At 66.2% G+C, this 57671-nt stretch carries 49 protein-coding genes and 1 other RNA gene (2 of these 50 cut by a window edge); 27 read left to right on the forward strand and 23 right to left on the reverse strand.

The features are described 5' to 3' along the window. A protein-coding gene (locus tag WCE39_RS11460; RefSeq protein WP_343276803.1) for a penicillin-binding protein activator crosses the window boundary here: on the reverse strand, positions 1 to 493 show its 5' end (the start). The gene continues 689 nt to the left of window position 1, outside the view; only the first 493 of its 1182 coding nucleotides appear in the window; its start codon is at positions 491 to 493; its stop codon lies off the left edge, out of view. A gap of 57 nt (positions 494 to 550) precedes the next feature. Between WCE39_RS11460 and rsmI the strand changes: the two genes are divergently transcribed. From rsmI to lpxC, 16 genes are all read left to right on the forward strand, one after another. Continuing rightward, the gene (rsmI, locus tag WCE39_RS11465) at positions 551 to 1375 is read left to right on the forward strand and encodes a 16S rRNA (cytidine(1402)-2'-O)-methyltransferase (RefSeq protein WP_343276985.1); all 825 of its coding nucleotides are present in this window, start codon (positions 551 to 553) and stop codon (positions 1373 to 1375) included. A 66-nt stretch (positions 1376 to 1441) separates the two neighbouring features. Further along, an RNA gene (gene rnpB, locus WCE39_RS11470) (RNase P RNA component class A) lies at positions 1442 to 1809 on the forward strand. A 503-nt stretch (positions 1810 to 2312) separates the two neighbouring features. Then, positions 2313 to 2774 carry a division/cell wall cluster transcriptional repressor MraZ gene (locus tag WCE39_RS11475; protein ID WP_343276804.1) on the forward strand — a complete coding sequence of 154 codons (462 nt, stop codon included), beginning with the start codon at positions 2313 to 2315 and terminating at the stop codon, positions 2772 to 2774. After that, a complete protein-coding gene (rsmH, locus tag WCE39_RS11480; protein ID WP_343276805.1) occupies positions 2771 to 3727 on the forward strand; it encodes a 16S rRNA (cytosine(1402)-N(4))-methyltransferase RsmH in 957 nt (318 codons plus the stop codon). Before WCE39_RS11475 ends, rsmH begins: the two co-directional genes overlap by 4 nt. Beyond that, positions 3724 to 3987: a cell division protein FtsL gene (ftsL, locus tag WCE39_RS11485; protein WP_343276806.1), complete on the forward strand. Its 264-nt coding sequence runs from the start codon at positions 3724 to 3726 to the stop codon at positions 3985 to 3987. The genes rsmH and ftsL overlap by 4 nt, the downstream gene beginning before the upstream one ends. Continuing rightward, complete coding sequence (locus WCE39_RS11490; RefSeq protein ID WP_343276807.1) at positions 3984 to 5792, forward strand: peptidoglycan D,D-transpeptidase FtsI family protein; 1809 nt, start codon at positions 3984 to 3986, stop codon at positions 5790 to 5792. Before ftsL ends, WCE39_RS11490 begins: the two co-directional genes overlap by 4 nt. Next, positions 5789 to 7264 (forward strand): UDP-N-acetylmuramoyl-L-alanyl-D-glutamate--2,6-diaminopimelate ligase, encoded by a 1476-nt coding sequence (locus tag WCE39_RS11495; protein ID WP_343276808.1) that lies wholly within the window; start codon positions 5789 to 5791, stop codon positions 7262 to 7264. The genes WCE39_RS11490 and WCE39_RS11495 overlap by 4 nt, the downstream gene beginning before the upstream one ends. After that, positions 7261 to 8646, forward strand: a complete 1386-nt coding sequence (locus tag WCE39_RS11500; RefSeq protein WP_343276809.1) for a UDP-N-acetylmuramoyl-tripeptide--D-alanyl-D-alanine ligase — start codon at positions 7261 to 7263, stop codon at positions 8644 to 8646. The genes WCE39_RS11495 and WCE39_RS11500 overlap by 4 nt, the downstream gene beginning before the upstream one ends. Continuing rightward, positions 8636 to 9721, forward strand: coding sequence for a phospho-N-acetylmuramoyl-pentapeptide-transferase (gene mraY / locus WCE39_RS11505; RefSeq protein WP_343276810.1), 1086 nt, complete (start codon positions 8636 to 8638; stop codon positions 9719 to 9721). The genes WCE39_RS11500 and mraY overlap by 11 nt, the downstream gene beginning before the upstream one ends. Beyond that, a complete protein-coding gene (gene ftsW, locus WCE39_RS11510; protein WP_343276811.1) occupies positions 9721 to 11025 on the forward strand; it encodes a putative lipid II flippase FtsW in 1305 nt (434 codons plus the stop codon). Before mraY ends, ftsW begins: the two co-directional genes overlap by 1 nt. Then, positions 11022 to 12476, forward strand: coding sequence for a UDP-N-acetylmuramate--L-alanine ligase (murC, locus tag WCE39_RS11515; protein ID WP_343276812.1), 1455 nt, complete (start codon positions 11022 to 11024; stop codon positions 12474 to 12476). Before ftsW ends, murC begins: the two co-directional genes overlap by 4 nt. A gap of 32 nt (positions 12477 to 12508) precedes the next feature. Beyond that, complete coding sequence (locus tag WCE39_RS11520; RefSeq protein ID WP_449284036.1) at positions 12509 to 13426, forward strand: D-alanine--D-alanine ligase; 918 nt, start codon at positions 12509 to 12511, stop codon at positions 13424 to 13426. Continuing rightward, positions 13423 to 14130 carry a cell division protein FtsQ/DivIB gene (locus WCE39_RS11525; RefSeq protein ID WP_343276814.1) on the forward strand — a complete coding sequence of 236 codons (708 nt, stop codon included), beginning with the start codon at positions 13423 to 13425 and terminating at the stop codon, positions 14128 to 14130. Before WCE39_RS11520 ends, WCE39_RS11525 begins: the two co-directional genes overlap by 4 nt. Beyond that, complete coding sequence (gene ftsA, locus WCE39_RS11530) at positions 14127 to 15362, forward strand: cell division protein FtsA (protein ID WP_144892558.1); 1236 nt, start codon at positions 14127 to 14129, stop codon at positions 15360 to 15362. The genes WCE39_RS11525 and ftsA overlap by 4 nt, the downstream gene beginning before the upstream one ends. Positions 15363 to 15523: 161 nt before the next feature. Then, positions 15524 to 16792, forward strand: a complete 1269-nt coding sequence (gene ftsZ / locus WCE39_RS11535) for a cell division protein FtsZ (protein ID WP_343276815.1) — start codon at positions 15524 to 15526, stop codon at positions 16790 to 16792. 396 nt (positions 16793 to 17188) lie between these two features. Next, a complete protein-coding gene (lpxC, locus tag WCE39_RS11540) occupies positions 17189 to 18100 on the forward strand; it encodes a UDP-3-O-acyl-N-acetylglucosamine deacetylase (protein ID WP_343276816.1) in 912 nt (303 codons plus the stop codon). Positions 18101 to 18409: 309 nt separating this feature from the next. Here lpxC and WCE39_RS11545 read toward each other — a convergent pair whose 3' ends face one another. Next, positions 18410 to 18856 (reverse strand): DciA family protein, encoded by a 447-nt coding sequence (locus WCE39_RS11545; RefSeq protein ID WP_343276817.1) that lies wholly within the window; start codon positions 18854 to 18856, stop codon positions 18410 to 18412. Positions 18857 to 18902: 46 nt separating this feature from the next. On the opposite strand from WCE39_RS11545, the gene WCE39_RS11550 reads away from it, so the two are divergent. The 3 genes from WCE39_RS11550 (at position 18903) to WCE39_RS11560 (ending at position 23930) form a co-directional block, all read left to right on the forward strand. Continuing rightward, the gene (locus WCE39_RS11550) at positions 18903 to 19778 is read left to right on the forward strand and encodes a M23 family metallopeptidase (RefSeq protein WP_343276818.1); all 876 of its coding nucleotides are present in this window, start codon (positions 18903 to 18905) and stop codon (positions 19776 to 19778) included. 270 nt (positions 19779 to 20048) lie between these two features. Then, positions 20049 to 22778 carry a preprotein translocase subunit SecA gene (secA, locus tag WCE39_RS11555; protein ID WP_343276819.1) on the forward strand — a complete coding sequence of 910 codons (2730 nt, stop codon included), beginning with the start codon at positions 20049 to 20051 and terminating at the stop codon, positions 22776 to 22778. Between the two features lie 171 nt (positions 22779 to 22949). Then, a complete protein-coding gene (locus WCE39_RS11560; protein ID WP_343276986.1) occupies positions 22950 to 23930 on the forward strand; it encodes a Nudix family hydrolase in 981 nt (326 codons plus the stop codon). Positions 23931 to 24020: 90 nt separating this feature from the next. Here WCE39_RS11560 and coaE read toward each other — a convergent pair whose 3' ends face one another. The 5 genes from coaE to pilB form a co-directional block, all read right to left on the reverse strand. Then, entirely contained in the window at positions 24021 to 24656 is a 636-nt protein-coding gene (coaE, locus tag WCE39_RS11565; RefSeq protein WP_343276820.1) for a dephospho-CoA kinase, read from the reverse strand. Between the two features lie 96 nt (positions 24657 to 24752). Next, positions 24753 to 25010, reverse strand: coding sequence for a type II toxin-antitoxin system RelB/DinJ family antitoxin (locus WCE39_RS11570; RefSeq protein ID WP_343276821.1), 258 nt, complete (start codon positions 25008 to 25010; stop codon positions 24753 to 24755). Next, complete coding sequence (locus tag WCE39_RS11575) at positions 24983 to 25843, reverse strand: prepilin peptidase (RefSeq protein ID WP_343276822.1); 861 nt, start codon at positions 25841 to 25843, stop codon at positions 24983 to 24985. The genes WCE39_RS11570 and WCE39_RS11575 overlap by 28 nt, the downstream gene beginning before the upstream one ends. Before the next feature lie 7 nt (positions 25844 to 25850). Continuing rightward, the gene (locus tag WCE39_RS11580) at positions 25851 to 27125 is read right to left on the reverse strand and encodes a type II secretion system F family protein (protein WP_452299588.1); all 1275 of its coding nucleotides are present in this window, start codon (positions 27123 to 27125) and stop codon (positions 25851 to 25853) included. Between the two features lie 133 nt (positions 27126 to 27258). Then, positions 27259 to 28983 carry a type IV-A pilus assembly ATPase PilB gene (gene pilB, locus WCE39_RS11585; RefSeq protein ID WP_343276823.1) on the reverse strand — a complete coding sequence of 575 codons (1725 nt, stop codon included), beginning with the start codon at positions 28981 to 28983 and terminating at the stop codon, positions 27259 to 27261. A gap of 129 nt (positions 28984 to 29112) precedes the next feature. On the opposite strand from pilB, the gene WCE39_RS11590 reads away from it, so the two are divergent. From WCE39_RS11590 to WCE39_RS11600, 3 genes are all read left to right on the forward strand, one after another. Beyond that, on the forward strand, positions 29113 to 29982 hold the full coding sequence (locus WCE39_RS11590; RefSeq protein ID WP_343276824.1) for a glycosyltransferase family 2 protein: 870 nt from the start codon (positions 29113 to 29115) through the stop codon (positions 29980 to 29982). An 83-nt stretch (positions 29983 to 30065) separates the two neighbouring features. Next, complete coding sequence (locus WCE39_RS11595; RefSeq protein ID WP_343276825.1) at positions 30066 to 31238, forward strand: glycosyltransferase; 1173 nt, start codon at positions 30066 to 30068, stop codon at positions 31236 to 31238. After that, positions 31231 to 31968 (forward strand): class I SAM-dependent methyltransferase, encoded by a 738-nt coding sequence (locus tag WCE39_RS11600; protein ID WP_343276826.1) that lies wholly within the window; start codon positions 31231 to 31233, stop codon positions 31966 to 31968. Before WCE39_RS11595 ends, WCE39_RS11600 begins: the two co-directional genes overlap by 8 nt. On the opposite strand, the gene WCE39_RS11605 is transcribed toward WCE39_RS11600, so the two are convergent. The 14 genes from WCE39_RS11605 to WCE39_RS11670 form a co-directional block, all read right to left on the reverse strand. Continuing rightward, positions 31952 to 33070, reverse strand: a complete 1119-nt coding sequence (locus WCE39_RS11605; protein ID WP_343276827.1) for a glycosyltransferase family 4 protein — start codon at positions 33068 to 33070, stop codon at positions 31952 to 31954. The two genes, WCE39_RS11600 and WCE39_RS11605, sit on opposite strands and share 17 nt — an antisense overlap. Before the next feature lie 5 nt (positions 33071 to 33075). Beyond that, positions 33076 to 34170 carry a UDP-galactopyranose mutase gene (gene glf / locus WCE39_RS11610; protein WP_343276828.1) on the reverse strand — a complete coding sequence of 365 codons (1095 nt, stop codon included), beginning with the start codon at positions 34168 to 34170 and terminating at the stop codon, positions 33076 to 33078. Then, complete coding sequence (locus WCE39_RS11615; protein WP_343276829.1) at positions 34167 to 35222, reverse strand: glycosyltransferase; 1056 nt, start codon at positions 35220 to 35222, stop codon at positions 34167 to 34169. The genes glf and WCE39_RS11615 overlap by 4 nt, the downstream gene beginning before the upstream one ends. Before the next feature lie 61 nt (positions 35223 to 35283). Further along, positions 35284 to 36108 carry a methyltransferase domain-containing protein gene (locus WCE39_RS11620; protein WP_343276830.1) on the reverse strand — a complete coding sequence of 275 codons (825 nt, stop codon included), beginning with the start codon at positions 36106 to 36108 and terminating at the stop codon, positions 35284 to 35286. Then, positions 36105 to 37388: an ATP-grasp domain-containing protein gene (locus WCE39_RS11625; RefSeq protein ID WP_343276831.1), complete on the reverse strand. Its 1284-nt coding sequence runs from the start codon at positions 37386 to 37388 to the stop codon at positions 36105 to 36107. The genes WCE39_RS11620 and WCE39_RS11625 overlap by 4 nt, the downstream gene beginning before the upstream one ends. 71 nt (positions 37389 to 37459) lie before the next feature. After that, positions 37460 to 38629, reverse strand: coding sequence for a DegT/DnrJ/EryC1/StrS family aminotransferase (locus WCE39_RS11630; RefSeq protein ID WP_343276832.1), 1170 nt, complete (start codon positions 38627 to 38629; stop codon positions 37460 to 37462). Positions 38630 to 38763: 134 nt separating this feature from the next. Continuing rightward, positions 38764 to 40527 (reverse strand): ABC transporter ATP-binding protein, encoded by a 1764-nt coding sequence (locus WCE39_RS11635; protein WP_343276833.1) that lies wholly within the window; start codon positions 40525 to 40527, stop codon positions 38764 to 38766. After that, positions 40524 to 42440 carry a tetratricopeptide repeat protein gene (locus tag WCE39_RS11640; protein ID WP_343276834.1) on the reverse strand — a complete coding sequence of 639 codons (1917 nt, stop codon included), beginning with the start codon at positions 42438 to 42440 and terminating at the stop codon, positions 40524 to 40526. Before WCE39_RS11640 ends, WCE39_RS11635 begins: the two co-directional genes overlap by 4 nt. A gap of 256 nt (positions 42441 to 42696) precedes the next feature. Further along, positions 42697 to 43119: a pilin gene (locus WCE39_RS11645; RefSeq protein WP_343276835.1), complete on the reverse strand. Its 423-nt coding sequence runs from the start codon at positions 43117 to 43119 to the stop codon at positions 42697 to 42699. Positions 43120 to 43314: 195 nt separating this feature from the next. Then, positions 43315 to 45090, reverse strand: coding sequence for a tetratricopeptide repeat protein (locus tag WCE39_RS11650; protein ID WP_343276836.1), 1776 nt, complete (start codon positions 45088 to 45090; stop codon positions 43315 to 43317). 98 nt (positions 45091 to 45188) lie between these two features. Then, positions 45189 to 47168 (reverse strand): tetratricopeptide repeat protein, encoded by a 1980-nt coding sequence (locus tag WCE39_RS11655; RefSeq protein WP_343276837.1) that lies wholly within the window; start codon positions 47166 to 47168, stop codon positions 45189 to 45191. A gap of 68 nt (positions 47169 to 47236) precedes the next feature. After that, positions 47237 to 47668, reverse strand: a complete 432-nt coding sequence (locus WCE39_RS11660; protein WP_343276838.1) for a pilin — start codon at positions 47666 to 47668, stop codon at positions 47237 to 47239. Positions 47669 to 48077: 409 nt separating this feature from the next. Continuing rightward, entirely contained in the window at positions 48078 to 50102 is a 2025-nt protein-coding gene (locus tag WCE39_RS11665; protein WP_343276839.1) for an acyltransferase family protein, read from the reverse strand. A 68-nt stretch (positions 50103 to 50170) separates the two neighbouring features. Continuing rightward, positions 50171 to 50395, reverse strand: a complete 225-nt coding sequence (locus WCE39_RS11670) for a hypothetical protein (protein WP_343276840.1) — start codon at positions 50393 to 50395, stop codon at positions 50171 to 50173. A gap of 441 nt (positions 50396 to 50836) precedes the next feature. Between WCE39_RS11670 and WCE39_RS11675 the strand changes: the two genes are divergently transcribed. From WCE39_RS11675 to WCE39_RS11695, 5 genes are read left to right on the forward strand one after another with little or no spacing between them, the layout of a single operon-like run. Continuing rightward, positions 50837 to 51274: a type IV pilin protein gene (locus WCE39_RS11675; protein WP_343276841.1), complete on the forward strand. Its 438-nt coding sequence runs from the start codon at positions 50837 to 50839 to the stop codon at positions 51272 to 51274. A 1-nt stretch (position 51275) separates the two neighbouring features. Beyond that, a complete protein-coding gene (locus WCE39_RS11680; protein ID WP_343276842.1) occupies positions 51276 to 51758 on the forward strand; it encodes a prepilin-type N-terminal cleavage/methylation domain-containing protein in 483 nt (160 codons plus the stop codon). Further along, entirely contained in the window at positions 51742 to 52179 is a 438-nt protein-coding gene (locus WCE39_RS11685) for a hypothetical protein (protein ID WP_343276843.1), read from the forward strand. The genes WCE39_RS11680 and WCE39_RS11685 overlap by 17 nt, the downstream gene beginning before the upstream one ends. Further along, complete coding sequence (locus tag WCE39_RS11690) at positions 52176 to 52877, forward strand: hypothetical protein (protein WP_343276844.1); 702 nt, start codon at positions 52176 to 52178, stop codon at positions 52875 to 52877. The genes WCE39_RS11685 and WCE39_RS11690 overlap by 4 nt, the downstream gene beginning before the upstream one ends. Beyond that, positions 52874 to 55129: a hypothetical protein gene (locus WCE39_RS11695; protein ID WP_343276845.1), complete on the forward strand. Its 2256-nt coding sequence runs from the start codon at positions 52874 to 52876 to the stop codon at positions 55127 to 55129. Before WCE39_RS11690 ends, WCE39_RS11695 begins: the two co-directional genes overlap by 4 nt. A gap of 118 nt (positions 55130 to 55247) precedes the next feature. On the opposite strand, the gene WCE39_RS11700 is transcribed toward WCE39_RS11695, so the two are convergent. Both WCE39_RS11700 and WCE39_RS11705 read right to left on the reverse strand, forming a co-directional pair. Next, positions 55248 to 56642: a sigma-54-dependent transcriptional regulator gene (locus tag WCE39_RS11700; protein WP_343276846.1), complete on the reverse strand. Its 1395-nt coding sequence runs from the start codon at positions 56640 to 56642 to the stop codon at positions 55248 to 55250. 82 nt (positions 56643 to 56724) lie between these two features. After that, a protein-coding gene (locus WCE39_RS11705) for a sensor histidine kinase (protein WP_343276988.1) crosses the window boundary here: on the reverse strand, positions 56725 to 57671 show its 3' portion. Its footprint extends 631 nt past the window's final position; the window shows 947 of its 1578 coding nt (coding positions 632-1578); the start codon falls outside the window, past its right edge; its stop codon occupies positions 56725 to 56727.

The following is a 57671-nucleotide window of genomic DNA, read 5'->3' on the forward strand; positions in this document are numbered from 1 at the left end:
TGGCGCTGTTGACCGGCGGCGCGCCAGCGCGGTTCAGCGCCAGCACCGGCACGGTGGCCGTGGTCTGGGCGAAGACCGCATCGACCTCGTCGCGGCCCAGCGGCCCGACCACCTGGTCGGCGCCTTCGGCGACCGCGCGCTGGTAGGCGGACACCGCGCCGTAGGCGGTGCCCATGGTGTCGTAGAACTCCAGGTCAGGGCGCCGCCGCTGTTCGCCGTAGTAGCCGGCCAGCAGGCCGTCGCGCACGGGGCCGGCCGCGGTCGCCAGGCTGCCGGTCAGCGGCAGCAGCACGGCAAGCTTGCGGGGCGGGCGGTAGCCGTCGCGCTCGGCAGGCGGCCGGTCGCCGGCGTCGAAGCGCCAGTGGGCCGTGTCCACCGGCGCGGGCGCGGCGTCCGGCACCGTGGTGGGCCGCGTGACCTGCACGGTCGAACAGCCCGCGATCACGAACGCGGCGAAGGTGGCGGCGAGTGCCTGCTTCCAGGGATGGCGCATCTAGGCGTTCCGGCTGCGAGAATGCCCGGATTCTACCGCCACCCCAGCAGGGACACGATGCAGCCCGCCGCAGGAACCCTCCACGTCGTCGCGACGCCGATCGGAAACCTCGCCGACCTGTCGCCGCGCGCGCTGGACACGCTGCGCGCGGTGGCTGCGATCTGCGCCGAGGACACCCGCCATACCCGCCGCCTGCTCGCGCACTTCGGCCTCGACCGCCCGCTGCTGGCCCTGCACGAGCACAACGAGGCCGAGCTCGCGTCGCGGCTGGTCGCGCGCCTGGCGGCCGGTGAATCGCTGGCCCTGGTGTCCGACGCCGGCACGCCGCTGGTCAGCGACCCGGGCTTCCGCCTGGTGCGCGCCGCGCGCGAGGCCGGCATCCGCGTCAGCCCGGTGCCGGGACCGAGCGCCATCATCGCGGCGTTGAGCGTGGCCGGGCTGCCGAGCGACCGCTTCACCTTCGAAGGCTTCCTTCCGGCCAAGGCCTCCGCGCGCCGGGAACGCCTGGCGTCGCTGGCGGGCGAAACCCGCACCCTGGTGTTCTATGAGTCATCGCACCGCATCGCGGAGACCCTGGCCGACTGCGTCGCGGCCTTCGGCGCCGAGCGTCCCGGCGTGCTGGCGCGCGAGCTGACCAAGCTGTTCGAGACGGTGCTCGACGGCGACATGTCGGAATTGCGGGCCCGGGTCGAAGCCGATCCCGACCAGCGCAAGGGCGAGTTCGTGCTGCTGGTGCAGGGCGCGGGCGAGGACGTCGATGCGCGAATCGCCGAAGGCCGGCGCGTGTATGCGCTGCTGGCCGCCGAGCTGAAGCCGTCGCTGGCGGCGAAGCTGGCGGCCGAGATCACCGGCGCCCCGCGGAAGGCGCTGTACGGCGGCTGAGACGGTTCGATCGCGGCCGGGGCCGCCCCCACGGATGCCGGGCGTGCGTGCGACAATGCCCACGGCGGAGTCGGCCAGACAGTCGCGTCATCGGATCGGGTTTTCCCGGATCGGTGCCGAGGAAAGTCCGGGCTCCACAGGGCACGGTGCCAGGTAACGCCTGGGCGGCGCGAGCCGACGGAAAGTGCAACAGAGAGCAGACCGCCGAACGGCTCCTCCGGGAGTGCGTGGCAAGGGTGAAACGGTGCGGTAAGAGCGCACCGCGAGTCTGGCAACAGACCGGCACGGCAAACCCCACCGGGAGCAAGACCAAATAGGGACCTCATGGCGCTGCCCGCGTCGGGTCCGGGTAGGTTGCTCGAGCGTATCGGTGACGATGCGCCTAGAGGAATGACTGTCCACGACAGAACCCGGCTTATCGGCCGGCTCCGCCACTTTCTTCTTTCCGGCCGCCCCGGCGTGGGCGGGAGGCCTCGTGGCGAATGTCCCCCGGCGGCAGGGTTGCCGTCGCGCTTCCGGGGCTGCCTTGCCGCAGCAGGCGTCACGCGCTCCCCCAGCCCGCCTCGGCGGTTGGGGCCGGGCGCGGTTGCCCTCGGGTGCGAAGTAGAGGAGGAGGCGGCCAGGGTGCTGGCATGGGCCACGGCAATCATGCCGCCGGGGACGTTCGCACCCGAGGGCAACCATGCCCGGCGTCGCCAAGGCCAACATGTGAAAAACACGTGAAGACCATCACATAATCTCAGAATCCGAGACTAAACAGCAGCTTGTGGATAAAGCTTGAACAAGTCTCTGAAGTTCGCTGCAAGTCATTGACCAGCCTGACGAAAATTCCTCTCCAAGCTGTTGACAAGGGTGGGGACCGCTCCTAATGTGGCTGTGCGTGGGGAGACCGGGAATATCGTGGTTTTTCCAAGCATGAAACCCGCCGCAGACGGGTATGGAGTGGCACCAGGTGTTGCAGGGCGAAACCGCCATCACGATCGACGACAAGGGACGGCTGGCGATTCCGACCGGCTACCGGGAGATCGTCGCGTCCGGATTCGGCAACCGCCTGGTCATCACCTACAACCCGTTCGAGAAGGGTTCGCTCTATATCTACCCGCACGCTGCCTGGGAGCAGGTGCGCGACAGCGTCAACGCGCTGTCCCGCCTCAAGGCCAGCAACCGCAGCCTGCAGCTGAAGCTGGTGGGCGCGGCGTCGGTGGTCGAACCCGACGGCAACGGCCGCATTCCGATCCCCGCCAGCATGCGCAACGCGCTCGGCATCGAGAAGAAGGCGGTCCTGCTGGGCATGGGCGACAAGTTCGAACTCTGGAGCGAGCAGGCCCATCGCGCGCAGATCGAGACGCCGCTCGGCGACGAGGATCTCGGCGACGACCTGGTCGGGCTGCAGCTGTGACGGGGGGTGTCGCGGATGCCCGCTCCGCGCACCTTCCGGTCTTGTTCAAGCAGGTCATGGAAGGGCTGCGCGTGCGTGGGGACGGAACGTACCTGGATGGCACCTTCGGCCGCGGCGGGCATGCCCGCGGCGTGCTGCAGGCGCTCGGGACTGGAGGCCGGCTGCTCGTGATGGACAAGGATCCCGACGCGATCGCCGTGGCCGAGCGCGAGTTCGGCGCGGATCCGCGCGTTTCGATCTTCCGCGGCAGCTTTGCCGACCTCGGCCGCTGGGACGCCACCGCCGGCGGGCTCGACGGCGTGCTGTTCGACCTCGGCGTGTCCTCGCCGCAGCTCGACGTCGCCGAGCGCGGCTTCAGCTTCGGCCGTGACGGCCCGCTGGATATGCGAATGGACCCCGATTCCGGCGAGAGCGCGGCGCAGTGGCTCGCACACGCCAGCGCGGAAGACATCGCCGACGTGCTCTGGACCTATGGCGAGGAGCGCATGAGCCGCCGCATCGCGCGCACGATCGTCGAGCGCCGCGTGGATGCACCGCTGGTCCGCACCGCGCAGCTTGCCGAACTGATCGCCTCGGTGATGCCGCGGCCCAAGCCGGGCCGCCACGAGATCCACCCCGCCACGCGCTCCTTCCAGGCCATCCGCATCCACGTCAACCGCGAGCTGGCCGACCTTGAAGCGGGCCTCGACGCGGCGCTGGCCGCGCTGAAGCCCGGTGGTCGCCTGGCGGTGATCAGCTTCCATTCGCTCGAGGACCGCATCGCCAAGCGCTTCATCGCCGCGCAGTCGAAGGCGCCCCCGGGCAACCGCCGCCTGCCGGAGGCGACGGACTTCGTGCCCACGCTGCGCGCGATCGGTGGCGCGCAGAAGGCCGACGGCGCCGAGCTCGCCGGCAACCCGCGCGCGCGCAGCGCCGTGCTGCGCGTGGCCGAGAAGCTGGAGGCGGCGGCATGACGCGCTTCCTGGTCATCGTGTTGCTGGCAGCGAACGTGGTCGCCGCGATCGGCGTGGTGCACGCGCGCCATGAGCACCGCCAACTCTTCGTCGAGCTGACGCGATTGGTGGACGAGCGCGACGAACTCAATATCGATTTCGGCCGCCTCCAGCTGGAGCAGGCCACCTGGGCCGAAGCGAACCGCATCGACCACGTGGCGCGCACCCGGCTGGGCATGAAGTTCCCGGAAGCCGGCGACATCGTGGTGGTGCGGCCATGAAGTTCCGTCGCGACCGCAACGGCACCGTCAGGCCCCGCGGCCGGGCGCAGTTCGACCTGCGCGGCCGGCTGAAGCTGGTCGTGGGCGTGCTGGGCCTGTGCGGCGTGGTGCTGGTGGCGCGCGCGGTCGACCTGCAGCTGGTCGACAACGCCTATTACCAGCAGAAGGCCGATTCGCGCTTCCTGCGCGAGATCCCGATCCCGACCTCGCGCGGCATGATCACCGACCGCAACGGCGAGCCGCTGGCGGTGTCTTCGCCGGTGGACAGCGTGTGGGGCAACCCGCAGGAAATGCTCAAGCACCCCGACCGCCTGCCCGGGCTGGCCGAGGCCCTGGGCGTGCCGCTCGACCATCTCGAGCGCCGCGTCGCGCAGCGCGCGGACAAGGAGTTCGTCTACCTCAAGCGCCGCATCAACCCGTCCGAGGCGCAGCAGATCCTGGCGCGCAAGGTGCCGGGCGTGTTTTCGCAGCGCGAGTTCCGCCGCTTCTATCCGCAGGGCGAGGCCCTGGCGCACGTTCTCGGCTTCACCAACATCGATGACTCTGGCCAGGAGGGCGTCGAGCTGGCGTTCGACGAATGGCTGAGCGGCGTTCCGGGCGCGCAGAAGGTGATCCGCGACCGTCGCGGCCGTATCGTCGAGAACGTGGACCTGGTGCGCGCCGCGCAGCCGGGCAAGGACCTCACGCTCAGCATCGATCGCCGCGTGCAGTACCTCGCGCACCGCGAACTGCGCGCGACGCTCGAGCGCACCGGCGCAAGCGCCGGCTCGGTGGTGGTGATGGACATCGCCACCGGCGAGATCCTGGCGATGGCCAACCTGCCGACCTACAACCCCAACGCGGTCACCGGCGAGCATCGCGATGCGCGCCGCAACCGCGCGGTCACCGACCTGATCGAGCCCGGCTCCACGATCAAGCCGATCACGGTCGCCGCCGGGCTTTCGGCCGGCGTGATCACGCCGCACACCATTTTCGACACCAACCCGGGCTGGATCCCCAACGGCCGCTACCGCACCACCGACCACCGCAACCTCGGCGTGCTCGACACCACGGGCGTGATCACCAAGAGCTCGAACATCGGCACGTCGCGGATCGTCGAGAAGCTGGACAACGCGTACTTCCACGACTTCGTCGCCAGCCTGGGCTTCGGCCGCAGCACCGGCAGTGGCTTCCCCGGCGAGGCCTCGGGCCTGCTGCCGCCGGCGGCCAACTGGAGCGGCACCACCAAGCAGACGATGAGCTACGGCTACGGCCTGTCGGCCACGCCACTGCAGATCGCTCGTGCCTACGCCACGCTGGCCAACCACGGCCGCGCGGTGCGTCCGACACTGGTCAAGGGCCAGCACGAGGAGCCCGAGCAGGTGATGGACGCCGGCGTGGCCGACACCGTGCTGAAGATGATGCAGACGGTCACCGAGCCCGGCGGCACCGCTATCCAGGCCGCGATCCCGGGCTACCACGTCGCCGGCAAGACCGGCACCGCGCGCAAGGCGTCGGGCGGCGGCTATTCGCGCCGCTACGTCTCCTTCTTCGCCGGCGTGGTGCCGGTGGAGCACCCGCGCTTCTCGATGGTGGTGGTGATCGACGATCCGGATCCGGCCAAGGGCATCTACGGCGGCGCCGTGGCCGGTCCGGTGTTCCAGAAGACCATGGACGGCGCGCTGCGCCTGATGGACGTGCCGCCGGACGACATCGAGACCTGGCTGGCCGAGCAGGCGAAGCAGCAGGCGAAGGAGCGCGCGCGCAACGCGCCGCGCCAGGCCGCGGCGTCGACCGCGGCTGCCGCGACCGGAGGCCGCCAGTGAGCCGCCGCATGCGCCTGCGCGAACTGCTGCCAGACGTGGCCGGCGTGCCGGACGCGATCGAGGTGTCGGGCCTGGTGCTCGACAGCCGCAATGTGCGCGCCGGCGACGGCTTCGTCGCCATCGGCGGCTTCGGCACCCACGGCCTGCATTTCGCGGAGCGCGCGCTGGCCGACGGCGCCGCGGCGGTGATGTACGAACCGCCCGTGCCGGCCGACGTGCCGGCGCCGCCCGCCGACGCGATCGCGGTGCCCGGCCTGCGCGCGCGCATGGGTGCGCTGGCCGACCAGTTCCACGGCCGGCCCTCGGCCGCGATGGCGACGGTCGCGGTCACCGGTACCAACGGCAAGACGTCCACCGTGCAGCTGCTGGCCCAGGCGTGGGAGCTGCTCGGCCGCCGCGCCGCGACCATCGGCACGCTGGGCGCCGGCCTGCACGGCGACGTGCGCCCGACCGGCTTCACCACCCCGCTGGTGCTGCAGGTGCACGCGCTGCTCGCCGAGCTGCGCGACGCCGGCGCGCAGGCGGTGGCGATGGAAACCAGCTCGCACGCGCTTGACCAGGGCCGCGTGGACGCGGTGCATTTCGAAGTCGGCGTGTTCACCAACCTCACCCGCGACCACCTCGACTACCACGGCGACATGGCGACCTACGGCGCCGCCAAGGAACGCCTGTTCGCGATGCCGGGCCTGCAGGCCGCGGTGGCCAACATCGACGACGGCTTCGGCCGCGCGCTGTTCGCGCGCCTGCCAGCCGCGCTGCGCCGCATCGGGACCAGCGCGCGTGGCGACGCCGCCGCTGAAGTCGCCGCGTCCGGCATCGTGCTCGATGCGGCCGGCATCGCCTTCGACCTGCGCGTGGGCGCGGACACGCTGCCCGTCCGCTCGCCGCTGCTGGGCCGCTTCAACGTCGAAAACCTGCTGGCGGTGGCCGGCGTGCTTCATGCGCAAGGCGTCGCCGCGGCGGATATCGCGCGCGTGCTCGGCCGGCTGGAGCCGATTGCCGGCCGCATGAACCGCCTGGGCGGGCATGGCGGGCTGCCGCTGGTCGTGGTCGATTACGCCCACACGCCCGATGCACTGGTACAGGCCCTGGCCGCGGTACGCGCGCACGCCGCCGGACGCATCACCTGCGTGTTCGGCTGCGGCGGCGAGCGCGACCGCGGCAAGCGCCCGGAAATGGCGGCGGCGGCCGAAGCCGGCGCCGACGTCGTGGTGGTCACCGACGACAACCCGCGGGGCGAGGATGGCGACGCCATCGTCGCCGGGATCATGGGCGGCTTCAGCGACGTCGCGGCGGTGGCGGTGGAGCGCGATCGCGCCGCCGCCATCACCCGCGCCATCGGCGCCGCCGGCCCGGGCGACATCGTGCTGGTCGCCGGCAAGGGCCACGAGCCTTACCAGGAGATCGACGGCGTGCGCCACCCCTTCGACGACCGCGACGTCGCGCGCCGCGCGCTGGAGGCGCGGGCATGAAGCCGATCACGCTCGCGCGCATCGCCCAGGCCTGCAACGGCCGCCTGCAGGGCGAGGACGCCACCATCGATTCGGTCGCGACCGACAGCCGCACCTTCGTGGCGGGCAGGGGCAGCGCGCTGTTCGTGGCGATCGCGGGCGAGAATTTCGACGGCCACGGGCACGTGGCCGCGGTGGCCGACGCCGGCGCCGCCGGGGCACTGGTGTCGCGCCCGCTGGACGTTGCGCTGCCGCAGGTCGTGGTCGGCGATACCGTCGAGGCGCTGGGCTCGCTCGCCGCCGCGCTGCAGGCCGCGCGCCCGGCGCAGGTCGTGGTCGCCATCACCGGCAGCAATGGCAAGACCAGCGTCAAGGAGCTGCTGCTCTCGATCCTCGGGCGCGCCAGCCGCGTCACCGCCAGCCCGGGCAATCGCAACAACGAGATCGGCCTGCCGCTGGCGATCATCGACGCCGATGACGCCGCCGACTTCGCCGTGTACGAGATGGGCGCCGGCAAGCCGGGCGACATCGCCTACCTGGCAGCGATCGCGCGCCCGCGCGTGGCGCTGGTCAACAACATCGCGCCCGCGCACCTCGAGCGCATGGGCAGCCTGCAGGGCGTGGCCGACACCAAGGCCGCGATCTACGACGCCCTGCCCACCGACGGCACCGCGGTGATCAACGCCGACGATGCCTTCGAGTCCTTCTTCGCCGAGCGCGCCCACGGCCGCCGCCTGCTGCGCTTCGGCTTCGGCGAGCGCGCCGACGTGCACGTGCGCGACGTGGTACTGCACGAGGGCGGCAGCCACTTCCTGCTGGTGGCGCCCGAGGGCGAGGCCGCCGTCTCGCTGGCGCTGCCCGGTCGCCACAGCGTGGCCAACGCGATGGCGGCGGCGGCCCTCGCCCTGGCCTGCGGCGCGCCGCTGTCGGCCATCGCCGACGGACTGACCGACGCGCAGCCGGTGGCCGGCCGCCAGGTGCGCCGCCAGCTGCCCGGCGGCGCCTGGCTGGTGGATGACAGCTACAACGCCAATCCCGGCTCGCTGGCCGCGGCCATCGACACGCTCGCCGCGGCCCGCGGTGGCGGTTGGCTGGTGCTGGGCGACATGCGCGAGCTGGGTGACGACGGGGTGGCGCTGCATGAAGCCGCGGGGCGCCGCGCGCGCGAGGCCGGCGTGCAGCGGCTGTTCGCGCTGGGCGGGCTGGCGGCGAAGGCGGCCGAGGCGTTCGGCGAGGGTGGCGAGGTGTTCGCGTCGCACGACGCCGTGGTCGCGGGCCTGGTCGCGGCCATGGCCGCTCGCACGGGAGTCGCGCCCACGGTGCTTGTGAAGGGCTCGCGCGGCAGCGCGATGGATCGCGTGGTCCGCGCGCTGCTGGAAGGAGTCGATACCGATGCTGCTTGAACTCACCCGCTGGCTCGAACAGCTCGAAGGCCTGTTCGGCCTCTTCGGCTACCTGACCTTCCGCGGCATCCTGGCGGCGCTGACCTCGCTGTTCCTGTCGCTGTGGTGGGGCCCGGCGGTGATCCGCAAGCTCGCCCAGTACAAGGGCGGCCAGCCGATCCGCCAGGACGGCCCGCAGACGCATTTCTCCAAGGCCGGCACGCCCACCATGGGCGGTGGCCTGATCCTGATCACGGTGCTGGCCTCGGTGCTGCTCTGGGGCGACCTGCGCAACAGGCACGTGTGGCTGGTGCTGCTGGTGATGGCGGGCTTCGGCGCCATCGGCTGGTGGGACGACTGGATCAAGATCGTCAAGCGCGATCCCAACGGCATGCGTTCGCGCACCAAGTACGCGCTGCAGTCGGTGATCGGCCTGGCGGCCGGCCTGTTCCTGTGGTTCACCGCCGACACACCGGTCGCGACCACCTTCTACATCCCGTTCTTCAAGGCGGTGGCGCTGCCGCTGGCCGGCGTCTCCTTCGTGACCATCGCCTACTTCTGGATCGTCGGCTTCTCCAACGCGGTCAACCTCACCGACGGCCTCGACGGCCTGGCGATCATGCCGACGGTGCTGGTGGCCTGCGCGCTGGGCGTGTTCGCCTACGCCTCGGGACACGCGCAGTTCGCCGAATACCTGCAGATCCCGCGCGTGCCCGGCGCCGGCGAACTGGTGATCATCTGCGCGGCCATTGCGGGAGCGGGGTTGGGCTTCCTCTGGTTCAACACCTATCCGGCAATGGTGTTCATGGGCGACATCGGCGCGCTTGCCCTCGGCGCCGTGCTCGGCAGCATCGCCGTGATCGTGCGCCAGGAACTGGTGCTGGTGGTGATGGGCGGCATCTTCGTGATCGAGACGCTCTCGGTGATGATCCAGGTGGCGTCGTTCAAGCTGACCGGCAAGCGCGTGTTCCGCATGGCGCCGATCCACCACCACTTCGAACTCAAGGGCTGGCCGGAGCCGCGCGTCATCGTGCGCTTCTGGATCATCTCGGTGATCCTGGTGCTGGTCGGCCTGGCCACGTTGAAGGTGCGCTGATGGACAGGACCCACGACCGCGCCAACCAGGCCGTCCGCCTCGATTCCATCGGCGGCCGCTTCGACCCGTGGATGCTGGGTGCCGCGCTGGCGCTGGCGGCCCTGGGCATCGTCATGGTCAGCTCCAGCTCGATCGCCGTGGGCGAGGAGCTGGGCGTCGGACCGTACTACTTCCTCAGCCGCCACGTCGTGTTCATGGGCCTGGGCGCGGGGCTCGCGTTCTGGGCGATGCGCACCGAGCTCAAGACCGTCGAGCGCTTCGACCGGCTGCTGCTGGTGGGCTGCTTCGTGGCGCTGCTGATGGTCTTCGTGCCGGGCCTGGGCAGCAGCGTCAACGGCGCGCAGCGCTGGGTGAACATGGGCGTGTCCAAGTTCCAGGTGGTCGAGGCGGTCAAGGTGATGTACATCGTCTGGCTGGCCAGCTACCTGGTGCGCTTCCGCGACGAGGTCAACGCCACCGTGGTGGCGATGCTCAAGCCACTGGGCGTGGGCCTGCTGCTGTCGGTGCTGCTCGCGCTGCAGCCGGACTTCGGCTCGCTGGCGCTGCTGCTGGCGATCACCGCCGGCATGCTGGTGCTGGGCGGTGTCAACCTGCCGCGCATGGCCGCGCCCCTGGTCGGCATCGTGATCCTGCTGGCCGCGGTGGCGATCGCCGAACCCTACCGTATGCGCCGCCTGACCTCGTTCATGGATCCCTTCGCCGATCCGTTCAACAGCGGCTACCAGCTTGCCAACGCGCTGATGGCGGTCGGCCGCGGCGAGTTCTGGGGCGTGGGCCTGGGCGCCTCGATCCAGAAGCTCAACTACCTGCCCGAAGCGCATACCGACTTCATCCTGGCGGTGATCGCCGAGGAGCTCGGCTTCGTCGGCGTGTGCCTGGTGATCGGCCTGTACGCGCTGCTGGTCGGCCGCGCCTTCCTGATCGGGCTGCGCTGCGTGGAGACACGCCGTCATTTCGCGGGCTACGTCGCCTTCGGCATCGCGCTGTGGATGAGCCTGCAGGCGCTGGTGTCGATCGGCGTGAACCTGGGCCTGCTGCCGACCAAGGGGCTGACCCTGCCGCTGGTGTCGTCGGGCGGCTCCAGCGTGATGATGACCTGCGTTGCCGTGGGCCTGCTGCTGCGCGTGTCCTACGAGCTCGACCGCACCCAGCGGCAGGTCGCGCGCCTGCGCGGCGAGGCGGCCGCGCCGGCCTCCACGCCGCCCCCGCCCACCGCGCAGCCGGTGCCTTCGCTGGCCGCCCGCGGCACCAGCCGCCTGCGCCAGCGCATCGAACCGAGGATCGCCCCCGGAGTGAACGCATGATCCGTCGCCTCCACGACACCCACGGCGTCGCCATGGCCGACTTTGCCCGGCGGCATTCGCGGGTCCATTTCATCGGCATCGGCGGCACCGGCATGAGCGGCATCGCGGAAGTGCTGTGCACGCTCGGCTACCAGGTGTCCGGGTCCGACACCGCCGACAGCGCGGTCACCCGGCGCCTGTCCAGCCTCGGCGCCACGGTGTATCGCGGGCACGCCGCGGCCAACGTGCTGGCCAGCGACTGCGTGGTCGTCTCCAGCGCCATCCGGCCCGACAACGCCGAGCTCGTGGAAGCGCGCGCGCAGGGCATCCCGGTGGTGCCGCGCGCGGAGATGCTGGCCGAGCTGATGCGCTTCCGCCGCGGCGTGGCCGTGGCCGGCACGCACGGCAAGACCACCACGACCTCGCTGCTCGCCAGCGTGCTCGCCGAAGGCGGGCTGGACCCGACCTTCGTGATCGGCGGCAAGCTGCTGGCCGCCGACGCCAACGCGCGCCTGGGCGGCGGCGACTGGCTGGTGGCCGAAGCCGACGAGAGCGACGGCAGCTTCCTGCGCCTGAACCCGCTGGTGGCCATCGTCACCAACATCGACGTGGATCATCTCGAGAACTACGGCGGCGACTTCGCGCGCGTGCAGCAGGCGTTCTCGGAGTTCCTGCACCGGCTGCCGTTCTACGGCCTGGCCGTGCTGTGCATCGACGACCCCGAAGTCGCGGCGCTGGCCGGCACGGTCTCGCGCCACGTCATGACCTACGGCTTCCACGACGACGCCGACGTACGCGCCGAGAACGTGCGCCAGGACGGCCCGACGATGCACTTCGACCTGGTGCTGCCCGACGCCTCGGCCACGCCCATGGCGCTGGCGCTGCCGGGCCGCCACAACGTGCAGAACGCGCTGGCCGCGGCGGCGGTCGCCTGGCAGCTGGGCGTGCAGCCCGAAGCCATCCGCGCCGCGCTTGCGAAGTTCGAAGGCATCGGCCGCCGCTTCAACCGCCTGGCCGAACTGACCACTGCGCGCGGCGCGAAGGTGCAGCTGGTCGACGACTACGGCCACCATCCGCGCGAGCTCGCCGCAGTGTTCGAGGCGGCCCGCGGCGGTTGGCCCGGGCATCGCCTGGTGGTCGCGTTCCAGCCGCACCGCTACAGCCGCACCCGCGACCTGCTCGACGACTTCGCCGGCGTGCTGTCCGAGGTCGACGCCCTGGTGCTGACCGAGGTCTATCCGGCCGGCGAACAGCCGCTGGCCAACGCCGACGCGCGTGCGCTCGCGCGTGCGATCCGCGCCCGCGGCCGCATCGACCCGGTGGTGGTCAACGGCCCCGGCGACCTGCGCGACGTGCTGCCCGACATCCTCGAAGACGGCGACCTGCTCCTGGTGATGGGCGCCGGCGACATCGGCCAGGTGGCCCAGAACCTGGTGGCCGAAGGCTTCCCGAAGGCGGGGGAGGGCGCATGAGCGATCGCCTGCCGCCGACGCGCCTGCCTCCGATGCGCGTGACCGACCCTGCCGACTTCGGCCGCGTCGCCGTGCTCATGGGCGGCGACACCAGCGAACGCGAGGTGTCGCTCGACTCGGGCGCCGGCGTGCTCGAGGCGCTGCGCTCGCGCGGCGTGGACGCCCGGCCCGTCGATGGCGTCCCGGCGCTCCTGTCGGCGCTGCTCGAGGGCCGCCATGACCGCGTGTTCAACATCCTGCACGGCGGCGCCGGCGAGAACGGCATCCTGCAGGGCCTGCTCGACGCCCTGCGCGTGCCTTACACCGGTTCGGGCGTGCTTGGCAGCGCGCTGACCATGGACAAGATCCGCACCAAGCAGGTGTGGCTGTCCGAAGGCCTGCCCACGCCGCGCTACGAGCGGCTGGCGAAGGGCGCGGACCTGCACGCCGCAGCGGAGCGCCTGGGCTACCCGGTGTTCGTGAAGCCCTCGTCGGAAGGCTCCAGCGTCGGCGTGTTCCGCGTGCTGGCCGAGGCCGACCTGGCGCCGGCCCAGGAATTCGCGGCGTCCTACCCGGGCGAGCTGCTGATGGAGCAGATGGTGCGCGGCGACGAGCTCACCGTCGGCATACTCGGCGACGTCGCGCTGCCTTCCATCCGCATCGTTCCCGCCGGCGAGTGGTACGACTACCACGCCAAGTACATCGCCGACGACACCCGGTACCTCTGCCCGGGCCTGGACGGCGACGATGAGGCCGCGATCCGCGACCTTGCGCTGCGCGCCTTTCGCGCCGCGGCCTGCAGCGGCTGGGGTCGCGTCGACGTGATGCGCGACCGCGAGCGCGGCCTGCAGCTGATCGAAGTGAATACCGCGCCCGGCATGACCAGCCATTCCCTGGTGCCCAAGGCCGCCGCGCAGCTGGGCTGTGACTACGCGGACCTGTGCTGGCGCGTGCTGGAGCAGGCGCTGTGAACGCGCTTGCCCGCATCCTGGCCTGGACGCTCGCGGTGGCGCTGATCGCGCTGCCGGTGGTGGCCGTGGTCCAGGGCTGGATCGGCGCCGAGCGCTGGCCGCTGCGCACGCTGCGCATCAACGACAACCTGCAGCAGGTCGACCCCGCCAGGGTGCGCGAGGCCGTGCTGCCCTACGCGCAGCAGGGCTTCTTCGCCGTGCGCCTTGACGAGGCCCGCGAGTCGGTCGCCCGCCTGCCCTGGGTGGAGCAGGCCGACGTCGGCAAGCGCTGGCCGGACGTGCTGGAAGTGCGCGTACAGGAGCATCGCCCGTTTGCCCGCTGGGGCGATGCGCGGCTGCTGTCGCTGCAGGGAAAGCTGTTCCCGGCCGAAGGCATCGACGTACCGCAGGGCCTGCCGCTGCTGCACGGTCCCGACGCCCGCTCGGAAGACGTGGTCGAGCTCTACCAGGCCGCGCGCGAGCTGTTCGCGCCGGCCGGCTATGGCGTGCGCGCGCTGCTGCTGGACAGCCGCGGCAGCTGGACCATGGTCCTGTCCAACGGCACCCAGGTGGTCATCGGCAGCCACCAGGTGCGCACCCGCATGGCCCGCTTCGCCCGCCTGTTGCCGCAGCTGCTGTCCCAGCGGCACCAGCCGCTGGCGCGCGCCGATCTCCGCTACACCAATGGATTCGCCCTGACATGGGCCGAGGAACACACCGCATGAACCGCAAAGGCGACAAGGCCCTGATCGTAGGCCTCGATATCGGCACCTCCAAGGTGGTGGCCCTGGTCGGCGAGTACTCGCCGGGCAACCCCATCGAGGTGATCGGCATCGGCAGCCACGAATCGCGCGGGCTCAAGCGCGGCGTGGTGGTGGACATCGAGTCGACCGTGCAGTCGATCCAGCGTGCGATCGAAGAGGCCGAACTGATGGCCGGCTGCGACATCCGCTCGGTCTACGCCTCGATCTCGGGCAGCCACGTGCAGTGCAAGAACTCGCCGGGCATCGTTCCGATCCGCGACGGCGAAGTGACCTGGTCCGACCTCGACCGCGTGCTCGACGCCGCCAAGGCGGTCGCGATCCCGGCCGACCAGAAGATCCTGCACGCGATCCCGCGCGAATACGTGCTGGACGATTCGCAGGAAGGCATCCGCAATCCCGTCGGCATGACCGGCGTGCGCCTGGAAGTGCACGCGCACCTGGTGGTCTGCGCGCAGTCGGCCGCGGCCAACATCTCCAAGTGCGTGCAGCGCTGCGACCTGCAGATCGACGACCTGGTGCTGTCCTCGCTCGCATCAAGCACCGCGGTGTTGACCAGCGACGAGCGCGAGCTGGGCGTGGTGATGGTCGACATCGGTGCCGGCACCACCGATCTGGCCGTGTTCGTGCAGGGCGCGATCTGCCACACCTCCAGCCTGCCGATCGCCGGCGACAAGGTCACCGAAGACATCGCGCACATGCTGCGCACGCCCACCCCCGAGGCCGAGCAGATCAAGGTCCGCTACGCGTGTGCGCTGGCACAGCTCGCCACCAGCGAAGAGTCCATCCAGGTGCCGTCGGTGGGCGACCGACCGCCGCGCCGCCTGCCGCGGCAGTCGCTGGCGCAGGCCGTACAGGCGCGCTACGAGGAAATCTTCGAGATGGTGCAGGCCGAACTGCGCCGCTCGGGCTTCGAGCAGCACGTGCGCGCCGGCATGGTGCTCACCGGCGGCGCCGCGAAGATGGAAGGCGTGGTGGAGCTCGCCGAGGAAATGCTGCAGATGCCGGTGCGCGTGGGCATCCCGCAGCACGTCACCGGCCTGGGCGAAGTGGTCAACAACCCGGTGCATGCCACCGGCGTCGGCCTGCTGCTGATGGGCAGCCAGATCGAACACCCGCGCCGGCCGGTGCTGCCCACCGGGCGCGCCGGCAGCCTGCTGAAGAAGCTCAAGACCTGGTTCAACGGGGAGTTCTGACCATGCACGCACACATACCGCAGCTGGATCGACCCCGACCGAATTTGTGGGAGCGGCCATGGCCGCGAAAGGCAAGGCGACGACGAAAACGGCACGCGACAGCAACAGACAACAACTAGAAAACACCAGAAACACAAAACGACATCAAAAGGACTACGGACATGGCGCATTTCGAACTGGTTGAAAAGATGGCCCCCAACGCCATCATCAAGGTCATCGGCGTGGGTGGCGGCGGCGGCAACGCGGTCAACCACATGGTCAGCAGCAGCGTGGACGGTGTGGAATTCATCACCGCCAACACCGACTCGCAGGCGATCAAGAACTGCGGTTCCAAGCTGCAGCTGCAGCTGGGCACCGGCGTCACCAAGGGCCTGGGCGCCGGCGCGAACCCGGAGGTCGGCCGCCAGGCCGCACTCGAGGACCGCGACCAGATCATGGAAGCGCTGCAGGGCGCGGACATGGTGTTCATCACCGCCGGCATGGGCGGCGGCACCGGCACCGGTGCGGCACCCGTGGTCGCGCAGCTGGCCAAGGAAATGGGCATCCTGACCGTGGCCGTGGTCACCAAGCCGTTCCCGTTCGAAGGCCGCCGCCGCATGCAGGTGGCGCTGAAGGGCATCGAGGAGCTGTCGGCGCACTGCGACTCGCTGATCACCATCCCCAACGAGAAGCTGATCACCGTGCTTGGCCGCAACGCCACCATGGTGCAGGCCTTCCGCGCGGCGAACGACGTGCTGCTCGGCGCGGTCCAGGGCATCGCTGACCTCATCGTGCGCCCGGGCCTGATCAACGTCGACTTCGCCGACGTCCGCACCGTCATGTCCGAGATGGGCCTGGCGATGATGGGCACCGGCCACGCCCGCGGCGACGACCGCGCCCAGGCCGCCGCCGAGTCCGCGATCCAGAACCCGCTGCTCGACGACGTCAACCTGGCCGGCGCCAACGGCATCCTGGTCAACATCACCGCCGGCCCGGACTTCACCATGAGCGAGTTCGACGAGGTCGGCCGCACCGTGGAGAACTTCGCAAGCGAAGACGCGACCATCGTCATCGGCACCGTGCTTGATCCCGACATGCAGGACGACGTGCGCGTGACCGTGGTCGCCACCGGCCTCAACCGCGCCCAGGCGCGCGGGGTGGTCCGCGACAGCGGCTACGGCAGGGACACGAACTTCAACGAAGCCCCGCGTCGCCCCCACGTGCAGCTGATCAACACCGCCGGCCGCCGTGACGGCACCACCGGCATGCTGATCGAGGAAGACGACGTGGCACAGCCGATGGCCGCCGGTGGTGGCATGGGCATGGGCCTCGGCCTGCGCCGCGGCTCCGCCGAGCCCGCCGCCCCGAGCACCCCGGCCGTGGCCGACTTCGGCAGCAGCGACGGCGGCTACCTCGACATCCCGGCTTTCCTCCGCCGCCAGGCCGACTGACCGCCCGCGGGGCCCCGTTCCCCCGTTCCCCGGGGCTCGGGAACCGGGCCTCTGGCGTCGTGCCCCGCGCGTTCCCGTCCCCCGCAGGAGCCGCCATGGCTGTGACTGCGGGGGACAGGAGCGCCGGAATCCCGGACAGGAATGCCGGAAATCCGGAATGCCAGATCATTTGTGGGAGCAGCTATAGCTGCGATCCGGAATCCAGCCAGTGCGGCACGTCCCGCACATCCGGACCTCCGATCGCAGCTATAGCTGCTCCCACGGTGACGGCGGCTCTCCCTGGGCGCGGAGGCCGCCGGCGCTCTGTTCAGGTTCAGCGGGCCGCGTGCTAAATTGCGAGCCGCTTTCATCTGCCGCCGGCTTGCCCGCCGCCGGCGCGTCCCCCAGAGTCCGTGAATGGTCCAGCAGCGCACCATCAAGAACATCACTCGCGCCACCGGCGTGGGGCTGCACAGCGGTGAGAAGGTCTATATGACCCTGCGCCCGTCGCCGCCGGACTCGGGCATCGTGTTCCGGCGCGTCGACGTCGAGCCCGCGGTCGAGATCCCGGCCGAGGCCACCTTGGTCACCGAGACCACGCTGTGCACCGGCCTGTCGGTGGATGGCGCCAACGTGCAGACCGTCGAGCACCTGATGTCGGCGCTGGCCGGCCTCGGCATCGACAACATCATGGTCGAGCTCTCGGCCGCCGAAGTGCCGATCATGGACGGCTCGTCCGGCCCGTTCGTGTTCCTGCTGCAGTCCGCGGGCATCGTCGAGCAGGACGCGCCCAAGCGCTTCATCCGCATCAAGCGCACCGTCGAGGTCCGCGACGGCGACAAGATCGCCCGCTTCGAGCCCTTCGACGGCTTCCGCCTGGGCTTCACCATCGACTTCAACCACCCCGCCATCCCGACTGCCCGGTCGCGCGCCGAGGTGGAGTTCACCACCCAGAACTACATCCGCGAAGTCAGCCGCGCCCGTACCTTCGGCTTCATGCGCGACCTGGAATACATGCGCGACCGCAACCTGGGCCTGGGCGGCTCGATGGACAACGCGATCGTGCTCGACGACTTCCGCGTGCTCAACGACGACGGCCTGCGCTACGCCGACGAATTCGTCCGCCACAAGATCCTCGATGCCGTGGGCGACCTGTACCTGGCCGGCCGGCCGATCATCGGCGCCTTCGAGGGCTACAAGTCGGGGCACGCGCTCAACAACAAGCTCGTGCGCGCGCTGCTGGCCGAGCAGGACGCCTGGGAAGAGGTGACCTTCCCCGCAGCCAGCGTCGGGCCCGTGGCCTACGGCGAGTTGCAGCCGGTGGCCTGAAGCCGGGCGTGGCAGGCGTTCCTGCCTGAACTTCGCGCATTCGTGACCTGTGGGAGCGGCCATGGCCGCGATCGCCGACATGGCGGCTCCTGCGGGACAGTGATCGCCGCTATAGCGGCTCCTACAAGAGCTTGCTGGGGGATTCCGGTACCTGTCTGGGGCCTGTTGGGCTTTCACGCGTTGTGGCCGCCCAGGTCACATCTTTACGAAAAATTAACTAAATCGGAATAGAACGTTCCGGTCGGTTAACGTTTCGGCGGCGAATGGCCGTTAGGATGCCCCGTCCGCGCCAAAAAGCACGGAAAGATTTCAGGATGCGTCCCGGTCGTTGCCGATGGCTTCGCGCAGGGATGCCAAGGCGGCCCGCAGCCCTTCCGGTGCGGACGCCGACAGCGGACGTACAGCCGCTTCCACCCGCGCAGGCGGGAACAGCGGCTGGGTGGTCGTCTTTACCCTGAGCTCCCGGACCTTCAGCCCGTGCGAACGGGCGGCATCCAGGAGTGCTGGAGCGGCAAGCCTGAGGCTGGCGTTCCACAGCGGCGAATCCACCAGGTACACCAGCCTTGCGCCATCCACATTCGCAAGTCGCGCGTGCGCGGACAGTGAAGGTGGGAGGTGGGGACGCAGGGTGCGATCCAGCGCATCGAGCCACATGGCGCGCTGGATCGGGGAACGGCCGGAGACATCGGCCGCCAGCGCGTCGAAGACGGCGCGCGGACCTTTTGGGGGAACCGAATTGGCATTGCCAGAAGACATCCGAATGACTCTACACCGTACGCTTCAACACTCACACGATTGGCTCATGCATTACGCCCGCCGGGGCGGCCGCCGCCTGGCGCAGGCCGGGGGCCGGCAGCCGCTGGCACTGCTGGGCGCGAGCCTGGTGCTGGGCGCCGCGATCGGCGCCGCCGTGCAGTCGGGCGAAGTCAACGCGCTGCGCGCCGAGATCGCCAGCCAGGACACCCAGCTCGATGACACCCGCCGCGCCGCCCAGCGCGAGGTCAACGCGCTCGCTGCCCGCCTGGGCGAGCTGCAGGCGCAGGCCAACCGACTCAACGCCCTCGGCGACCGCCTGACCCGCGTCGCCCAGCTTGGTGACGGCGAGTTCGACTTCAACAGCCCCGTGGGCGTGGGCGGCCATGGCCCGGTCCGCGACATGGCGGCAGGCGAGCTGCGCGAAGGCATCGCCGGCGTCGACGGCGAGTTCGGCGCAGCCGGCGACCAGCTGTCGGTGCTGGAAATGCTGCTGTTCAACCGCGAGATCGACCGCAACTCCGTGCCCTCGCGCTCGCCGGTGGCCGCCAGCTACATCACCTCCAGCTTTGGCCGCCGCGCCGATCCGTTCGGCGGCGGCGCCGCGTACCACAAGGGCATCGACTTCAGCGCCCGCACCGGCGACACCGTCATGGCCGTGGCCGACGGGGTGGTCAGCTACTCGGGCCGCCGCTCCGGCTACGGCAACGTGGTCGAGATCGACCACGGCAACGGCTACGTCACCCGTTACGCGCACAACTCGGCCAACGTGGTGCAGGTCGGCGACCTGGTGCGCGTGGGCCAGAAGATCGCACGCGCCGGCAGCACCGGCCGCAGCACCGGTGCCCACGTGCACTTCGAGGTGTGGGAGAACGGTCGCGTGACCAACCCGCGCAAGTTCCTGGGCGAGAAGAAGAAGGCCTGACGCCGGGGCCTGCTTTTGTGGGAGCCGCTATAGCGGCGAATCGCGGCTATAGCCGCTCCCACAGGGGTGCAGAGCGCAGCTATAGCTGCGACCTGTGCCAATCGCAGCTATAGCTGCTCCTGCAAAGGCCAGAAGCGGCGATCAGCGGCCAGCGGCAGGACTTGATAGGCGGGGTCGCGACCCCCACGGTACAATGTCGCCGCCGGATGAAAGGGCGCTTCGCGCCCTTTTCGCGTTTCCGGCCACCCACTTCCATCAACCGGTTACCCAATGCTCAATCGCCTGCTCACCAGTGTCTTCGGCAGCCGCAACGAACGCATCGTCGGCCAGTACACCAAGGTCGTCGCGAAGGTCAACGCGTTCGAGCCGCAGATGCAGGCGCTTTCCGACGCCGAACTCCAGGCCAAGACCGCCGGGTTCCGGCAGCGCATCGCCAGCGGCGAATCCCTCGACAAGATCCTGCCCGAAGCCTTCGCCGTATGCCGCGAAGCCTCGGTGCGCGTGCTCGGCATGCGCCACTACGACGTGCAGCTGGTCGGCGGCATGGTGCTGCACACCGGCAAGATCGCCGAGATGCGAACCGGCGAGGGCAAGACCCTGGTCGCGACGCTGGCGGTCTACCTCAACGCCCTGGACGGCAAGGGCGTCCACGTGGTGACGGTCAACGACTACCTGGCGCGCCGCGACGCCGCCCAGATGGGCAAGCTCTACAACTGGCTCGGCCTGTCGGTTGGCGTGGTCTACCCGGGCATGCCGCACGGCGACAAGAACGCCGCCTACAACGCCGACATCACCTACGGTACCAACAACGAGTTCGGCTTCGACTACCTGCGCGACAACATGGCGCTGTCGAAGGACCAGCGCTACCAGCGCGGCCTGAACTACGCGATCATCGACGAGGTCGACTCGATCCTGATCGACGAGGCGCGCACGCCGCTGATCATCTCCGGCCCCGCCGACGAAACGCCCGACCTGTACATCAAGGTCAACCGCCTCGTCCCCGAGTTCACCCGCCAGGCCAACGAAGAGTCCGAGGGCGATTTCTGGGTCGACGAGAAGGGCAAGCAGGTGCACCTGTCGGAGTCCGGCCAGGAGCTGGCCGAGACCCTGCTGCGCAAGGCGGGCATCCTCGACGAGGACGACGGCCTGTACGACCCGCACAACATCCACGTTGTGCACCACCTCAACGCCGCGATGCGCGCGCACGCCATCTACCAGCGTGACGTCGACTACATCGTCCGCGACGGCGAGGTGATCATCGTCGACGAGTTCACCGGCCGTACCCTGACCGGGCGCCGCTGGTCCGACGGCCTGCACCAGGCGGTCGAGGCCAAGGAAGGCGTGCCGGTGCAGCGCGAGAACCAGACGCTGGCCAGCATCACCTTCCAGAACCTGTTCCGCATGTACAACAAGCTCGCGGGCATGACCGGCACCGCCGACACGGAAGCCTTCGAGTTCCAGTCCATCTACAGCCTGGAAGTGGTGGTGATCCCCACGCACCGCCCGATGGTGCGCATCGACCACCCGGATGCCGTGTTCCTCAACCGCGCCGGCAAGTACCGCGCCGTGGTGAACGAGCTGAAGGAAGCGCACGCGCGCAACCAGCCGGTGCTGGTCGGCACCACCTCGATCGAGGTCTCCGAGCTGCTCAGCGAGCAGCTGCGCGAGGCCGGCATCCACCACGAAGTGCTCAACGCCAAGCAGCACGAGCGCGAGGCGACCATCGTCGCCCAGGCCGGCCGCCCCGGCGCGGTCACCATCGCCACCAACATGGCCGGCCGCGGCACCGACATCGTGCTCGGCGGCTCGCTCGAAGTCGAGATGGCCGAGCTCGAGGCCCAGGGCGAGGTCGACGACGCCACCCGCGCGCGCCTGAAGGCGGCGTGGCAGGAGCGCCATGACGCGGTCAAGGCCGCCGGCGGCCTGCACATCGTCGGCACCGAACGCCACGAATCGCGCCGCATCGACAACCAGCTCCGCGGCCGCTCCGGCCGCCAGGGCGACCCGGGTTCCAGCCGCTTCTACCTGTCGCTTGAAGACAACCTGATGCGCATCTTCGCCGCCGACTGGGTGCAGAAGGTGATGGCGCGGATGGGCCTGAAGGAAGACGACATCATCGAGTCGCCTCTCGTCAGCAAGCAGATCGCCAACGCCCAGCGCAAGGTCGAGTCTCACAACTTCGACATCCGCAAGAACCTGCTCGACTTCGACGACGTCAACAACGACCAGCGCAAGGTGATCTACGGCCAGCGCAACGAACTGCTCGAGTCCGACGACATCGCCGACAACATCGCCGGCATCCGCGGCGACGTGGTGGCCGAGACGGTGGACCGCTTCGTGCCGCCGGATTCGGTCGACGACCAGTGGGACCTTCCGGGCCTGCAGGCCACGCTCGAGGCCGACTTCAGCCTGCAGAGCGGGCTGGTGGAATGGGCCGCCGCGCAGCCGGAGCTCGACGCCGAAGGCATCCTGCGCCACGTGCAGGAGCTGGTGGAGCAGGGCTACGCGCAGAAGGAAGCCAGCACCGGCCCCGAGACCATGCGCATGCTCGAGAAGCACATCATGCTCAGCGTGCTCGACGACAACTGGAAGCAGCACCTCGCGCGCATGGACTACCTGCGCCAGGGCATCCACCTGCGCGGCTATGCCCAGAAGCAGCCCAAGCAGGAATACAAGAAGGAAGCCTACGAGCTGTTCTCCGAGCTGTTGGAGAAGGTCAAGCGCGAAGTGGTGATGATGCTGGCCCGCGTGCGCGTGCGCACCGAGGAAGAGGTCGCGGCGCTGGAAGCCCAGGAGCGCGCCCAGGCCGCCGCCCAGGCCGGCCAGATGCAGTTCCAGCATGCCGACAGCGGCGGCTACAGCGCCGACGAAGAGGCCGCCCAGCCCGACTACCAGCTTGACGGCGATCCCGCCGAGCGCATGCCCAAGGTCGGCCGCAACGACCCCTGCCCCTGTGGCAGCGGCAAGAAGTACAAGCACTGCCATGGGCAGATCGCCTGACCCACTTCCTGTAGGAGCGGCCATAGCCGCGATACCCGGTGTTGTGGGAGCGGCTATAGCCGCGATCGCTCTCCGCAGGTGCCCTGTAGGAGCAGCTATAGCCGCGACCGGTGTCCGCAGATGCCCTGTAGGAGCAGCTATAGCTGCGACCCGCAGCAATCGCAGCTATAGCTGTTCCTACAAAGCCGGGTTCGTGCGTTGAACCCGGTCGAAGTCCTCGCCGCCGTCATCAGCGATGCCAGCGGCCGCATCCTCCTTGCCCGCCGCACTGCCAACCGCGACCTCGCCGGCCTGTGGGAATTCCCCGGTGGCAAGCGCGAGCCGGGCGAGACGCCCGAGGCCGCGCTGGCGCGCGAGCTGCACGAAGAGCTCGGCATCGAAGCCCGCATAGGCGCCCACCTGATCACCGTTCCCCAGGCCTACCCGGACAAGCGCCTGCGGCTGGACGTGCGCCACGTCACCCGCTGGACCGGCATCCCCCGCGGCCGCGAAGGCCAGGCCCTGGCCTGGGTGCCGCCGCACAAGCTGCCCAGCTACGCCATGCCGCCGGCGGACATCCCCGTCGTCGCCGCCCTCCTGCAGCCGGCGCTCTACGCCATCAGCCCCGTTCCCACACAGGCCGCTGTGGCGCAGTGGCTTTCCGCCCTCGATGCGACCCTTGACAGCGGCATCGCCCGCATCCAGATCCGCCTTCCAGGCCTCGGTCCCGACCTGCAGCGCGAACTCACCATCGCCGCCACCGAGCGCTGCCGCGCGGCCGGCGCAGACATCCTGGTCAACGGTGACGCTGATCTCGCCCGCGAACTCGGCATCGGCCTCCACCTTCGCGCCGCCCAGCTTGCCGGCCTGGACGCGCGGCCCGCGCTCGCGGACGGCGCGCTGCTGGCCGCCTCATGCCACAACGCCACCGACCTCTCCCATGCCACCCGCCTGGGCTGCGACTTCGCAATCGTCGGGGCGGTGAAGCCCACCGCAACGCATCCCGGGGAGCCGGGCATCGGCTGGGATGCCTTCGCCCGCCTGCGTGAGGACGTCAGCCTCCCGATCTACGCCCTCGGTGGCCTGGCCCCCACTGACCTCGAAGACGCCCGTCGCCACGGCGCACAGGGCATCGCCGCCATCCGCAGCCTCTGGGGTGGCGCCGGGCGATAGCGGCCGCTTGCACCAGGATCCAGATCCAGGGCGGCGAGGAGGCGCATTGCGGACATGGCGGGGGGATGCGGCGAGTGGTGGGACTCGCCGCTATAGCGGCTTCCACAGCGGTGGGGCGGGGCCTGCCAGGGTGAGGTAGCGCTCATGCAGCGCCACCACGGCGGCATCCAGCGCCTCAAGCGGCCCGTCGTTGGCGATGACGTCGTCCGCCACCGCCAGCCGCTGCTCGCGGGTGGCCTGGGCGCGGATCATGTTCCAGGCCAGTGCCTCGTCGATGCCGTCGCGCCGCAGCAGGCGCTGCAACTGGAGCTCCACCGGCACGTCCACCACCAGCACGCGTTCGATCCACTCCGCGTAGGCATCGCGGCCGGCTTCGGCGAACAGGGGGATGGCGGCTATCGCGTAGGGGCCAGGCGCGGCTTCACAGGCTGAGCGCAGCGCGCTGCGCACCCGGGGATGGATGATGGCTTCCAGCTGCAGGCGCGCGCCGCTGTCGGCGAAGACCCGCCGGCGCATGGCCGCGCGGTCCATGGCGCCGTCGGCCCCCAGTACCTCGGGGCCAAACGCGGCCACGATCTCGGCCAGCCCGGGCGTGCCGGGTTCCACCACCTCGCGCGCCGCGACGTCGGCATCGGCCACGGGGACCCCGAGCGCGCGGAAGCGGCGTTCGACTTCGGACTTTCCGGAGGCGATGCCGCCGGTGAGGGCGATGGTGTAGTGGGCCATTTCAAGGAGTTTGGCAGAGAAGATGCGCCAACGATCGGGCTGCCGTCAGGAATGGCCTGAAGAGGAGGTGCTTGGCGGTCGCGGCTGTGGCTGTTTCTACAGGGGCCTGAGGGTCAGCGCTGGGGATGCGCGTCCAGCAGCCTCAGGGTTGTCGTCGTGCGCTTCCGGGTCCATGACCAGGCCGGCGGGGAGGCCGTTCTCTTTGGTGATGCGTGTCAGCAGGATGCGTACGGCGTCGGACACCGTCAGGCCCACGCTGGCCAGTGTCTCTGCGGCTCGGGTTCGATCATTCCGGGGGGGCAGGGCGGCCGCCAAGCGCAATAGGCTCAGAAGCCAGCCAGGTTCCGGTACCACCCGATCATCGGATCACCCCACATGAACACGATCCACCCCGCCGCCGCCAGGAACGGCCCAAAGGGAATCGGCGTGGCGCGGTCGCGGCCCTTGATCATCAGCCAGGCGCCACCAATCACCGCGCCCACCAGCGACGACACCAGGATGATCGGCAGCACGCCCGCCAGCCCGCACCAGGCGCCCAGCGCGGCCAGCAGCTTGAAGTCGCCGTGGCCCATGCCGTCCTTGCCTGTCAGCTGCTTGAAGACCCACCAAACGCTCCACAGGCTCACGTAGCCGGCAATCGCGCCCAGCAGGGCCTCCTTGGGCCCGTGGTAGAGGTTCTCCACCGCCGCGATCAGCCCCAGCCACATCAGCGGCAATGTGAGCGAATCCGGCAGCAGCTGGGTGCGCAGGTCGATGCCGCCCAGCGCGACCAGGAAGCAGCTCAGCAGCGCCGCACCAAAGCCCTGCCAGCCGAAGCCGAAGGTCCACACGCTGGCCAGCACCAGCAGCATGGTCAGCAGTTCCACCGCCGGGTACTGCGCGGAGATCGGGGCCTTGCAGCTGCGGCACTTGCCGCGCAGCGCCAGCCAGCTCAGCACCGGGATGTTCTCGTACCAGCTCAGCTGATGCCCGCAATGCGGGCAGTGCGAGCGCTCCACCACGATGCCCGGCGGCGGCGGATCGTAGAGCTCCGGCTCGCCCAGCATCTCGCGGCTGTCGCGCTTCCACTGCCACTCCATGCGCTTGGGCAGCCGCAGGATGACCACGTTCAAGAAGCTGCCGACAAGCAGGCCGAGGCCTGCGACCAGCGGGTAGCCGATCTCGGGGTTCTGGTCTAAGAAGGCCACTGCTAGATCAAACCACCGCAGCCAGCTTGAAGATCGGGAGGTACATGCCGATCACCATGCTGCCGACCACGCCGCCGATGAAGATCATGATCATCGGTTCCAGCAGGCTCGACAGCGCGTCCACCGCGTTGTTGACCTCTTCCTCGTAGAACTCGGCGACCTTGAACAGCATGGTGTCGAGCGCACCAGCTTCTTCGCCGATGGCGGTCATCTGCACCACCATGTGCGGGAACAGGTTGACCTGCTTCATCGACATGTTGAGCGGGTAGCCGACGGCGACGTCGTCCTTGATGGCGTGGGTCGCCTTCTCGTACACCGTATTACCGGTAGCGCCGGCCACGATGTCCAGCGCCTCGACCAGCGGTACGCCGGCCTTGAAGGTGGTGGCCAGGGTGCGGGCGAAGCGCGCGATCGACGAGTTGTGCATGACCTGGCCGATCACCGGCACCTTGAGGATCGCGCGGTCCATGAAGTGCTGGAACGCCGGAGACCGCTTGAACGCGAAGATCAGCGCAAAGACGGCCCCGATCACGACAAACAGAATGAGCCACCAATACGCGACCATGAAGTCGGAGGCGGTCACGATCATCTGAGTGAACGCGGGCAGGTCTGCGCCAAAGCCCTTGAACACCGCCTCAAATTGCGGAACCACGAACACCAGCAGGATCGCGCTCACAATCAACGCCACTGCCACCACCGTCGCAGGGTAGAACAGCGCCTTCTTGATCTTGCCCTTGAGGGACTCGATGTTTTCCTTGTAGGTGGCGATGGTCTCAAGCACGGTCTCGAGCACACCGGCGCCTTCACCGGCCTTCACCAAGTTGCGGTACAGCTCGTCGAACTGCACCGGATGCTTGCTCATCGCCTCGTAGATCGACGAGCCGCCCTCAAGGTCCAGGCGCAGGCTGTCCACCATCTTGGTCATGCGCGGATTTTTATTGCCGTTGCCGATGATCTCGAGCGACTGCACGACCGGCACGCCGGACTTGATCATCGTGGCCAGCTGGCGGCTGAACACCGCGATATCCTTGGCCGAGATGGTCTTGCCCGCGCTGCCGAACAGCGGCTTTGGTTTGGGCTTGACCACGTTGGGGGTAATGCCCTGGCGGCGAAGCTCGGCGCGCAGCAGGTTGGCGTTCTTCGCCGACTGCTCGCCCTTCATCTTCTTGCCGCGCTTGTCGGTGCCTTGCCAGACAAACGTCGCCAAATCCACGCCCTTGCGGATGGGCGCGGCAGCCTTGCTCTTCGCGGACGCGCGCGCAGCAGAACCGGTCACAGACATCTTCAGACTCCCCAAAAGAGACCCGGAACCCCGACCAGGCCACAAGAGTGCATCCTAAACCCTTGCGGGCCAAAGTGAAATTTCCGTTTGTGACGCGGCTCCGGGTTCGGGCAACTCCCGGGTGTTCCGGGGGTTAATCCACCGTGATCCGGTTCATTTCAGCCAGGCTGGTCCACCCGTTCTTGACCTTCCTCAGCGCCGACTGCCTCAAATCCTGCACCCCTGATTTCTGCGCGACCTCGGCGATCTGGAGCGCGTTTCCGCCCTCCAGGATGATCTCCTGGATCGCCTCGCTCATCGGCATCACCTGGTAAACGCCCACGCGGCCCTTGTAACCACCGGTGCACTCGTCGCAGCCGATGGGTTCGTAGACGGTGAGGCCCTGATTGATCTCTTCGATGGTGAAGCCTTCGGCCAGCAGGGCGTTGTCCGGCAGATCCTGCGGCTTCTTGCACTTGGGGCAGAGCCGGCGGGCCAGGCGCTGGGCGATGACCAGGGTCACGGAGCTGGTGATGTTGTAGGGCGCGATGCCCATGTTCATCAGGCGGGCGATGGTCTGAGGGGCGTCGTTGGTGTGCAGGGTAGAGAGCACCATATGGCCCGTCTGGGCCGCCTTGATGGCGATCTCGGCGGTTTCCAGGTCGCGGATCTCGCCAACCATGATGATGTCCGGATCCTGGCGCAGGAAGCTGCGAAGGGCAGCTGCGAAGGTCATGCCGCGCTTCACGTTCTGCTGGACCTGGTTGACGCCGGGCAGGCGGATTTCTACCGGATCCTCGGCCGTCGAGATGTTCCGCGTCTCGTCGTTCAGGATGCCCAAGGCCGTGTACAGGCTCACCGTCTTGCCCGAGCCTGTGGGGCCGGTCACCAGTACCATTCCGTAGGGCTTGTGGATGGCCTCCAGGAACAGCTCCTGCTGATCCGGCTCGTAGCCCAGCTTTTCGATACCCAGCTTGGCGGCGCTGCCATCCAGGATACGCAGCACCACCTTTTCGCCAAACAGGGTCGGCAGGGTGCTGACGCGGAAGTCGATCTGCTTGGTTTTGCTCAGGTTGAGCTTGATGCGACCGTCTTGCGGCACCCGCTTCTCGGCGATGTCGAGCTGGGCCATGACCTTGAGTCGGGCGGTGACGCGCTGGTTCAGCTTGACCGGCATCTTCGCCGCTTGCTTGAGGATCCCGTCGATGCGCAGGCGGACACGGTAATCGTCCTCGTAAGGCTCGAAGTGGATGTCTGATGCGCCCTTCTTGATCGCGTCGATCAGGACCTTGTTGATGAACTTGACTACCGGAGTGTCGTCGCCCTTAGCGTTGACGCCCGAGTCGGTGCCTTCGTCCTCGCCGCCGGAGATGTCGAGGTTCTCCAGCCCATCGCTGTCACCCAGCGCGTCGCCAAACGTGTCCCCGGCGTCCTGCCACAGCTCCACGCAGCGGCGGAGCTTGTCCTCGTCCACCAGGATGGGTTCCACGACCAAGTTGGTGTGAAACTTCACTTCATCCAAGGCATGCGTATTGGTGGGGTCGGTCGTGCCGACAAACAGTTTGCCGCCGCGCTTGAACAGGGGAAGGATGGTGTGCTTGGCCAGCAGCTCCTCGCTGACCAGCTTGATCGCGCTCATGGAGCCGTCCATGACCGAAGGATCGAATACCGGCATGCCGAACTCCATGGAGTTCGCGGCAGCCATCTGGGCCCCCGTGACCAGCTTGGCCTCGCGCAGGTACAGGCCGACGGGCTTGCGCTCCGTGGTGGCCTTGTCCAGCGCCTCGCGGGCGGTGGCCTCATCCAGGGCCCCGTCCAGGACCAGACGACGGGCGATGCCGGTGATGCCGACCAAGTTGGCCGATGCGACTGCGTTCATTGGGTTCCTCCGCGATGGGCAGACTTTACCGCAAGCATCCTGCGTGCAATAGGCAGACATGGGTCACGGTATGGACGGGCGGCTGCTGCCGCCGGGGGTTTCCGGCTACCCTTGGGCAAAGGGGATCTCATGCGAATTTCAGTCATCCTGCCAGCCAAGAATGAGGCCGACGGCCTGCGCCTCACCCTGCCGGCGCTTCGGGCACTGTTGCCCGATGCCGAGCTGATCGTGGTGGACGACGGTTCCACCGACGACACTGAGGCGGTGGCCAGGGAGCTGGGAACCAAGGTGTTGTCTTCGCCGTACTCGATGGGCAATGGCGCGGCCATCAAGCGAGGTGCGCGCGCCGCGGGTGGCGACGTGCTCGTATTCATGGACGCCGATGGCCAGCATGATCCGGCCTGCATCCCGCGCCTTCTGGAGCGCCTGAGCGAAGGCTACGACATGGTGGTCGGCGCCCGCGACTGGGCGGGGCAGGCGGGTGTGCATCGCGGGGTGGCCAATGCCTTCTACAACTGGCTGGCCAGCCGGATGACTGGTTTTGCCGTGAAGGATCTGACCTCAGGTTTCCGGGTGGTGCGGGCCGACAGGTTCCGTGAGTTCCTGCACCTTCTGCCCAACGGCTTCAGCTATCCCACCACCAGCACGATGGCGTTTTTCCGCAGTGCCTACGGTGTGGCGTACGAACCGATTCCAGTGGCCAAACGGGTCGGCAAAAGTCATATCCGGCCGATCCGGGACGGCGTGCGGTTCCTTCTGATCATTTTCAAGATTGCGACGCTGTACTCGCCGTTGAAGCTCTTCGTGCCCACATCTGCTGCGTTCTTCGCGCTTGGTCTGGGGTACTACGCGTATACGTTCTTCACGCAACACAGGTTCACCAACATGAGCCTGTTGTTGATCAGCGCTGCGGTCATCATCTTTCTGATCGGACTGGTGTCGGAACAGATCACCGGAATGACATATCTTGCGGCGCGCAGCGAGCGTGAGCGGACGTGACCACGAGGAAGGATTATCTGCCCCGGCTGCTTGTTCTCGCGTCCACATACCCACGCTGGCCTGGAGATCCAGAGCCCAGCTTCGTGCATGAACTGTCGCGGCGTCTGACACGCCAGTTCCGGGTCACGGTGCTTTGTCCCCATGCGAAGAATGCAGCCGCGCGTGAGAATTCGGATGGGGTGACGGTCGTTCGTTACCGATACGCGCCGCAGAGCATGGAAACGCTGGTCAACGACGGAGGGATTGTTACCAACCTCAAGCGTCACCCTTGGAAGTGGCTGCTGGTACCGGGCTTCGTGCTGGCCCAGCTACTGGTCGCGCGGCGGCTCATGCGTCGCGAACGATTTGACATCATCCACGCGCACTGGCTACTGCCGCAGGGCTTGATCGCGCGCGTGTTGTCACGGACGACTGATGTGCCGTACGTGGTGACTTCCCACGGCGGGGATCTGTTCGGCTTGAAGGGGTGGCTGCCCGACTGGCTGAAGCGTGGCGTGGCCGGATCGGCGGCGGCCATGACGGTGGTGAGTACGGCGATGAGCGAAGAGGTCGTACGCCTGCGCCTGTCGCCCCGGCGTTTGGAAGTGTTGCCGATGGGCGTGGACTTCAGCACGCGGTTTGTGCCTGATCCGGCCATCCAACGCGACACTGACCATCTGTTGTTTGTGGGACGCCTGGTCCCGAAGAAGGGTCTACCACTCCTGTTGCAGGCACTTCCACAAGTCCTTGATGAGCGGCCCGGCACACGCCTGACCATCGTCGGCTTTGGCCCGGAAGAGGCAGCGTTGCGGAGTCAGGCACGCTCCCTTGGGCTGGAGTCTGTCGTCCACTTCGCAGGTGCGCTTGCGCAGTACCAGCTCCCCGACCTGTATCGCCGTGCAACCTTGTTTGTCGCACCCTTCGTCCGCGACAGAGATGGCAACCAGGAGGGGCTTCCGGTCGTGCTGATGGAGGCAATCGGATGCGGATGCCCGGCCGTGGTGGGAGAGGTTGCCGGGATCCGTGACCTGGTGGGCGATGCGCAAGACGACGTCTGCGTGGACCCGCGTGTTCCGGGCGCGCTGGCCACCGCCGTTCTCGCGGCGTTGCACAATCCTGACCGTGCCCGACTGCAAGCTGACCGCATTCGCCGGGCGGCTGCGGCGCGAGTCGACTGGGAAGTGGTCAGCGGCGGCTACGCACGGGTGCTACTCGCGCATTCCGGCAGAAACGGTACATCTGCTCCGCGCAACTTGTCGGATACGGCCTGTGGCTAAGCAACCCAAGCTGATCCTGCGTGAAGCCTGCATCCTGGATGTGACCAGGGACTGGCCGCCAGGGAGGTTTTCGGAGATGGGTGCGGGTACTGGGGGGATGACGCGCATCTTCCTGGAGCGGGGCTTTTCGGGCGTGGCGCACGACCTTGGCGAGGATAGCCGTGGCTTGATCCGTCTAAGCCTTCAGGCATATGTCGATCGCATCAGCGTCGTCGACGACATCGCCGCGATTCCCGACGAATCCTGCGATTACCTGTTCGCGTTCGAGGTGCTGGAACACATCCAGGAGGATCGCGAGGCGCTTGTGGGATGGGCCAGGCAGCTGAGGTGCGAAGGGAAGGTGCTGGTCTCCGTGCCGGCCCATATGCGCAAGTTCGGGCGTTCGGACGAAATGGTTGGTCATGTGCGGCGCTACGAGAAGGACGAACTGCGCCGGCTGCTGGAGTCGTGCGGGTTCACCGACATTCAAATCGTCAACTACGGATTTCCGTTGACCGAGCTGACCCGCAGGCTATCCAATCACATGGTCAAGCAAGATCGAAGCGTCGACCACCTCGATCCCATCGAGCGCAGCATTCGCAGCGCGCAGGCGAAGCCGCGGATCATCAACCGGGCGCTGGGCCTAGTCGGATCGCGGGTGTTCGTTCCGTTTCGTGCCGTGCAGCGATGGTTCTATCGCCGCGACCTGGGCGATGGTTATGTGGCAACCGCGATCAAGCCTGCGCGGTGACAACGGAGCGAAGCCGCAGCTCCATTCTCCCGACAAGCGTTGCCCAGTCGTCGATATCCGTCCCGGCAATCGCGGGGTTTGCGAGTTGGGCGTCTACGGCCGCGCATAGTTCCGCAGGATTGTCGGGCTCATACAGGCTCTGTGGCGCATCAGCCAGCAATCGGGGCATGACGCCGACCGCTGCGGATACCAGTGGCAGGCCGCAGGCCATCATTTCGTAGGCCTTTTGCGGGAAGCAGTAGCGTCCGAATACCGTGTCGCGCAGATAGATGACGCCCAGATCCAGCGCATTGAACAGCTCCGCCGTTTGGGCGTGGGGCAACATGCCCAGATAGTGCACGCGCTCGCCCCCCAGCGGTGGATACGTCGCGTCGAACGGCCCGGCGAGCACAAGGTGTGCATCTGGATGGCGTCGTGCGATCTCCGGCCAGGCAGCGTATAGCGCATCCACGCCCTTGTCTTTGTGCAGTCCACCGGCAGTACCTACCAGGCGTGCGTGCTCTGGCAGGCCCAAGGCGCGACGGCAGCCGGGTCGGTCCTTTACATAGAAGACGGACTTGTCCACGGTGCTAGGCATCGCCACTACCTCGCCCCGCGCCCGGTAGCCTTCAACAACCAATTCCCTTAGTGGTTCACTCGTGGTCGTCACCAACTGCGCATTGCGGACGCCGTCGCGAAGCATGCCCACCATTCCGGGAATCCGGGCCTGCCCGAATCCCTCGAAGTTGTCGTAAAGGTCGGCCATGAACGGTCGTTGCAGTCGCCGCGCCAGCCAGGCGCCCAGCGCCACGTGCGGGATATCCGAGGCGCCTATCACGATATCCGGAGCGAATGCCCGCAGTTGCCGCAGCATGTGCCATGGATAGGCGACCAGCGTCGGCAGGTACAGGCGCCCGCCAGAACGCGATTGCCAGGACAGGCTGCCGGGGCCGGCGTCATGGGTCCATTTACCGTCGTCGTGGCCCTGGTAGCTGAAGCAGAATCCGCGCACCTCGTGCCCCAGCCGTGCCAGCTGGAAGGGGATCTCGTACAGGCGCGCGTAGCGGTCGCCAATTACATCCTTACCCATGTAACGCCGCTTGCAGAGAAAGGCGATGCGCACGGAATTCAGCCGACCAACCGCTTCGCGGCCGCCAGCGCTGCGCCGACCACCTGGTCCATGTTGTAGTAGCGGTACTGCGCCAACCGTCCAACGAACGTCACGTTCTTCTCTTGTTTCGCCAGTTCCTCGTAGCGCTTGAACAAGACCTCGTTCTCCACGCGCGGCACCGGATAGTACGGATCGCCTGTGGCTTGCGGATACTCGCGCACAATCGACGTACCAGCGTGATTCTGGCCGGTCAGGTGCTTGAACTCGGTGATCCGCGTGTAGGCGTGGTCGTTTGGATAGTTCACCGTGCCGGCTTCCTGGTACTGCGCCACATCCGGCAGGTGCTCGTGCTCGAAGCGTAGCGAGCGATAGGGCAGGTGGCCGAAGCGATAATCGAAGTAGGCATCAATGGGGCCGGTATACACCGCGTGGTCAAATCCTCTGCGTCGGCGGACATCCGAAAAATCCACGCCAAGTTCCACGGAGATACCCGGGTGATCGAGCATCGCTTCAAACATCTTCGTGTAGCCGTGCAGCGGCATCGCTTGGAAGGTGTCGGTGAAATATCGGTCATCCGTGTCGGTGCGCACCGGAATGCGTGCAGCCACGCCAGCCTTCAACTCCGAGGGATCCAGCCCCCACTGCTTGCGCGTGTAGTTCAGGAAAAACTTCTCGTAGAGATCTCGCCCCACCGAATTCAGCACGACGTCCTCGCTGGTCGCTACCGGCTCGCGCGGCTCGCGCACGCGCTCGAAGAATGCTGTGGCGCTGGCCTCGTCCAGATGCAGCCCATAAAGTTGGTTCAGTGTGTCGCGGTTGATGGGAAAGGGATACGACACGCCATCCACGACGCCGCGAACGCGGTGCTCGTAGGGGCGCCACTCTGTGAAGCGCGACAGCCACTGGAAGATGCGTTCGCTGTTGGTATGGAAGATGTGCGGGCCGTAGCGGTGCACCAGAACGCCGTGCTCGTCTAGCTCGTCGTAAGCGTTACCGGCGATGTGCGGCCGCCTGTCGATGACAAGGGCGCGGTGGCCGGCATCGGAGAGCTCGCGTGCCAACACGCTGCCGGCATAGCCGGCGCCGATGATCAGGTATCGTCGTGAGGTCATGTCCCGGTGTTTTCGCGCCGGTGCAATCGAGTGTTGATCACACGCATCAAAGTTTTTGATTTGCGAATGGCGCTTTTGATTCCCGGTAGGCGTACCCCAAACTTGGCAGCCAAGCAGGCCAAGAGGCGATCGCTTCCATGCATCTTGCTCTTCGTCTGCTGGTAGATCGACTTTCGCTCCACTCCGGCCCCCTCAATACGAACGACAATATCAGAGTAGTACTTGCTGATTGTTGCTTGTACTGGTCGCCACGATGGCTTGCCAAGATAGTTCTGCAATTGAACCAGCATGTCTTCGATCGCATTGGCATAGGTCAAACGGTGGGCTAGCGTGGTGTGGTGACGCTGTGTCCAAGAATGGGGGACGTTGGCACGATAGACTGACATAACCCTGTCAAGATAGATTACATCGCCCTCTAATGCTGCCTTGATGCCCAGGGGGTAATCACCGACTGGAGCATTTCTTGCCCATTCGGCCGATTTCATCAGTACGGAGCGTTTTACAAGGACGGAGGCCGTCGGGAAAAGCCCTCCGTCACCCAGAATCATGTCTTCGACTGTGAGCCGGCAGGAGCCGAATGGCAGGCCTATCAATCCGATCTCACTGCCGCTGATGGCGTCGATGATCCGAGCGGAATGATAAATCAGACTGCAGGTTGGCCGCATGGAAAGCAAGTCGACTTGCCGCGTAAGTTTGGATGGATCACACCAGTAGTCATCACCCTCGCATATTGCGACGTAATCCCCACGACACGCTGCTCGACAGCGGGCCGCGTTGGCGTGCGCGCCGACGTTCTGTCCCGATGTGAGCACGCGGATGAAGTGGGGATACCGACGCTGATAGTCGCGTACTATTTCACCGGTGCAATCGGGAGAGCAGTCTTCTCCAATAATCAGTTCTATCGGGAAATTGCAATTCTGAGCGATCACACTGTCAATCGCATCGGCGATGAACTTCTCATGGCGATACGCCAACATGTAAACGCTAACGAGAGGCTTCGCGGACAGGGCTGATGGGTCAGAGATCTCAATAGTTTCGGATTGATTACTCACGTTACAGGTCTCTGCAGTTCGATCAAATCAGAAAATATCGGGCGACATTCGTTACCATTAGCTACTGGGAATTGCCCCCCCTCAAGTTTTCAGGCGGGTTAGATGGCCGCTTGGCCCGCATGATGAATATAGGGCGGTTCAGGAACTCCCCAAGTGAGTCATCTCTGTTGATGTTAAATCTGTTGAGGTCCGCATATCTGATTCCATCCCCGAACTTCTCCGCTATCCCGATATGCTCCACCTCCCATCGGTTAACTGTACCTCTGGAGATGAAATCTATCATTTCCTGTTTGGTTCCGTTCGGAAAAAGACAGCGACTAATGTCACCTTTCCAATTGAAGCCCATCTGGAAAATTAGTATGTCGGCATAATTCCAGGTGAGATTTAGCTGCTCAAGCATCAGCAGTTTGGCCTCCTCGATGTTCTCGCATGCATCTCCATAATCGTCGCCGGTATGGTGAACGACGTTAAGAAGCAGCGCGATGTCATGCTGCGCGATGTCTCTTAGAAAATCGAAATATTCGTGCTGGACTGACACTTGCCCTTCGTTCCCAAGTGCCTTGACCGCGAGACTCAGGAATTCACAGTGAACGTCCCCGCCCTCGTAGGCGGTTACCTTGCTGCAACCAGCATCGAGGAGTTCGAAAGTGAAATAGCCGATATTGCTGCCGATGTCGAGAGCAGTTTTATTCCGAAAGTTAATCCTCGGCGACAGGTACTCGAGTCGCTCGCGTTCACGTTTTGGCTTGAGCTGTGCGCCGTGCGAGCCTATAAAGTCGGCAAGCCGCGTTGGCAGCATCTGATAGGCAGAGTGCTTTCGCGTGCTTGTCGTGCTCAGGAGGAGAGTCCGGAGCCGCTCCTTCACGTCCATTCTATTGGCGTTCACTTCGTCGATTCCTTTAACTTGGCGTCTTGCGCATGGCAATGCAGCAGCTCAATCATGCTCACATCAAACGTGGGGATGTTTTTGGAACGATTGACTTCTAGGCGTCGGTGGAAGCTGTTATCGACATAAATCGCAGAAGCTTCGCACAAAAAATCGGACCTTGGCTGAGTGGGTTGAACTTGCACTACCTCATTGAAGAGAGAGGCGATCTTGGGCATGCCCCCAACTGTAGGGTCACGCTCTGTAATTAGGACAAGGTGTATCTCTTGATTGAGGCATCTGCAGATCAGGCGCATGACACTCTCGTCGAGAATTTTGTCTCTGAGCAAAGTGTCGTCGAGATCAACGTAAAGCGTATTGAACCTGATGGGTGAGCGGTATCGATTGCACAGCGCCCGATCTACCTCTACCCCCCCTGGATTGGTCAGTATTTGTACGTGATGGCCCTCGGCATCAAGCAAGCTTAGCCGAGGGAAATTCACGCCACTCACTCGGTGGACGGCCATGGTCCCGGCGATCCTAGGGGCGACCTCGAGCAGGGTGAGGATCTCTTCGGCGCTACGCTTAAGTTGAAAAAACCATGCGCCTCGCGGTTTAAGCTTGCAGTCGATAGCGGTGGCGAGCGCGCGAGCCTCGGGGAGTTCCACCGTGTCACTATTCACGGAGATTCCATTGCGCATGCGGTTTCGGCGACGAGCGCCTGCGAAAAGCAAGCCATCGGTTCCGCTCGAAAAGCAATCAACGGTGTACTCGTCACCCGGCAGATATTCGCAGATGATTGGTTCGGCAGTCTGGCGAAGAACGAGCATAAGGTCCTCGGCATTGTCTACGCGCTGCACACCTGACGAGCCTTGTCCCCTGTCTGGCTTCACGAGAACCGGGTATTGGGCTACTTCATCCGCGGAAAGGTAAAGTCGGGGAACAGGAACGATTCCCTCCAGTCGTCGGTAAGTGGCAGACTTCGAGCGGGTCGTCTGACAGAAGTCGTTGCTTGAAGTAATAATTGTGGCGGGAATGCGCGCTCGCTCGGCGCTTAGGGCAACGACAACGTCATCGTGGGCGGGAAAGATGTAGTGGATCTGAAGCTTTTTGCACAGGGCGACGAGTTGCTCAAGCCACCCTTCCGTGTGCACGTTCCGGACTTCGTGGTATTCGGCAAACACGAAGCGTGCAGGGCTGGATTCGGGCTCGCCGGCTCCGAAGATTCTAATATCGTGGAATCCGTAAAGCGCGGCATGAATTTCAAGGCCGATCTCGGTTCCGGCAGGGAACACGAGCACGTGCCTAACCGGAGCTGTCTCGCACTGAGTGGCCGGCGGCGTGGGCGCCCAAGGAAAATCCGTACTGGCGATCATGGCGCGATGAGCGTGCGGATCACTGCACAAACTGTATCCAGCGCCTGCTCAGAGATCGCTGAGCCGTTGGGAAGGACGATGACCTCTTTCGCCACTTTGCAGGTGCTGTTTAGTGTCAACCCCGCATGTGGATACAGATCGCGATATGGTTGCATCTGGTGACATCCTGGCCAGAAATACTTGCGAGCAAAGATGTTCTCAGCGTGCAATGCAGAGACGATTTCATCGCGCGAAGCGCGGCATTCTTTACCAACCTCCATCACCACATAATGGTGGCTATTACGTTCGTCCGGATTATAATTCAGCAAGGCGATACCGGGGACGTTGGCGAGAGCTTGCTTGTAGGCCGCGTAATTTCTGCGGTTGGCGGCGACAATGTCGTCAAAGTGCTGAAGATTGGTCAATCCCATTGCAGCACAGACTTCTATCATCTTGCCGTTGGTGCCAGGGTGGATGACGTTGTCATAGCCTTTGAACCCGAAATTACGCATTAGGCGCATCGCTTCGGCAAGTTCGTCATTATTAGTTGTGACGGCACCGCCTTCCATGCTGTTAAGCGCTTTGGTTGCATGAAAGCTGAAAACCTCGCATGAGCCGAAGCGCCCGATGCTCTGGCCCTTGCATGTACTACCAAACGCATGTGCTGCATCGAAGATCAACTTCAAGCTGTGTTCGTCAGCAATCGCCTGTAGTTGATCAACAGGAGCGGCTCGCCCCCACAGGTGCACACCGATGATGCCTGTGGTACGCGGAGTAATCATCTTGCGCACTGCTTTTGGATCAAGGTTGTGTGTACTCGGGTCGATGTCTGCAAAGACCGGTGTAATGCCCTGCCAGTACAAAGCGTGGGCAGTGGCAATGAAGGTCCACGAAGGCACGATGACCTCACCCGACAAGCCAAGCGCACGGATGGCAATCTCCAGCGCAATGGTGCCGTTACACATGGCGACGCAGTGCTTGACGTCCAGATAGCTGGCAATCCGGCTCTCAAGCTCCTGCACCATCGGTCCATTGTTGGTAAGCCACTGGTTATCAAGGATCTGATTTACCCGCTGCAGAAACAGCTCCCGGTTGCCGATGTTCGGCCGGCCTACATGCAGAGGCTCGCTGAAGGCAGAAGGGGCGCCGTTGATGGCGAGGTCGGCAAGTGATCGAATGTCTTTCACTCTTCGCAACCCATGCGATACATAATCTCGTTGCCAAAGCCGGAGTAGTCCGTTGGCCAAGTCGTGATTGCCTCATTGCGGGGTGATCGTTCAGTCAAGGCCATGATTCGAACACCCATTATCCGTCGGCATCATTATTTCGGACCTCCATTTTCAGCGCTGGCATGGCCGACTGTGGCGGATGGTGCACTCAGGCTAAGGTCAATGACTTTCTCGCAAGACTGTAGACTGAGTGTCCGATGCGCAATCACCACGATGGTTTTGCTGCCGGAAAGGTTGCTGATCGCCGTATTCACCGCCTCTTCGGTTTGCGCATCGAGGGCGCTGGTAGCCTCGTCCATGAGCAGCACGGGCGGATCGCGGTACAGGGCTCGTGCGATTCCCACGCGCTGGCGCTGGCCGCCGGAGAGCCGAATGCCCCGGTCGCCGACGGTCGTGTCGTAGCCTTGTGGCAGTTCGCTCACGATGAAGTCGTGGATCTGCGCGGCGCGGGCGGCACGCTCGACACCTCGCAGATCAATGTCGTCTCGCCGCACACCGAAGGCGATGTTCTCGGCCACGCTGGCGTCGGCCAAGTAGATGTGCTGCGGCACGTAGCCGATGGATTTTTGCCAAGCTGCGAGGTTGTCCCGGATGATTTCCACACCATCCACGCTGAATGTTCCAGCCTGAGGCTCAAGCAGACCCAGCAGGATGTCCATCAGGGTGCTCTTGCCGGCACCGCTGCGGCCAGCGATGCCGACACTGGTGTTGGCGGGAATGACCAGGTCGAGGCCGTCGAGGGTCGGCTTGTCAGGTGCCGAGGGATAGGAATAGCGTATGCCTTGCAGCCTGATCTCTCGTTGCATCGGTAGCACAGCCGTGTTCGTGGAGGGTCGATCTGCCGGGAGGGTGATGTCGTGATGGATGTTCTGCAAGGGTGCGGAGGAAAAGCGCAGGCGCGCGAAGCCCCGATACATGATCTGCGCGGCAGGTAGCAGGCGATAGGCAGCGAAACCATACAGGCCCAGCGCTGGCAGTACCTGTGCCATGTCGTTGGAGCGGAGCAGCAAGTACAGCGCAATGGCGATCAGTCCGGAATAGCCGGCGGCTTCCACCAGGTACAACGGGGAGTGGCTCAGGGTTTCGGAAGTCGCCGAGTGCCGGGAAAACTCGCGTGATGCGCGCGAGAAAGTGTCGAGATAAGCGCCTTCGGAGTGCGTGACTTTCACGTCCTTGATGCCCACCAGTGCTTCATTGCAGGCCTGGTAGCGCTGCGTGTTTGCTGATTGGCGATCACGGCCTATGTGGCCCAGTCGCCTGCGTACCATCAGGTAGATGACGCCATAGAGGAAGGTCACGGCCAGGACGATAGAAAGGGCAACCCACGGATCGTAGATGAACACGAGCAGCAGCATCGCCAATACGACTGCGCCTTGGGCGATCAGCTGCGACAGGGGCTGAAGCAGTTCGAAGGTCAATTGATCGACTTCAGACAGTACGTTCTTCGAGAGAGCAGAAGAGTTACGTGTAAGGAAAAACTCGTAAGGCTGGTGAAGGTACGTGCTCAGCAGTCGGCTGCTCAAAGAGTGCCGCTGGAAGTGGATGAACCGATTGACGAGATGAAGCGTGACCGTCTTGAAGGCCGACGACAGTACAACCACGATCATCGACGCCAATCCGAGCGCGATGATGAAAGTACGGATGTTTCCCAAGCCGGTCCATGTGTAGACCTGATGGAGCAAGTGATGCTCGTTCACAACCTCCGGTCGCCCGAGGACTGACAGGAACGGCATGATCGACACCACGCTCACGGTTTCCGCGATGGCCATCAGCACTACCAGTGCCAATATCAGCAGGGCCTTGCGGCGTTCCGATGGCGCGAAGAGGGCCCATGTCTTTCGGAGTGTCTCGATCATGTCTGGGGGCGTCCGGTATTGGAAGGCGACTGTTCTCGCAGAACTCCCCTCAGCTCCCGCCAATGCTCAGTCCAGGATTCCTGCATCAAACGGTCCCGCAGGCGAAGGGCGGGACTCGACGCCGTGATGATCGGTGTTCCGGCAGCCAGATAGTGCTCGAGATGCATCAAAGCGAGCGCAGGGCTGCAGTATGTGGCCAGCAGCTCGATGTGAGTCTGCGTCGCTTCTGGCCGCGGCTGTATCTCTAGTCTTCTTGCGAACGCTTGTTGTGCGTCTCCGCAACGTCCGTTGCGCAGGGCTCGGAGTCCGGCCAGTTGCGCGCTCCGGGCTTGTCGCTCCCGGTCATCCCCAGGCGAGGAGGTGGCTGCGTCCAGTAGTCCTGCGTGGGCTTCGTCCGGGAGGCCGGCGCAGGGATGCGCGGATCGGGGCGCCAGCACGGCGGCAAGCCATTGGTTCGTCATGTCCAGCCCCACGCCTTGGTGCCGGACCGCATTGACCGCATTGGCCACGTCCCTTTCCGTCACAGTGCCCGCTTGGCACCGCAGGTTGAGCAGGTTGAGCGCGAACTGCGGCTCGTCCGGAGTGCGCGTAAGGTTGTTGATGAGGCGTTGTTCGGCGAGCGCGGCATGGCCGTGCGCCGTCTCTTGCTGCGCGGCGTAGGCTTGGGCGCGGCTCGAGTCCGGGTTCCGCGCCGCCCAGTCCCGGGCCAGCGCCAGCGGGTTTGCCCAGAGATTGGCTTGGGCGAAAGTCAGCAACAGGAACAGGAGGGCGGCGGTCACGCCGGCAGCTATCCGCAGACGGCGATGGCGTCCCGGCGCGCAGAGCCACCAGGCGATGGGCCAGAACAGGAAGGCCGCCGGCAGATAGTTGCGATGTTCGAAGTACAGCTCGAGCATGACAGGGCCGCTTTCCAAGGCATGGCCGGCGAGGAAGAACAGCAGCGCGCAAGCTCCGACGGGCCACTTCCTGCGCAGCAGCCAGCCGGCGACGGCTATGCTCGCTACCAGCATCAAGGCGGGCAGGGTGTCCCAGGGCGTGAGCACCCCGGTGGACGCGACGAAGCCGTCGGCGAACACCCCGGTGTTGTCCAGACCGGGAACGAGCAACTGGTGCAGGTACTCCAGCAGCGCGCGCGGCTGGCTCAGCAGGCGCTCGCCGAAGCCAAAGCTGCGCTGGGCATTGCCGCCCGAGGCTTCCCAACCCAGTACCGCCAGGCCGGCAACGACGGCCAAGGCGGGCGTCATCGCGAGTAGGAGCCGTGACCGGCGGGCGGGGCGGCTCTCTCCGGCCGGCATGCGCAGGACCGTCGCCTGCAGCACCAGCAGCAGCAGCGGCAGCAGGAATCCGTTGGCTTTGCTCAGGCCCGCGAGCAGGCCGCAGACCGGCACTGCGAGGATTGCCCACGCCCAGCCCGGTCCGGGACGGCCCGCGTCGAAGGCATCGCGGCTTGCGATCCACGCCCGCATCCCAGCAAACACGAAGAATGCGGCCAGCATGGCATGGCGCTGGACGATGTACAGCACTGTGGAGGCCCACAGCGGATGCGACAGCCACAGCGCGGTGGCGAGCAGGGCCGCGGAGCGGATGTGCACGCTGTCGGCGGATACTCGGCGGCCCAGTGCCGAGAGCACGCCATGCAGCAGCACGCCGTTAAGCGCATGCAGCAGGATGTTGGTGCGCTTGAACGGGTAAGGGTCCGCGGGCCAGTCCGTCGCGTCGATCAGGAAGGACAGCATCGAGACCGGGCGTCCGGTCGGGTCGGCGATGCCCGAAGTCAGGTAATACAGGAGGGTCTCTGCATCACGGACGCCGCCGTAGCGACCCAGCGCGGGCAGGTTGGCGAAGTCGTCGAATAAGAAGTCGCCGCGCACACCTGGCCAGTACGCGGTCGCCACAACCATCGCGAAGGCCAAGCCGCCGAGCCACCAGGCGAACGGGGACGCATGCCTAGGTGAGCCCGGCGCCCCCATCAGTGAGAAGGCCGGGTTTGCGCGCAGCCTACGCGCCGCTCCCCAGTCACCTCGGCGCCGGCGCGAGATCTGAGGTAAGGCGCGTGAACACAATCGCGCGGCAGGAGGCCCGAAAGACGTTGAGGCGAATTTTTTTGCAACACGGCTTACGTCCGTCGGGGGAGTGGACCGCGGATCCGTGAACCCGCATCACGCCAGTTTAGCGGCAGGCCGAAGGCAGGTACTTGTTCTCGAGCCCAGAACAGCGCCAATGGAACGCACCACCCTCGGGGACCATTGCCATGACGAGAGCCTGCCCGGCAATCTTGGCGCTGGCCTTGTTGCCGTACAAGACGTCGATCTGGCCGTTGCCATTGCCGATGGTCACGGATTCCACATAGTCGCCGGCGATGGATGCTGGATCAGAGATGCCCGCTTGCTGGTTGTCGGCTGGGTAAGCGGTTTTGTTCGCGTGATAGACCACGATCGCCATGCGGGCGTCTGTGGACAGCGAAAAACCCTCGGTTGCCTGCGAGCGGGCCACGTAGTCCTGATAGGCGGGCAACGCGATGGCGGCCAGGATCGCGATGATCGCAACCACGATCATCAATTCGATCAGGGTGAATCCGTGATTGCGGTTCATATCGCCCCCTGCGGGCAGCCTTGCCGCCCTAGCACGTCTGAAAGTGACGCCGCGCGTCAGGCGCTCCGCCGACTGGCACGCAGCAACCAACGAGTGTCCTGCCAATCGTGCTCTTATGAGATCTCCGCAACTTTGGCCCTATTAGAACGCCGCAAGAACCTTGCCATGACGAGTAGGTCGTGACCGCTCTTGGCTTCACTTGGTCGCGGACTGGCCGCCCTCCGGGGTCGGTATCGGGAGGCCAAGCAGCGCTTCGCCGCCTAGGATTCGCTGGGAGCGCTGGCGGTAATGTTCCCTCTCCTGAGGATGGGAGAGGTTCACTGCCAATGCAGCCTCCCGTTCGGCTTTCAGTGTCAATCCCAGTCCCACCAGCGCTTCGGTCAGAAGCAAGCGGGCGAATGGCTCTTGGGCTTCGATAGCAATCGCTTCATGCAGGGCTGCCACAGCGGCCTGGAGATTGCCACTTCGGAGTTCAAGGTGTCCGATGGTCCGGAAATAGTTGAAGCGCATGCCACTGTTGCCGAAGAGGGTCGGCGAGTTGCGAAGGCGATCCACGGTCGCGTCGATCATCGGCTGATCGCCCTCCCGCACGGACAGCATGAATCCGTTGATGTCACAATTGTCGCAGGCAATGCCATCTGCAATGGTCTGGTTTACAAGCGCGCGCGCCTTCCCGCTTTCTCCAACCATGATGTAGGCACTGATCAGGTTGCCCAATGCAAGTTCGTTTCCTGGGTTGGCGCGCAAAGTCCATTCCCACAGCGCTACGTTGTTCGACCACAGGGGAATGGTCGCGCGTATGTTTGGGATGGCTGCCGCGAGCCAGGCAAGTGCCAGCAACGGCGCCAGTTTCGACAGCATCGGCATGTGGGTAGCGAGCGAACGGAGTTCGTGTGCCACGCGCGGCAGTAGTACGCAGGCCAGCACGATGGCGCCGATCGCATAGCGCTCGTGGTAGATGCTGTTGTCGAACTGGACTGGCAACAGGCCCAACACTGGCAACAGGTACAACGTGGTCGCGAGCACAAGGACACCGAGCGCCGTGAAACGCCGGGTTAGCGCCAGGAGTCCGAGCGAGAAAACCGCAGTTGATGCGAGCACCCGCAGCGCCAGCAGCTTTCCGTTCTCGCCAAACGCGACTGACCCGACCGGATGCAACGGATTCAGTTCTGTCGGGATGCCAACAACTACCGCCCAGTACTTCAAGTAGACGTATGCGATGCCGTCGATTCTCGCCACATTCGGCACCAGCATCCATGGTTCCAGTCCCGCTACGGTGGCGCCCATCATTGCGCGGCGCAACCAGAGATAGGCAAGGCCAGCGAGCAGCAGTCCTGTGTAGACAGGCCAGTTGCGGCGCAACAACTGGACGAGACGCAAGGCGGGCCGGAGGTTGCGGTCACCGCGAAGCAGCCAGTCGAACAAAAGGACGATGGCTGGATAGCTAGCTGCGGATTCTTTTGCCGTGGCGCTGACGAAGAAGCAGGCCGTGACCAGCGCTGCACGAGGCCAGATACTATCGATGTGGCGCGAGCACAGCAGGCCCGCAAGCGCGGCCATCACCTGTACCTGGTCAAACTGGCAGCCAATCCATGTGACCGACTCGACCAGCATGGGGTGCAAGCCATAAAGGACGCTGCCCAGCAGGGCAAGTGGGTCGCGCCATTTCCAGTCTTGCGGAACAAGGCTGCGGGCGAACGCGAATACCAGGAGCACGTTGGCCAAGTGCATGCCCAGCGAGACCATGTGCATTGGTTCTGGGGCGCCCTCGAACAACCGCACCTGCAGCACGAACAAGGCAACCACGAGCGGGCGGAAGTAGTGCGTCCATTCGTTGAAGCCGGTGAAGATGTACCGCTTCCAAGCATCACCGTAGTACAACCAAGCCCGCTGCTCAAAGGTCAGGAAGTCGTCCCAGACAAAGCCGGCGCGAGTCACGGGCCAGTAAACCAACAGTACAACTGCTATCACTGCAACTGCTGCGAGCCAAGGCCACAGGATGCTTCGGCCCGTCGTTGGAGCTAAGCGACTTGCATGGGACTTTGTTGCGGGAAGCAGATTGATTGGCATCAAGGCGTCTGGTTCTTGCTGGTCGAGCGGAGGGGTTGCTCGGGGGCGGGGGAGCAACGGACCGTCTGCCCCGCAAATTCGTATTGACACTCGAGCGCGGTGATGGCCTGCGCGTTCTTCCGATTCCCGGATGGTTGTCGACGCAACGATTCCAGTATGCGTTGACCTTCTTCTGAGTTCTCCGAATCGCCCGACGCAAGCAGGAACTCTGCTAGACCCAGTGCCGCTGGCGCGCCACCTCCGCTCAATGACAGCGCCTCGCGCTGCATGCGAATGGCAAGCTCCCGGTCGTCAAGGACGTTCCAGGCCACGTTTGCGTACATCGTGCGAACCGTGGCGTTGCCTGGATTGGCGCGGACCACTTCGAGCACCGTCGATAGCAATTCGGCGTCGTTGTAGCGGCACAGATTCGCGATCCGGCATTGAACGACGGCATATAGGGACTCGATCCCTTCCGGCCCGATGGGGCGCTGCAACAGCAGCTTTCGGAAATGCGGCCAGGTGCCCTCTGGGAGAGGCTCGCCCCCGCGGGCGCTGAGCACGATGATTGCCTGGGGAATGAGCGGAGAGGCCGACGGCAGGTCAGTCGCACGTCGCAAGGTTTCCATTCCTAGCGACCAGGCTGGTGAAGTTCGATCTCCGCCTGAAATATTGAACATGTGCGTCGCGAAGCCGTAGGCCGCGCGGGCGGAAGTCGGAGCGCGATTCTCAAGCGTCAGGGCAAGTCTGCCTTGCTCGCCCCAAGTGGCGGCTTGCAGAACCCCCAAAATTGCAAGAGTCAGAACCAAGGCGGCGCCGATCGCCATGCGGGCATCGCCGTGCAGGCGCTTTGTCAATATGGCAACTGCGTTGGCCAAGATGAGCAGTGGGCCAAGCGTGGCGAGGTAGTTGCGGTGTTCGAACGCAAGTTCCAACGGAATGGGGCTGCTAGTGATTGCATGGCAGGCGAAGAACCATGCTATCCCGAAGGCGAGCAGTGGCCAACGGCGACGGGCGGACCACGAGCTGCCGACAAGGGCAAGGATGGCGAATGTTGCCATTGTCGTCCGTGCGTCGTGCCACGGCGTGAGTGAGACGGGGAAGTTGTCGTAGTAGAACCGGAATGTGTCGGGCGCAGGCCACAGGATTAGGGCCAAGTAGTGGGAGAGCACTGGAAACTGTGTGCTGGTGCGTTCCAGAGCATCGAATGTGCGTGGGGCATAGGCGGCCTGGCTGGTCAACGGGACAACCACGAGCACGAAGGTCATCGCAGCGGCCAGCGCCCCAAAGAAAAATGCGGCCACGATGCGATAGTCGGTGGAGCCACCGCGCGCTCGGAATCTGAAGCAGAGCCATTCAATCAGCAGGGCCAACACTGGGGCCACTGCCGCCGATTCCTTGAAACCAAGCCCTGCCGCCCATGCGAGCGTGGCTAGAAGCAGGTAGGGCCATGCGCGCCGACCGGCGAGCAGTCGGTGGCGGAACTGCATATAGGCGAGTAGCGACAGCAACATGCCCATCGCTGCACCGATTTCCATACGTTGCACGGCGTAGGCCACGGTGGAGGCGTGGATCGGATGCGCGGCCCAAGCCAGTGCTGTCAGCCAGGCAGCGACTGTCAGCACGCTTGGACTACCGAGTGAGGGGGCTGTGTGCGCGAACAGCTGGCGAACCAGCACCGCCACCAGCACGGCGTTGACGGCGTGCATCACCAGTGATGTCGCCTTGAGCCACCATGGATCCAAGCCGGTCAATGCGTGGTTCACGGCGAAGCTGAGCATCGCCAAGGGTCGACCAGCGTCGCTGGTCAGTCCGCTGCCCATGGCAGCCCACAACTCCGAAGGCGCCAGCGAATTGGCCTGCCAGCCGCTGGCGCGGACAAGGTTTGGTAAATCGTCGAAGATAAAGCCGCCTGTTAGCGACAGTTGCCATACAAGCCACGTGGCTGGTATGAGCAACAAGGGCGCCAAAACTTGGACCAGCGGGAAGCGGCTTGCCATCTGCTTTCAAAAAATACAAGGGCCGCATCGCGCGGCCCTTGTAGTTTGCATCTGCTGAAGCTCGGCGATCAGCCGCCGCGGCACACGCTGGGAAGGTACTTGTCTGCAATGCCACTGTCGTCGCAGTTCCAGGAGATCGAGCCACCGTTGTCGAACGGGCTGAGGACGAGCGTCGAGCTCGCGACCTTGGTGCTCGCGCCGGTGCTCATCGTGGCAGTGATGATGCCTGCCGAGACAGCAACCCCGGACACGTAGTCGCCCTTGATGCTGGTAGCCGTAGCGAGGCCAGCGGTGGTGTTGGTGATGGCGCCCCACGACCCCGTATTGGCGTACTCCTCGGCAACCGCGGTCTTGGCGCCCGAAGCCAGCGAGTTGGCTTCCGAGACCTGCGAACGGGCGACGTAGTCCTGGTAGGCCGGCAGCGCGATGGCGGCCAGGATGGCGATGATCGCAACCACGATCATCAGTTCAATGAGGGTAAAGCCCTGCTGCTTCTTCATGATGTTTCCCCTAGGAGTGGATTTGACTTCACGTGTGACAACGCCGGCTTGGGTTCCGGAACCGTTGCTGCCGTGCGACATCGCACGTGCAATGAAGTGTATGCAGAACCCGTGCCAGTTGGTGGCTTGTAGGTGCGGATGAACAGATGTGCAACCGGATTCACGGTCTGGACTGTCGTCGATGAGTGATAGGCGACGTATTACGTCACTTTGTAGCGCCGATTGTGACGCTTCGCGTCAGTCCCGCGCCTCGATATGTGATGCGCGTCGCTCATCGATCCTTGTTTCAGATACCGCTGCGCAAACTTGACATTGCCGAGATGGTGCATTGGCGGGTCACAAGCTGACGACAGCGAGGCGAGACGGACGCTCGACTTCTGTGATCGCCACCCGTTGGACATAGTGGGTTTCATTTCCTCGGCTTCCTGTCGTCTCGCAAGGCGGCGTCAAACTCCTGCTGAAGTGACCGCACAAAGCGATCGGTGAGGTGTTGGGAATCCCTATAGACTGCCGCGCCGTTGCGCTGCCCACGGCAGACGCCGCTCGGGCAGACGTGGTCGCTCAGATCCACCATCTGGACACCCGTCGCGTCAGCGGAATCCTGAAGCGCCATTTTGACGCCAGCCATGATGCTGTTCGCCGGTGAGGCGGTGCAAGTATCTGGAAGCTGAGGAAAATGCCGTCGTCTCCAAGCCTGCCGGGCCTCGCAGGTAGGGGCGTCAAAGGTCAGCGTCGGCACCGGTTGCAGAAGGTAGGTACGCCCGGCGGAGGCTGCAACGTGTTCCAGCACGCGCTGGGACCCCTCGCGCCACTCCTGCGGCGAGAAGGCGTACGTGTGGGACGAACCCAGGATGATTGCTTCGGGCTTTACCTCGTCGAGGTACTCGAGGGCCCGCTCACGCCACTCCTCGCACTCCGTGTAGCGGCGTCCGATGCGCTGATAAAAGATGGGCAGGTCGACCATCGGGCAGGCTGACTTGGTCAGGACGAGAATGCGCCAATCGTTGCCATTAAAGTGACCCTGCACTGCGCTGAACCATTGGGCGCCAATGCTGTCGCCCAGCAGAACGGCAGTGCGGGTTGCGTCCTCAGGGCCGAAGTAGCACGCTCGCACGCGGCTGGAGTGATACCACTCGTCGCAATTGTGCGCATAGATGATGGGAGCGTCGCCCCGGGACTCCATGTACTGAAGCAGTTCCGGGTCCTGCGACCAGTCCTGAGTGCGTGTTTGCCACTGGATCCCGGCCAGTGCTGCGCAGGCGATCAAGAGGCATGAGCTGGCAAGGACATTTCCGGGGCGCGCCCTTAGCCACAGCGAGTGGCGGATTGGTGTTTCGATCACACGATGCGACAGCCATGCCAGAACGGCTGCCGCTGCGACCAGGGCCACGCGCGCTGGGGCGGATTGGCCGAAAACCGTGGCACCCAGGACAAGTGCCGGCCAATGCCACAGATAAAGGCTGTAGGACAGACGGCCAATTCCGACCAAGGGCCGCAACGACAGGGTGTACGTGCAGAAGTTCGCGGGCGCATATTGGCCAGCGGCCAATATCAGGGCTGTGCCAATCGACGGGAGCAGGGCGCGCCAGCCCGGATACGGCATGCCCTTGTCGAACCACGATGCGGAGACAAGGACCAGCGCCAAGCCGCACCAGGCCAGCAGAGTCCACGGCACTTGGCGCTGGTCTCGCGCTTCCCGATTGCGACAAAGGAAGTGTCCTGCGAGCAGCACGACTGCGCCAAGCGCGAATTGCCATGCCCTCGACGGTGCCATGTAGAAGGCAAGCGCCGGGGTCTGGATGGTCATGATTAGCGAGAGCGCCATGCTGATGACCAACGTTGCCAGAAGCCCCTGCCACAGCTGGGGCCAGTTCGGACCGCTGCCGCGGCGGCGTCCCAACAGGCCCAGGCAGAACAGGAGCAGGACGGGCCACGCAAGGTAGAACTGTTCTTCCACGCCAAGCGACCAGGTATGAAGAAAGACGTTGGTCTCGGCCCCAGCGCCGAAGTAGTCGATGTGAGCAAAGGCGAAGTAGAAGTTGCTCAGCCACGCCGTAGCGGCCATGCCGGCCGCAGCTTGCGGAGCCTGTTCGAACGGTGCGAGCAGCAGTGCGCTGGCAATGGCAGTCACGGCCACCATGAGCAGGAGTGCCGGCATCAGGCGCTGGAGGCGCCGTGCATAGAACGCGCGGAGCTTGATGGTTCCGGTGGCCTGCACCTCCTTGCAGAGCAGGCCGGTGATCAGGTAGCCGGACAGTACAAAGAAAATGTCGACACCGATGAATCCCCCCGCGAAGCCCGGCACCTTGGCGTGCGCGGCGATGACCAGCAGCACCGCCAAGGCGCGGAGGCCCTCGATGTCAGGTCTGAACGCAAGGGAGATCTGGCCCGGCCCCGCAGTGGAGCCGGCGCCGATGCGCGTGATGCCGATCATGCTCAGTAATCTTCCCGAATGCCCCGTTGGGATGGTGGCAGTGTAGATGGCCGATCCACAAGCGCGGCTCACCCAGAGCCCGGCTCCGGTGGCCGCGTCGGCCGGTACGCGCGCTCGAAGACCTCGCGCGTCAGGCCTTCCACGGAGGCAATGATGTTCTTGAACTCGTCACGGTAGGAGTCGACGTACTTCTGGTACGCCTCCAACTTGGGGCTGTCGGTCTTGAGTACGGGGAACTCCGGTCTGGTCTTGTAGTAGTTCGTCAGCCAGAGAACCTCGGCGGCATTGCCCATTACCGCCTGCAGCCTGAGCCCGAAGCGCTCGAGTCCCGCTCCGCCGAACTCCTGCCGGTGGTGGCTGTGGAACCTCGTCCACGTACTTGTGGACCAGCTCCATGGCAGTGCGCTGCACACGGGTGAACACGAGCAGCGGCTCTCCGTAGTGGACCGCATACGCCCGGTTCGAAAGCGGCAGCGGCAGCGAGAGGTCCACTCCGCCCAGCGAGTGGACCTGCAGGGTCCTGGCGAGGCTTGTCCAGACACGCCCGGCTTCCTCATGCAGTTGCCGCAGCTCGCTCACGATCGCCCGCTTCAGCAGGTAGCGCCGGAGCACGTCCTTGCATATGGGACCAGGCGCTTGGCGCGGGAGCGGCAGCAGGTGCTGAATTGGGCCGGGCTGAGACTTCGATCGCGCTTGCATCGCGCCTTCATTGCCCCCGTGCGACACTTTTTTCCATGTCCCAAACGTCCTCCCGCGCCTCCCGCGCCTCTCGCGGCTTTACCCTGATCGAGCTGATGGTCGTTGTAGCCGTGGTCGCCATCCTCGCGGCCATCGCCTATCCCTCCTATTCCAACTACGTGCAGCGCAGCAAGCTTCGCGTCGCTCAGACCGACCTCGTCGCCCTCGGCGCCCACCTCGAGAACCTCCGCCAGCGCACCCTCTGGTACCCGGTGGCCGACGCCGAGGCCGGCACCGTGGTCACCAGCTGGCAGCCGTCCGCGAACGCCGACGATTTCGCCTTCCACATCAAGAGCGACAAGGGCCAGTACGCCGCCACCGCCACTTGGCGCCACCAGGACAAGCTGCAGGGCTGCGTGCTCACCCTGGCCAGCACGCCGCCGGCGCGCCGGGTGGGGGAGCGCTGCCAGGCCGCGGGCCGCGTGGACTGGTGACGTGAACGCGGGCCGCGGCTTCAGCCTGGTCGAACTGATGGTTACGCTCGCCATCATGGCGGCCTTGGCCATGCTGGCGATGCCCTTCGGCGCGCGCTGGATGGACAGCGACCGCCAGCTGCAGGCTCGCGGCCTGCTGACCGAGGGCGTGGGACAGGCGCGGGCGCTGTCGCTGCGCAATCCCTTGGGCCTGGCGCGCGGGGCGCCGGTGGCCTGCCTGCGGCTTGCGGCCGACAGCCTGCTGGAAGTGGCGCGGCTGGACACGGGCGAGGACTGCGCGGGCGGCGCGGTGGTCTGGACCGGGCAGTTGAACCCTGCCATCACGCTTGCCGAGCCGGGCACCGGCACGCCGTTCCACTGCGTGGCCTTCGATGGCCGCGGCGCCTATGCCGACCCGGCCGTGGTGCCCGACTGCACGCAGGTGGCGCGGCTGCGGGTGGCGGGGCGCGACCCCGCGGAGGCGCTTGATGTCGACCTGCTCTGAGCCACGCCCGCGCCCGCGCCGGCAGCGCGGCGACATGCTGATCGAGGCCCTGGTCGGGGTGCTGCTGCTGTGCATCCTGGGCGCGGGCATGGTGTACGTGGCCACCCAGCTCACCGGTGCCCAACGCGATGCGCGCATCGAGGGCATGGCGGTGATCGGCATGCGCCAGCTGCTGCGCGAGCACGGCGAGGGCCTGTGTGATGGCGCGTCCAGCCGGCCGATGGCGGTGGGCGGCGACGATCTCGCGCTGGAAGTGAATGTGGACGTGGCCTGCCAAGCCGGAACCACGGTGCAGGTGCAGGCCAGCGGCGCCGGCAGCATGGCGGTGGCCATGCCGCGCCAGATCACGCTCAGCCTGGCGCCCGAGACGCTGGGGCTGCCGGCCGACGGTGTGTCGCTGGTCGTGGGGACGCATCAATGAGCCGGCAGCGCGGCATGACGCTGATCGGCACCCTGGTGGGGCTGCTGCTGTCGGTGCTGGGCGTGGTGGCGATGCTGGCGCTGTACCGGGCGATGGTGGACACATCCACCAGTTCGGAGCTGAGCGCGGTACGCGACAGCCAGCTGGCATCTGCCCTGCTGGGCGCGCAGATGGAGCTGCAGGCGGTGGGCTGGCGCATCGAGCCGGGTACGGCCGGCGACAACCTGCGCGTGTCCGCGGACGGGCGCGGGGTGGTCTGGCGTTTCCGCGACGTCGATGGCGGGCCGATGCTGTGCGCCGGGATGCGGATCGTGGCCGAGGCACCGGCGGCGGGCGCGGCGATGGCGGGTCCGGATGGCCCGTTGGCGCAGGGCCTGTACCTGATGCCGGCCACGCCTTGCGCGGGCGTGGACGATGCGGGCGTGACCTGGGCCACGCCGGGGCAGCCGACGCCGCGGATGCTGGTATCGGCGGTGGGCTTCCACGTGGGCCAGGGCGAGGTCTCGGTGCTGCGCCTGGCCGAGGCGCGCTTCGTGCAGCAGGCGGGTGCCTGCGAGCCGTATGGCCAGAACGTGGGCGAGGTGGAGCACGTGACCCTGGCGCTGGAGGCCGGCGGCATGCGGCTGTTCGGCGTGTGTCTGCAGAACATCAAGGGCGCGGAGATCGTGCCGGCGGCGGCCACGGAGGCTTCAGCATGAGCAGGAAAAGATCGCCATTGGGCGAGCAGCCCTTGGCAAGGCAGCGACAGCGCGGGGTGGCGATGCTCTTCATCGTGCTGATGCTGGGCGTGGCGGTGGGCACCTCGACGCTGCTGATCTGGCACGCGGTGCGCAGCACGCAGGAGCAGCAGCTCACCATCCATGCCAGCACGCCGGCGCAGGCCAGCGCGTGGCGCGGGGCGGAGGTGCTGCGGCGCTGGCTGGACGCGGTGGACGAAGCCGCGCTGGAGGGCTGGGCCGATGCCGGTGGCGTGGTACCGGTGGCCTTTGGCGGCGCCGGTGATCCGGGTTTCAGCGCGGGACTGACGTCGGTGCGGAAGGCAGGCAGCGCCTGGCGCGTGGAGGCGGCGGTGACCGGCCTGGCGGCCGAAGGCGGGGCGGCGCAGTCGCGGGCCACCGTGGAGGTGGTGTACGAGATCGAGCCGGGCGAAGCCGGCGGCGGTGGCGGCGGCAGCGCGCCCGCGGGCGTGGTCTCGGCGATCAACATCCATCGCGACCTGCGGCTGACCGGCAGCATCAAGGTGACCGGTGCGGAGAACGCGGTGTTCAACGTCGACGGCGATGCGCTGCTGGACAGCGCGTCGATCACCGGCATCGACACCCTGCGCGCCACCGGCGATGTGACCGTGGGCAGCGCCATCCACGTTCGCAACATCCATTCCAACGGCGACGTGGTGCTGCGCGGCAGCGCCAGCGGCACCCAGGTGCGGGCGCGCGGTGGGGCCACGGTGTCGGGCGGCTCGAGCCCGGTGGCGCTGCGTGCGAACGGGCCGGTGCTGTTCACAGGCGGCGCCGGTGACCTGGTGGAATCGAAGACCGGGGTGACGGTGACCGGCGGCGGCGTCAACATCACTTCGGTGCGCTCGGAAGGGCCGGTGAACTGGACCGGCAGCGGCGGCGGCGCCAACCGGGTGCATGCCAACGGGCGGGTGGACTACAGCGGCGGCAACCGCTCGACCGTGCTGCGTTCGCGCGCGTTGGTGGCGCTGCCGGCGGGTGAGGTCAGCGAGGTCGCCGCGAATGGGCGGGTGTCGCATGCGGCCTACGGAAAAGTGGGATCGATCACCGCCGTTGGCGACGTGGACATGAGCAAGGCCGGGGCCGGGCGGGTGCGCACGCAGGGCACGACACGCGTGAGCGGCTATGGCGGGATTGATGCGCTGGAAGGGCAGCGCGACTTGTTGGTGTCGGGCTGGGTGTCGATCGCCGGGGTCATCGGCGGCGCCGTCAGCGGCAACGGCCGCGACAGCGTGGCGAAGACGGTGCGGGTGCAGCCGGGCTACACCGTGCCGATCGCGCCGGTGGAGCCGGTGGTGGTGGACGAGGTGCCCGAGGTGGTGATGCCTTCTTCGAAGGTGGATGCGTGGCCGCTGCGCGAGCTGGCGAACTATGTGTTCGAGGTGGTGGGCGGCACGCGCCGGGTGACGGTAGCGAACGTGGCCGGGATTCCCGACGGGCAGTACGTGCTGGGCATCCGGGCGGCGAACAACCAGCGCTATCCGGACTGGCTGTGCCGGCCCGCGGACATGAGCGGCAACGTGTGCAGCGTGCCGGTGGCCACCCTCTGCCAGGGCCATTCGCCACAGAACGCCTGCATCGGCGGCAGCGGGCGCCGCTGGGAAATCAACGGCAAGAGCATGGCGCGCGGCGTGGCGTGGTTCGACGGCGACCTGACGGTGGGCAACGGCGTGTACGTGAACACTTTCATCGCCACGGGCAACATCGCCACCAGCGGCTCGCATCGCAACATGTCGCCCAACTACGCGGGCTTTTCCGTGACCTGCGCCAACGCGACGCCGCCGGGCGGGTCTGCCGCGCCTGACTTCGCGCAGCTGGCGCCGGTGAACCTGTGCAATGTCGCCGGCGGAAGGATGACCGGTGCGCCGGTGGCCAACATCGCCTACCTGGCGGGCGGCACGGCGCCGGGAGGCAGCGGCTTCTCGGGCGGCGACATCAGCCTGGGCGCATCAACGCGGGCCGACGGCTCGGTGCTGGCCGGCAACGTGCTGACCACCGGCGGTAGCACCACCATCAGCGGCGCGATCGTGTCGGCGGCGCAGGGCGGCGGCAGTGACGTGAGCATGGGCGGGAGCACGACGCTGGACCTGTCGGGCGGGTCGGAGGACTACGAACCGGGCGCACTGCCCTGCGGGATCGTGGCCTGCGGCGAGACCGCCGAGCCGGATCCTGGCGAGCGGCGGACGCGGGTGTTGTGGACGCGGTATCGGTAATGCCATTCGGGAAATCTGTGGATAGCCAGGGCGGCGATAGCGCTGCGTCAGTCGCGATGCTTGATCGCCGCTATAGCCGCTCCCACAAAAGCCACTCCCACAGGGGGAGGCTTGGGCGTTAGTCGATGCCGAGCTTCTTGAGCTTGTAGCGCAGCGCGCGGAAGGTGATGCCCAGGGCGGCGGCGGCCTTGGTCTTGTTGTACTTGTTCTCGGTCAGTGCCTGCTGGATGGCGGCGCGTTCGATCTCTTCTATATAGGAAGGCAGGGCGCTGGAGGCGGTTTCGCGCGGATTGAGGCTGCCCGGCGAGGGTGGCGCGGACATTCCGCCCTGGAGCGGCGCGGTGCGCCCGGGCGAGTGGATGTTGTTGCCGCCCGGCAGGCGCAGGTCGATGGCGGTGATCGTGTCGCCGTCGGCAAGCGCCATCGCGCGCTCCAGGATGTTCTCCAGTTCGCGCACGTTGCCCGGGAAGCCGTAGCTCCCCAGCGCGGCCAGGGCGTCGGGGCCGAGCCTGGGTGCGGTGCGGTGCATGGCGTGGCCCAGGCGGGCGAAGATCGCGTCCGACAGGATCGGCAGGTCGCCGTCGCGGTCGCGCAGGGCCGGCACGTGCAGTTCGATCACGTTGATGCGGTAGTACAGGTCGTGGCGGAAGCTGCCGGCGTTGACCAGGTCGCTCAGATCCTTGTGCGTGGCCGAAAGGATGCGCACGTCGACGTCGATCTCGGCCTGGGCGCCGACCGGGCGCACCTTCTTCTCCTGGATGGCGCGCAGCAGCTTGACCTGCATCGACAGCGGCAGCTCCGCCACTTCGTCCAGGAACAGGGTGCCGCCGTCGGCGCTCTGGAACAGGCCGGGCTTGTCGGCATGTGCACCGGTGAAGCTGCCCTTCCGGTGGCCGAAGAATTCGCTCTCCATCAGTTCGCTGGGGATCGCGCCGCAGTTGACCGGCACGAATGGGCCGCCGGCGCGGGCGCCCTGGGCGTGGATGGTGCGGGCCACCAGTTCCTTGCCGGTGCCGGACTCGCCGCTGATGTGCACCGGCGCCTGGCTGCGGGAGACCTTGGCGATGGTTTCGCGCAGTTCGACCATGGCCGGCGAGCCGCCCAGCAGGCGGCCGGCCTCGTCGGGCTGGGCCTGGCGGCGGACGTTGAGCTCCAGCGCCTGGCGCACCAGGCCGCGCAGCACGTTGATGTCCACGGGCTTGGAGACGAAGTCGAAGGCGCCGGCCTTCAGGGCTTCCACCGCGGCTTCAACGTTGCCGTAGGCGGTGATCATGGCCACGGGGGTGTCGGGGAAGCGGGTGGTGATGTCGCTGATCAGCTCCAGCCCGGAACCGTCGGGCAGGCGCATGTCGGTCAGGCAGAGGTCGTACTTGCCGCGGGCCAGCAGCTCCTGCGCGGCGGCCAGGGTGGCGGCGGTATCGGTGCGGAGGCCCATGCGGCCCAGGGTCAGGACAAGGAGCTCACGGATGTCGTGCTCGTCGTCGACGATGAGGGCGCTGCGGGCGTCTGTCATGGGAATTCTTGGGTGCCTGTCCGTGGGTGACCAATTTTGGCACTTTTCACCATAGTGTGACGAGTGTCAAAAGGTACAAGGCTCAGCCGAGCATCGCGGAGCCATTGCGGAGGGTGATCCGGAAGCAGGCGCCGCCGCCGGGCAGGGACACGTATTCCAGGCGGCCGTCGTTGGCACGGCAGAGCTCGTGCGCGATGTAGAGGCCAAGGCCGGTGCCGTGCTCGGAGGTGGTGAAGAAGGGCCGGAACAGCTGGTGGGTCACGGCGTCGGGGATGCCGGGGCCGCGGTCGGTGATCTCGATCACCGGGCTGCCGTCCAGCAGGTCGACGTTGATGGTGATGCGGGCGGCCTCGCCGGGCTGGTGGCCGTGGCGCACGGCGTTGTTGGTCAGCGACGTCAGCGCCTGCTGCAGGTGGCGGGGGTCGACCATGGCCGGGACGTCGGGGCGCTGGCCGGCCTGGCGCAGGCTGGCGTTCTCTTCCGGGCAGGTCTGGCGGTAGTCCTCGATGAAGGCGCGCACCTGGCCCACCAGGTCCACCTGCTCGGGCTGGGCGCGCTCGCGGCGGGCCAGGCTGAGCACGCTCTCGACGATGGCGTTGGTGCGCATGCACTGCTGGTGGACGATCTGCAACAGGCGGCGGTCGCTGTCGCCGATGTCGCGCGACTCCTCCAGCAGCTGGGTGGCATAGCTGATGGCGGCCAGCGGGTTGCGGATCTCATGCGCGAGGCTCGCGGAGAAGCGGCCCATGGCGGCGAGCGTCAGCGATTCGGCGCGGCGCGAGACCAGGGCCGTGTCGTCGAGGAAGATCAGGGTGGTGTCGTCGGTGGCCAGCAGGCGGGCGAAGCGCGGCAGGACTTCGTTGCCGTCGTCGCCGATGGTCAGCGGGGTGTCGTCGGCCTGGCCGCTGCGGCGCCATTCGGCCACGCGCATGGCCAGCTGCGGCGAGATCTTCGGCAGGGTGCGCGGCGTGCCCTCGGGGTCCGGGCCGGATTCGCCCAGCAGGATGCGGGCGGCCTCGTTGGCCATGC

It is taken from the genome of Luteimonas yanweni, from assembly GCF_039548475.1.
GTDB lineage: Bacteria > Pseudomonadota > Gammaproteobacteria > Xanthomonadales > Xanthomonadaceae > Luteimonas.

Excerpts from the sequence above, each read along its gene's own strand:
- rsmI (WP_343276985.1), top strand. The coding sequence starts at position 551 with ATGCAGCCCGCCGCAGGAACCCTCCACGTCGTCGCGACGCCGATCGGA.
- WCE39_RS11475 (WP_343276804.1), top strand. The coding sequence starts at position 2,313 with ATGGAGTGGCACCAGGTGTTGCAGGGCGAAACCGCCATCACGATCGAC.
- ftsL (WP_343276806.1), top strand. The coding sequence starts at position 3,724 with ATGACGCGCTTCCTGGTCATCGTGTTGCTGGCAGCGAACGTGGTCGCC.
- WCE39_RS11490 (WP_343276807.1), top strand. The coding sequence starts at position 3,984 with ATGAAGTTCCGTCGCGACCGCAACGGCACCGTCAGGCCCCGCGGCCGG.
- WCE39_RS11500 (WP_343276809.1), top strand. The coding sequence starts at position 7,261 with ATGAAGCCGATCACGCTCGCGCGCATCGCCCAGGCCTGCAACGGCCGC.
- mraY (WP_343276810.1), top strand. The coding sequence starts at position 8,636 with ATGCTGCTTGAACTCACCCGCTGGCTCGAACAGCTCGAAGGCCTGTTC.
- ftsW (WP_343276811.1), top strand. The coding sequence starts at position 9,721 with ATGGACAGGACCCACGACCGCGCCAACCAGGCCGTCCGCCTCGATTCC.
- murC (WP_343276812.1), top strand. The coding sequence starts at position 11,022 with ATGATCCGTCGCCTCCACGACACCCACGGCGTCGCCATGGCCGACTTT.
- WCE39_RS11520 (WP_449284036.1), top strand. The coding sequence starts at position 12,509 with ATGCGCGTGACCGACCCTGCCGACTTCGGCCGCGTCGCCGTGCTCATG.
- ftsA (WP_144892558.1), top strand. The coding sequence starts at position 14,127 with ATGAACCGCAAAGGCGACAAGGCCCTGATCGTAGGCCTCGATATCGGC.
- ftsZ (WP_343276815.1), top strand. The coding sequence starts at position 15,524 with ATGGCGCATTTCGAACTGGTTGAAAAGATGGCCCCCAACGCCATCATC.
- lpxC (WP_343276816.1), top strand. The coding sequence starts at position 17,189 with ATGGTCCAGCAGCGCACCATCAAGAACATCACTCGCGCCACCGGCGTG.
- WCE39_RS11545 (WP_343276817.1), bottom strand. The coding sequence starts at position 18,856 with ATGTCTTCTGGCAATGCCAATTCGGTTCCCCCAAAAGGTCCGCGCGCC.
- WCE39_RS11550 (WP_343276818.1), top strand. The coding sequence starts at position 18,903 with ATGCATTACGCCCGCCGGGGCGGCCGCCGCCTGGCGCAGGCCGGGGGC.
- secA (WP_343276819.1), top strand. The coding sequence starts at position 20,049 with ATGCTCAATCGCCTGCTCACCAGTGTCTTCGGCAGCCGCAACGAACGC.
- coaE (WP_343276820.1), bottom strand. The coding sequence starts at position 24,656 with ATGGCCCACTACACCATCGCCCTCACCGGCGGCATCGCCTCCGGAAAG.
- WCE39_RS11580 (WP_452299588.1), bottom strand. The coding sequence starts at position 27,125 with ATGTCTGTGACCGGTTCTGCTGCGCGCGCGTCCGCGAAGAGCAAGGCT.
- pilB (WP_343276823.1), bottom strand. The coding sequence starts at position 28,983 with ATGAACGCAGTCGCATCGGCCAACTTGGTCGGCATCACCGGCATCGCC.
- WCE39_RS11590 (WP_343276824.1), top strand. The coding sequence starts at position 29,113 with ATGCGAATTTCAGTCATCCTGCCAGCCAAGAATGAGGCCGACGGCCTG.
- glf (WP_343276828.1), bottom strand. The coding sequence starts at position 34,170 with ATGACCTCACGACGATACCTGATCATCGGCGCCGGCTATGCCGGCAGC.
- WCE39_RS11635 (WP_343276833.1), bottom strand. The coding sequence starts at position 40,527 with ATGATCGAGACACTCCGAAAGACATGGGCCCTCTTCGCGCCATCGGAA.
- WCE39_RS11645 (WP_343276835.1), bottom strand. The coding sequence starts at position 43,119 with ATGAACCGCAATCACGGATTCACCCTGATCGAATTGATGATCGTGGTT.
- WCE39_RS11655 (WP_343276837.1), bottom strand. The coding sequence starts at position 47,168 with ATGGCAAGCCGCTTCCCGCTGGTCCAAGTTTTGGCGCCCTTGTTGCTC.
- WCE39_RS11660 (WP_343276838.1), bottom strand. The coding sequence starts at position 47,668 with ATGAAGAAGCAGCAGGGCTTTACCCTCATTGAACTGATGATCGTGGTT.
- WCE39_RS11665 (WP_343276839.1), bottom strand. The coding sequence starts at position 50,102 with ATGATCGGCATCACGCGCATCGGCGCCGGCTCCACTGCGGGGCCGGGC.
- WCE39_RS11670 (WP_343276840.1), bottom strand. The coding sequence starts at position 50,395 with ATGGGCAATGCCGCCGAGGTTCTCTGGCTGACGAACTACTACAAGACC.
- WCE39_RS11675 (WP_343276841.1), top strand. The coding sequence starts at position 50,837 with ATGTCCCAAACGTCCTCCCGCGCCTCCCGCGCCTCTCGCGGCTTTACC.
- WCE39_RS11685 (WP_343276843.1), top strand. The coding sequence starts at position 51,742 with ATGTCGACCTGCTCTGAGCCACGCCCGCGCCCGCGCCGGCAGCGCGGC.
- WCE39_RS11690 (WP_343276844.1), top strand. The coding sequence starts at position 52,176 with ATGAGCCGGCAGCGCGGCATGACGCTGATCGGCACCCTGGTGGGGCTG.
- WCE39_RS11695 (WP_343276845.1), top strand. The coding sequence starts at position 52,874 with ATGAGCAGGAAAAGATCGCCATTGGGCGAGCAGCCCTTGGCAAGGCAG.
- WCE39_RS11700 (WP_343276846.1), bottom strand. The coding sequence starts at position 56,642 with ATGACAGACGCCCGCAGCGCCCTCATCGTCGACGACGAGCACGACATC.